Below are 56,578 nucleotides of genomic sequence, written 5' to 3' on the forward strand. Positions count from 1 at the left end.
GCTGGAGGCCCAGCGCCAGTTGCAGGCCCGACTGGCCCGCGCCGACGATCATGAAACGGCGCGGCTTGGCGCCCTGCGATGCGGTGTTGCTCATGGGTATGCCTCGTTCGTGGGTGGGGTGATGAAAGCGATGCGCCGGCCGCCTTCAGGCCGCGAGCTTGGGAATGGCCGGCTCGCCCTGCTCCGGGCCCAGGGCCGAGTAGCCGCCGTCCACGGCCCAGTCGGCGCCGGTGACGAACGAGGCCTTGTGCGAGCACAGGAAGGCCACCACGTGGCCGACCTCGACCGGGTCGCCGACGCGGCCGAGCATGTGGAAGGGCCTGGCCACCGCATCGGTCCTGGCGCGGTCGCCGCCGGTGAGCTGATCCATCACGGCCGACCAGGTCCAGCCCGGCGAGACGGAATTGACGCGCACCTTCATCGGCGCCAGGTCCAGCGCCATGTTGCGCGTGAGCTGCACCAGCGCGGCCTTGCTCACCGGATAGAGCCAGCGGCCGGTCTGGGCCACGCCCGAGGAGATCGAGGTGAAGTTGACGATGGCGCCGCCGCCCGCCGCCTGCATGAAGGGCAGCGTGGCGCGCGCCATCATCACGGCCGAGACCACGTTGACGTCGAGCGCGGTCTGCCATTCGCCGCGCGGCGAGGCCAGGCCGTTGTCGAGGTAGCTGCAGGCCAGGTTCACGAGCGCGTGAATGCGGCCCTCGGCATCGGCCGCTTGCTCGACGCAGGCCTGCACCGCGGCGTCGTCGGTGATGTCGGTGGCAATGAATTTCGCACCGATCTCGCGCGCCACCGCCTCGCCGCGCGCCACGTCGATGTCGGCCAGCACCACGCGTGCACCGGCATCGCGCAGGCAACGGGCCACGCCCGCACCGATGAGGGTCGCGCCACCGGTGACGAGCACCGTCCTGTCCTGCAAGTCCTTGTCGCTCATGCCTTTTCTCCTGGTTGGTCCCGTTGTCAATTGCTTGCAGTTACTTTAGATTTGAAGGATTCAGCCCCCAATCCGGATTGCGCAGCCGCTGTCCGCAAAACGCATTTATTCGCTGCCCCCACGCCGCCCCGCATGGAACACGCTGTCGCTGCATCGGCCTCGCTTCCCCTGTCGCGCTATGCCGTCATCGCCACGCCCGACCTCGACGAGGCGCGCGACGAGGTGGCGCGCATCTTCTGTCCGCACCGGCTGCACCTGGGCCACGGCAGCTCGCGTTTCGACGCGCGCCACCACGTCGCGCCGCTGGGCGACATCTCGCTGAACTACGTGCAGTACGGCGCCGAGGTCGAAATCGATCCCGGCTGCCTCGGCGACTTCTATCTGCTGCAGATCCCGCTCAGGGGCAACGCCCGCATCGAATGGGCCGGCCAGAGCTTCACCTCCGACGCGCACCGGGCCTCGCTGGCCTCGCCGAGCCAACCGCTGCGCATGCGCTGGGGCGACGACACGCCGCACCTGATCGTGAAGATCGGCAAGGCGGTGGTGCAGCGCCACTGGGAATCGCTGTGCGGCGAGCCGGCCGGCGCGCGGCCGCTCGAATTCGAGCCCGAGATCGCGCTCGACGAGGGCGCGGGCGCGAGCGTGAAGCACCTGGTCGAGTTCCTCGCGCAGGAGCTCTCGTGCGGCCGCACGCCGCTGACCACGCCCTTCCTGGCCCAGGCCGAATCGGGCCTGATCCACACCCTGCTGGGCCAGTTGCCGCACAACCAGAGCGCGCGCCTGGGCGCCGAGCGCGGCGACGTCTCGCCGCGCGCGCTGCGCCGCGCCCGCGAGTACATCGAGGCGCACCTGCCCGATGCGCTCACGGTCGACGAGATCGCCTCGACCAGCGGGCTGTGCGTGCGCAGCCTGCAGGTGGCGTTCCGCCAGCATGCGGGCCAGACGCCGATGGCCTACCTGCGCGAGCGGCGGCTGCTCGCGGTGCACGAGCGCCTGAGCGACCCGGGCGCCGACACCACCGTGACCTCGGTCGCGCTGCAGTTCGGCTTCGCCCACCTCGGGCGCTTCGCGCAGGACTACGCGCGCCGCTTCGGCGAATCGCCCCATCGCACGCTGCAGCGGCACCGCTGAAGGCACCCGCGGCCACTTTCATAGAATCCACGCCCTGTGCATGCCGGGCGGTTGTCCGGGCGCCATGCGCCCCCAAATGACAACGATGGCCACCAAGAAACAAGACACCTCCTCCCGCATCGCCGACAACAAGAAGGCGGCGTACAACTATTTCTTCGAGGAACGCTTCGAGGCCGGCATGGTGCTGGAAGGCTGGGAAGTGAAGGCGCTGCGCGAAGGCAAGGTGCAGCTCACCGACGGCTACGTGGTGATCCGCGACGGCGAGATGTTCGTGCTGGGCTGCCAGATCAACCCGCTCAAGAGCGCCTCGACCCACGTGACGCCCGACTCGGTGCGCACCAAGAAGCTGCTGCTGCACAAGGAAGAGATCCGCCGCCTGACCGGCAAGGTCGAGCAGAAGGGCTACACCCTGGTGCCGCTGAACCTGCACTGGAAAGCCGGCAAGGTGAAGTGCGAGATCGCGCTGGCCAAGGGCAAGGCCGAGCACGACAAGCGCGACACCATCAAGGACCGCGAAGGCAAGCGCGAGGTCGAGCGCGCGATGAAGAGCCGCAGCCGCTGAGTTTGCGCTTTTTTTGCGCGGCCCTGGAATAAACGCGGCCCCGCGGGCGTTCATGCAGGTGTCGCCGGATCGTCCGGCGCCACAACCAGGAGCTCTTCCATGCCGCTGACCTCGCGCCATCTTCCCTTCCTCGCCGCCACGCTGCTGGCCGCCGGTTTCCTCTCGCTGCCCGCCGCGGCCCAGCCCAAGGCCGCCGACGGCGCCCTGGTCGGCCCCAACGGCATGACCCTCTACACCTTCGACAAGGACACGGCCGGCAACGGCAAGTCGGTCTGCAACGGCCAGTGCGCCACCAACTGGCCGCCGTTCATGGCGGCCGACGGCGACAAGGCCGCGGGCGACTTCAGCATCGTCACGCGCGACGACGGCAAGAAGCAGTGGGCCGCCAAGGGCTGGCCGCTGTATTACTGGATCAAGGACACCAAGCCCGGCGACAAGACCGGCGACGGCGTCAACGGCAGCTGGAAGACCGCCAAGCCCTGACCTCCGACCCGCCCGCCTTCCATGGACGCCCGCCAGCTCGCCCCGCACATTCCCGGCCTGCGCCGCTATGCGCGCGCGCTGACCGGCAATGCCTGGGCGGCCGACGACCTGGTGCAGGACACGCTCGAGCGCGCCTGCAGCAAGTGGCGGCTGTGGGTGGCGGGCAGCGACCTGCGCGCCTGGCTGTTCGCGATCATGCACAACCTCTTCGCGAGCCAGGTGCGCCGCGCGCCGCCGCCGCATGCGGCCGTGCCGCTCGACGAGCTGCCGCCCGAACAGCAGGGCGGCGTCGACCCCGGCCGCGACCACGGCGTGCGCCTCGACCTGCAGCGCTGCCTGCTGCAGCTGCCGGAAGAGCAACGCGCCGTGCTGCTGCTGGTGACGCTCGAGGACCTGTCCTATGCCGAGGTCGCGAAAGTGCTCGGCATTCCGCTGGGCACCGTGATGTCGCGGCTGTCGCGCGCCCGCGTGCGGCTGCAGGAACTGCTCGACGGCGCGGCCGCATCCGGCACGGCGGCGGGCACACTGGCGGGCAGTGCGGCCCCGCGCCCCGGCCTGCGCCGCCTCAAGTAACGCCATGAACCGCCCCGCCCCGCCCCCTTCCGACGACGAACTGCATGCCTGGGTCGACGGCCGGCTCGCGCCCGAGCGCCGCGCCGCCGTCGAGGCCGCGCTGGCGGACGATCCGGCCCTCGCGGCGCGGGTCTCGCTCTGGCAGGCGCAGCGCGACACGCTGCGGCAGCTGCATGCCGAACTGCTCCACGAGCCCGTGCCGGCCCACCTGTCGGCCGTGCTCGAACGCGAGGCCGCGCCGCGCGACGGCTGGTGGCGCTGGGGCGGCATCGCGGCCGGCCTGCTGGTCGCCTTCGGCGCCGGCTGGCTCGGCAATGCCCAATGGAGCGCCAGCCAGCGGCCGGGCACCGCGCTGGCGCGCGCGCCGGCGGTGCGCGAGTTCGTCCATGCGGCCTCGCTCGCGCACCAGGTCTACACGCCCGAAAAACGCCATCCGGTCGAGGTGGCCGCGGCCGAGCAGCAGCACCTGGTGCAGTGGCTGTCGCGCCGGCTCGATCGGCCGCTCAAGGTGCCGGACTTCTCGACCCTGGGCTACACGCTGGTCGGCGGCCGGCTGCTGCCCGGCGAGAACGGCGCGCGGGCCCAGTTCATGTTCGAGGATGCGGCCGGCGAGCGCGTCACGCTCTATGTCGGCCAGCTCGATCCCAAGACCGCGGGCGGCCCGCCGGCCCCCGTGCCCGAGACCGCCTTCCGCTTCGCCGCCGAGGGCGCAGTGCCCAGCTTCTACTGGGTCGACCAGGGATTCGGCTACGCGGTGGCCGGCCGGCTGCCGCGCGAAACGCTGATGAAACTGGCGACGCTGGCCTACCGGGATCTGTCTTGAGCGCGGCATACACTCGGCCGGTTCGCGCATGCATCCCCCCATTTCCATGTTCGCGATCACTCAACGAAGGAGAAACTGCATGAAATTGCTCAGCGCCTCGATCCTCGCGGCCGCCCTGCTCGCCGGCTGCGGCAGCATGTCCAACCAGAGCGCCAGCGCGCCCGACACCCCGACGCGCACCGCCGACGGCGTGCTCGTCGGCCCGAACGGCATGACGCTCTACACCTTCACCAAGGATGCCGCCGGTTCGGGCACCTCGGCCTGCAACGGCCAGTGCGCGACCAACTGGCCGCCGCTGGGCGTGGCCGAGACCGCCAAGCCGATGGGTGGCTACACCATCATCATCCGCGAGGACGGCAAGCGCCAATGGGCCTACAAGGGCTGGCCGCTGTACTACTGGGCCAAGGATGCCAAGCCGGGCGACAAGACCGGCGACGGCTTCGGCAACGGCGCCTGGAAGCTCGCGCGCCCCTGAGACAGCGCCCATCGCCCGGGCTCGCGCCCGGGCGATCCACGCCAGGAAGGCGGCCCGCAGCGGCCGCCTTTTTCGTTTCCGGACCCGCCGCGCGCAGGCGGCAGAATGACCCGATGCCCCTGAACGCCAACCTCGACGCCTTCGCCGCCCTGCTGCCCCTGGGATTGATCACCGACGAGCAGCACGATGCCGTGCTGGCCCATCCCGGCTTCCCCACGCTGCCGGCGCTGCCGAGCCCGGCGCACGCGCTGGACTGGATGCAGCAGCAGGGGCTGATCGACCCCGTGGCATCGCACGTGCTGCGCATCCAGCTCGACCGGCGCGTCGAACGCAACGCCCTCGACCGCGGCACGCGCGACGAGGCCGTGGCGGTCGCCGAACAGGCCGAGGCGCTGCACCGGCTCGGCGAGCGCGGCATCGTGCGCGAGGCCGTGCTCGCGCTGCATGCCCATGGCCGCATCGACGCCGATGCGCGCGACGAGGCACTGGAGCGCGTGCCGGTCGGCGGCGCCGAGCCCGATCCCGAGGCCACGCATGCCTGGCTCGACCCCGAGCCCTTCGAGGCGCTGGTCCTCCAGGGCCTGGTCGACGCGCCCCGGCTCGCCACCGCGCGCGCCCATCCCGAATACGCGAGCCTGCCCAGGCCGCCGACGCCGGCCCATGCCTATGCCTGGATGCGACTGCGCGGGCTGCTGCCGGTCGAGAACGAGGACGAAGACGCGCTGGTCGAGCGCATCGTCGCGGCCCACGGCGAATCGGCGGCCGAGGATGCGGAGGACACGCTCGACGAATCCGAGGAACTGCTCGAGGCCGGCGCGCTCGGCCTCTCGCATGCGGTGGTGCAGGCGCTGCGCGACGACGGCCTGCTCGACGCCGAGGACCTCGAGGAGGCGCTGCCGTGGGTGCCGCTGGTGTCCGACAAGCGCGCCGACCCGGCCACCGCCCTCGCCTGGCTGGTGACCGACGGCTGGCTCGAGGAAGAGCGCTTCGAGGCCATCGCCGCGCGCGTGGAGGCCGAGCCGGCCTTCGTCGGCGCCGACGAGCGGCGACAGATCATCGCGCAGGCGCGCGAGCGCATCGCGGCCGAGACCGCGAGTTCGAAGGCCGCGACGCGCAAGCGCTCGACGGGGCTGCGCCCGCCGCGCTGGCTCGGCGTGCTCGCGGTGATCGCGATGGTCGGCGCGGCAGGCGCCTACCTGTGGCAGCTGAACGGCCTGCCGGCCTGCAACAGCGACCTGGCACGGCGCGAGCTCGACGGCCTGGTATCGAGCACCAGCAACGACGAGCGGCTGCGTTCCGAGCCCGGCGTCGAGGCCCGCGTGAGCGCGCTGCGCGAGATCGGTTTTCTCAAGCCCGACAACGTGCGCGGCTGCCTGGCCACGCTGTCGCGCGACGGGAAGACCGAGGCCATCGGCTTCACCATCGGATCCGACAGCGGCGGCTCGGGTGGCGGCACGGTGGTGCGCGGCGCCGAGGCGGCGATCGTCGAGGCGCGCTTCGGTGCGCTCGATGCCGAAGGCCGCCCGCAGCACAACGCCGAGCCGGTCGGCCGGCCGGCGCTCGCGGACGCGCTGCGCGAAGGCGTGGACAACCTGGAAGCGCGCATGCGGGCGCCCAAGACCCTGCAGGAACGCCTGCGCGCGCTGCGCGAAATGCCGCTCATGACGATCGACCCCGACCCCAGGCTCGCGCTGACCGAAGTCGAGCCCGCCGGCGCCTGCCAGGCCGGGGACGGGCAGCAGCAGGTCTGCCCGGTGGTGATGGTCTACGACGACCGCCGGCTCGGCGCCATCGGCGGCGTGCGCGCCAGCGGCGCCGCGTCGCTGCCGCTGCGCGCCGAGATCACGCTGGCGCCCGACGACATCGGCGTCTGGCGCGTGGATGGGGATTTCGATCGACGCTTCGCGATGGCGGTGGTCGAGGCACGGCTTCACAAACAGGGCGCGACCGATGCCGCCTTGGGACCGCTCGAGCTGCCCGAGCCGCCACCGCCCCCGCCGCAGATCGTGCTGCCGAAGCTGCCGCCACCGAAGGTGGCGCGCTGAGCGCCGCGCCCGGCCTGGCCGGCCGGGGCGCGGCGACCGTCCTCAGACGGCCGATTCGCGGCTCGCGCGCTTGCGCTCGTGTTCCTTCAGGAAGCGCTTGCGCAGGCGCACGCTCTTGGGCGTGATCTCGACCAGCTCGTCGTCCTCGATGAACTCGACGCCGTACTCGAGCGTGAGGTCGATCGGCGGCGTGATCTTGATCGCGTCTTCCTTGCCCGAGACGCGGAAGTTCGTGAGCTGCTTGGTGCGGGTGGCGTTCACCACCAGGTCGTTGTCGCGGCTGTGGATGCCGACGATCATGCCTTCGTAGACCGGATCGTTCGCCTTCACGAACATGCGGCCGCGGTCGTCGAGCTTGCCGAGGGCGTAGGTGAAGATTTCACCGTCGTCCATCGAGATCAGCACGCCGTTCTTGCGGCTGCCGATCTCGCCCTTGTGCGGCTCGTAGCTGTCGAAGATGTTGCTGATCAGGCCCGAACCGCGCGTCAGGTTCAGGAATTCGTTGGTGAAGCCGATCAGGCCACGCGCCGGGATGCGGTACTCGAGGCGCACGCGGCCACGGCCGTCCGGTTCCATGTTGACCAGCTCGCCCTTGCGCTCGCCCAGGGCCTGCATCACGCCGCCCTGGTGCTGCTCTTCGATGTCGGCCGTCACCAGCTCGATCGGCTCGTGCTTCTCGCCGTTGACGTTGCGGAACACCACGCGCGGCTTCGAGACGGCCATCTCGTAGCCTTCGCGGCGCATGTTCTCCAGCAGGATGGTCAGGTGCAGTTCGCCGCGGCCCATGACCTCGAACACGCCTTCCTCGTCGGTCTCGTTCACGCGCAGCGCCACGTTGTGCTGCAGTTCCTTCTGCAGGCGGTCCCAGATCTGGCGGCTGGTGACGTACTTGCCTTCGCGGCCGGCCAGCGGGCTGGTGTTGACGCAGAAGTTCATGGTCAGCGTGGGCTCGTCGACCTTGAGCATCGGCAGTGGCGCCGGGTTCGCGGGGTCGGTCACCGTGACGCCGATGCCGATGTCGGCGATGCCGTTGATCAGCACGATCTCTCCCGGGCCGGCTTCGGTGGCCTGCACGCGGTCCAGGCCCTGGAAGGTCAGCACTTGGTTGATGCGGCCCTTGATGGACTGGCCGTCCGGGCCTTCCATCACCAGCACGTCCATCATCGGCTTCAGGGTGCCCTGGCTGATGCGGCCCACGCCGATGCGGCCGACGAAGGTCGAGAAGTCGAGGGCCGAGATCTGCAGCTGCAGCGGCGCGGCCGGGTCGCCCTTCTGCGAGGGCACGTGCTTCAGGATGGTGTCGAACAGGGCCGACATGTCCGGGCCCCACTGCTCGCCGGGCGCACCCTCCTCGAGCGAGGACCAGCCGTTGATGCCCGAGGCGTAGACCACGGGGAAGTCGAGCTGCTCGTCGGTCGCGCCGAGCTTGTCGAACAGGTCGAAGGCGGCGTTGACCACCTTGTCGGGGTTGGCACCGGGCTTGTCGACCTTGTTCACCACCAGGATGGGCTTGAGGCCCAGGGCCAGCGCCTTCTTGGTCACGAAGCGCGTCTGCGGCATCGGGCCTTCCTGCGCATCGATCAGCAGCACCACGCCGTCGACCATCGACAGCGCGCGTTCCACTTCACCGCCGAAGTCCGCGTGGCCGGGGGTGTCGACGATGTTGATGTGCGTGCCCTGCCAGGTCACGGCGCAGTTCTTCGCCAGGATCGTGATGCCACGTTCCTTTTCGATCGCGTTGTTGTCCATCACCGTGTCGACGACCTTCTCGTGCTCGGCGAAGGTGCCCGATTGGCGCAGCAGCTGGTCGACCATCGTGGTCTTGCCATGGTCCACGTGGGCAATGATGGCGATATTGCGGATTTGCTTGGTCATGGTGTCGCTTCGGTCTGTGGTGCGTTCAAAAGAATTTGCTGGATTTCGATGGGGTTCAGCAAGCGCCCCGGGATCAGTTCATGGGCGGCCACGTGGGCCGTGCCGAGGAAGGCCGGGGGCGATTCGCCGAACACCGCGACCCGGGCCGCATCGGCCCACGGCCCGCGCCGACGCAGGCCGGACAGAAAGCGCCCTGCATCCTCGCTGCCCAGCGTGACGATCGTGTGGCCCTCGACCAGGCATTCGGCAGGCAACAACCGGGCCAGCCGCTCGTCCTCGTCCATGGCCTCCAGGGCCTCGAGCGTGATGCACTGGGCCGCCACGAAGCCGCCGGTGGCGGTGCGGCGCAGCGAGCTCAGGTGGGCGCCGCAGCCCAGCGCCTCGCCGATGTCCTCGCCCAGGGTGCGGATGTAGGTGCCCTTGCTGACCGAGGCCTCGATGCGGATGGCAGCGGCCGCGGTCTGCGCGATCCTCAGCGCGTGGATGACGACGTCGCGCGGCGCGCGCTCGACCTCGATGCCCTCGCGCGCGTATTCGTAGAGTGCCTTGCCGTCCTTCTTGAGCGCGCTGTGCATCGGCGGCACCTGGCGGATCGGGCCGGTGAACAGGGCCTCGGCGCGCGCCAGGTCCTCGGCCGCGACCTGGACCGGGCGTTCGGCGATCACCTCGCCCTCGGCATCGCCGGTGGCGGTACGGATGCCCAGCCGCGCGGTGGCGACGTAGGTCTTGTCGGCGTCGAGGTGCAGCTGGCTGAACTTGGTGGCCGCGCCGAAGCACAGCGGCAGCACGCCGGTGGCCAGCGGATCGAGCGTGCCGGTGTGGCCCGCCTTCTCGGCGCGCAGCAGCCACTTGGCCTTCTGCAAGGCCTGGTTGCTGGACAGTCCCAGCGGTTTGTCGAGCAGCAACACCCCATGCACAGGGCGCCGCTGCACCCTTGTGCGTGGCGCATTCATGGCTAGTCGTCTTTCGAACGCGAAGCGACGGCCTGCGCGATCAGCGCGTTCATGTCGGCGGCACGCTCGGTGGTGCGGTCGAACACGAAGTGCAGCGTGGGCACGGTGTGGATGTGCAGGCGCTTGAACAGGCCGTTGCGCAGGAAGCCCGCGGCCTGGTTGAGCGCTTCGGTGGTCTCGGCCACGTCGCCGGTGAGCAGGCTGAAGAAGACCTTCGCATGCGCATAGTCGGGCGTGACCTCGACCGCCTGCAACGTGACCATGCCCACGCGCGGGTCCTTCAACTCGCGCGCGATCAGCTCCGTCAGATCGCGCTGGATCTGATCGGCGACCTTGAAGGCGCGGTTGGGAGTAGCGGCTTTTCTTTTGGGCATGTCAGGAATGCGGGAGCGACATCGGATTCAGAACGCAGAAGCCGCGAAGACTGCGCAGAGGTCGCAGAAGGAGCAGAAGAAATCTCTTTCTTGCTTCTGCGACTTCTGCGAGACCTTCGCGACTTCTGCGTTCGGTTGTCCGTATTACAGGGTCCGCGCGATCTCCTTGATTTCGAAGAACTCGAGCTGATCGCCCTCTTTGATGTCGTTGTAGTTCTTGAGCTTGATACCGCACTCGAAGCCTTCGCGCACTTCGCGGACATCGTCCTTCATGCGCTTGAGCGAGTCGACTTCGCCGGTGTAGACCACCACGTTGTCGCGCAGCAGGCGGAAGTGCGAGCTGCGGGTGACATAGCCCGAGGTGACGTACGAGCCGGCCACGGTACCGATCTTCGAGGCCACGAACACCGTGCGGATCTCGGCCGAGCCGATGACTTCCTCGCGGCGCTCCGGCGCCAGCATGCCCGACATGGCGACCTTGATCTCGTCCACCGCGTCGTAAATGATGCTGTAGTAGTTCAGCTGGACACCATTGCCTTCGGCCAGCTTGCGCGCGCCGGCATCGGCACGCACGTTGAAGCCGATCACCACCGCCTTCGAGGCGATCGCGAGGTTGATGTCGCTTTCGCTGATACCGCCCACGCCCGCATACACCACCTGCACCTTGACCTCGTCGGTCGCGAGCTTGAGCAGCGATTGCGCGAGCGCTTCCTGCGAGCCCTGCACGTCGGCCTTGATGATGATGCGCAGCGTCTGCACCTCGCCCGCCGACAGGTCGGAGAACATGTTCTGCAGGTTCGCGGCCTGGGCCTTCGCCAGCTTGGTGTTGCGGAACTTGCCGGCACGGTAGGTCGCGATTTCGCGCGCACGGCGCTCGTCGCCCATCACCATGAACTCGTCGCCGGCCTGCGGCACTTCGGTCAGGCCCTGGATCTCGACCGGGATCGACGGACCGGCCGTCTTGGTCGGCTTGCCGTCCTCGTCGAGCATGGCGCGCACACGGCCATAGGTCGAGCCGGCCAGCACCACGTCGCCGGTCTTGAGCGTGCCGGACTGCACCAGCACGGTCGCGACCGGGCCGCGGCCCTTGTCGAGCTGGGCTTCGATCACCAGGCCCTTGGCGGCGGCATCCACCGGCGCCTTGAGTTCCAGCACTTCGGCCTGCAGCAGCACCTGCTCGAGCAGGTCGTCGATGCCCTGGCCGGTCTTGGCCGAGACGCCGACGAACGGAACGTCGCCGCCGTACTCTTCGGGCACCACCTCCTCGGCCACCAGTTCCTGCTTCACGCGGTCCAGGTTGGCATCGGGCTTGTCGATCTTGTTGATCGCGACCACGATCGGCACACCCGCCGCCTTCGCGTGCTTGATGGCTTCCTTGGTCTGGGGCATGACGCCGTCGTCGGCCGCCACCACCAGGATCACGATGTCGGTGGCCTGCGCACCGCGGGCACGCATGGCGGTGAACGCCTCGTGACCCGGGGTGTCGAGGAAGGACACCATGCCGCGTTCGGTTTCCACATGGTAGGCACCGATGTGCTGCGTGATGCCGCCGGCTTCGCCCGCGGCCACCTTGGCGCGGCGGATGTAGTCCAGCAGCGAGGTCTTGCCGTGGTCGACGTGGCCCATGACGGTCACGACCGGTGCGCGCGGCAGGGCTTCCGCCGTTTGCGCCGACACGTCCTCGTCGGTGAAGGCTTCGGGATCGTCGAGCGCGGCAACCACCGCGTTGTGACCCATTTCCTCCACCACGATCATCGCGGTGTCCTGGTCGAGCGCCTGGTTGATCGTGGCCATCTGGCCCAGCTTCATGAGCTGCTTGATCACCTCGGAGGCCTTGACCGACATCTTGTGCGCGAGCTCGGACACCGTGATGGTTTCCGGCACGTGCACCTCGATGATGCGGGCCTCGACCGGCGCCGCCGGTGCGTGCTGCTGGTCGTCGTGGCCACGGTCGTTGCCACGGCGCCCGCGCGGACCGCCGCGCCAGTTGCCACGGCCCACGCCGCCGCTCGCGTCGCCGCGGGTCTTGATTTCCTTCTTCTTGGCGGTGTCGCCGGCCCAGCTCGACGAGAGCTTGGCCGACTTCACTTCCTTGCCGGCGGCACCGCCGGCGGGCGCCGCCGTGGCGGCACCCGGCGCGGCCGGAGCCCCGGCGCGGGCCGCGGGCGCGGTCGGCTTGTGCAGCGTGCCCTTGACACCACCGGCGGGCTTGACCTCGGCGGGCTTCTCGGCCTTGTGCGGCACCAGCACGCGGGCCGGCGCATTCATCATGGCGCGAATGGCTTCGGCCTCGGCCAGGGCCTTGCGACGGCGCTCGTCGAGGTCGCGCGCACGCGCGGCTTCCTCGTCGGCACGGGCCTTCGATTCGGCGGCGGCCTTGGCCTTCGCGTCTTCCTTGGCCTGCGTGGCGGCGGCCTGGGCCGTGGCCTTGGCCTCGGCGGCCTGCTTGGCGGCGGCGACCTGCGCCTCCGCGGCTTCCTTCAGCGCGGCGACTTCGGCCTCGGCCTTGGCGGCGCTGTTGGCGGAGCTGCGAACGACCGGCTTGGCCGCTTCGGCCTCGGTCTCGGCCTTCTTCTGGGCTTCCTGGCGAGCCGCCTGCGCGGCTTCCTGGCGTGCCTGCTCGGCCTGTTCGGCCTGCTCGGCGCGTTCCACCTTCTCGCGTTCGCGGGCTTCGGCTTCCTCGCGCTGGCGGCGCTTCTCGGCCAGCTCTTCTTCCTGGCGACGGATCAGCTCGGCCTGGCGGCGGGCTTCCTCCTCGCGACGGGCGAGTTCGGCTTCATCGATGCGCGGCGCGGCCGGCTCGGCCGGAGCGGCGACGGGCGCGGCAGCCACCGGCGCCGGAGCCTCGACGGCACCCGCGGGGCCTTCGTCGCGCTGGATGAAGGTGCGCTTCTTGCGCACCTCGACCTGGATCGTGCGGGCGCGGCCGGTGGCGTCCGCCTGCTTGATCTCGCTGGTCGACTTCTTGGTCAACGTGATCTTCTTGCGCTCGGGCTCGACGGTGCCGTGGCTGGCCTTCAGGAAACCCAGCAGGCGCTGCTTGTCCGACTCGGTCAGTGCGTCGCTGGCGGCCGCTTTGGGCACACCGGCGCTGCGAAGCTGGTCGAGCAAGGTTTCGGGAGTCTTCTTGAGTTCATTCGCGAACTCGGCGACAGTGGTACTGGACATATTCGTTTCGTGCCTCCATGACCATCACTCTTGGCCGGCGAACCAGTGTTCGCGGGCCTTCAAGATGAGGGTTTTGGCGTCATCGGCGCTCAGGCCGGTGATCTCGGTGAGTTCATCGACCGCGAGGTCGGCCAGGTCGTCGCGGGTGTTCACCCCCGCCTCGGCCAGCTTCGGAATCAGGTCGGGGTTCAGGCCTTCGAGGTCGCGCAGGTTCTGCGAGACGGTTTCGACGCCCTCCTCCTTGGCGATTTCCATGGTCAGCAGCGCATCCTTGGCACGCGAGCGCAGTTCGTTGACCGTGTCTTCGTCGAAGGCTTCGATCTCGAGCATCTCGGAGATCGGCACGTAGGCCACTTCCTCGAGGCTGGTGAAGCCCTCGGAGATCAGGATGTCCGCGATTTCCTCGTCGACGTCGAGCTTCTCCATGAACAGGCGGCGCGCGGCGTCGGTCTCGTTCGCCTGCTTCTGGGCCGACTCGTTGGCGTCCATGATGTTGATCTTCCAGCCGGTGAGCTCGGAAGCCAGACGCACGTTCTGGCCGCCACGGCCGATCGCGATCGCGAGGTTTTCCTCGTCGACCACCACGTCCATGGCGTGCTTCTCCTCGTCCACCACGATGGAGGACACGTTGGCCGGCGCCAGGGCGCCGATCACGAATTGGGCCGGATCCTCGCTCCACAGCACGATGTCCACGCGCTCGCCGGCGAGCTCGTTGGTCACGGCGTTGACGCGCGTGCCGCGCACGCCGACGCAGGTGCCGATCGGGTCGACGCGCTTGTCGTGCGAAAGCACGGCGATCTTGGCGCGCGAACCGGGGTCGCGGGCGCAGCTCTTGATCTCGAGCAGGCCCTGTTCGATCTCGGGCACTTCCTGGCGGAACAGCTCGATCATGAACTCGGGGGCCGAGCGCGACAGGATGATCGGCGCGCCGCGCAGCGTCAGGTCGACCTCCATGATCATGGCGCGCACGCGGTCGCCGTTGCGCAGGTTTTCCTTGGCGATCATCTCGCTGCGGCGCAGGCGGCCTTCGACTCGCCCGGCCTCGACGATGATGTCGCCCTTGTCCAGGCGCTTGACGGTGCCCACGAAGATCTTGTCGCCGCGCGACATGAAGTCGTTGAGCAGCATCTCGCGCTCGGCGTCGCGGATCTTCTGCAGGATCACCTGCTTGGCGGCCATGGCGCCGATGCGGCCGATCGGCACCGAGTCCACCGCTTCCTCGATGTACTCGTCGACCTCGATGTCGGGCATCTCTTCCTTGGCTTCGAACAGCAGGATTTCCTGGTCGGGCTGCTGCAGGCCGGCTTCGTCGGGCACCACGTGCCAGCGGCGGAAGGTCTCGTAGTCGCCGCTGTCGCGGTCGACGGCGACGCGGATGTCCACCTCGCCCTGGTACAGCTTCTTGGTGGCCTGCGCCAGCGCGGACTCGACCGCGCCGAAGACGACGTCACGCTCGACGTTCTTCTCGCGCGAGATCGCATCCACCAACATCAACATTTCGCGATTCATGCCACCACTCCTCTAGTCAGTCCGGAACCTTTGTTCCGCCAATGTCCTGCGAGCCCTGACGGGCCCTGGGCTTGCGCCCCTTGAAATCCACGATGGGTGCCAGCCGCGCCTCGCGCAGCTCGTCCAGCACGAAGCCCAGCGCCTGCAACGGTGCCGGCGCGCGCTTCTTGCTGACCTTCTGACCCGGCTTGGGCTCCGGCTCGTCGCTCCAGACGATCTGCCAGCCCCGGGGGCCGTCGCCCCCCTCAGCCTGTGCGGCCCGCTCAAGCGTGCCGCGAAACTTCTTGCGATTGGCCGACACCTGGCCGGCCGCCGCCTCGCCGATCGGCGCCTTCAGCGTGATGTCGATCACTTCGCCCTCGAAGCGCTCGAAATCCTTCTCGTGGCGCAGCGGACGATCGATGCCCGGCGAGGACACCTCGAGCCGCTTGTAGTCGGCGCCATCGACCTCGAGCGCAAACTGGAGCTGTCGCGTGACCTTCTCGCAGTCCTCGACCGTGACGAAGGGCTCGGGCGTGCCGGCGGCGAGAGCCTCCGATGTGGGGGCCGTCCACGGCAAATCAATCGTCACGCGCAGCAATCCTCCCGCCGAGCGTTCGATCTCGACCAGGTCATAGCCGAGACCGGCCACGGTTTGTTCCACTGTCTGCTGCAATGCCACGTGTTCGAAGGTGCCTTTTTTATTCAATCGACGATGTGCAATAACCCGCCCGCCAGGTACCGCGCCATCGATAAAAATCGCTTCGGCGAGAAATCGCGAGGAAACCGGAAATTGCTGCCGCCCGGAATTCCACTCGATAACTCAATACCGGATGGACCATAAAAAAACGGGCGGTTGGTACCCGCCCGTTTGGTCGTGAGCCTCCAATTATATGCCACTTCTGTGATAAATGAAGGGGCACTTCTGCACGCGGACCACGCCCGTTCGCGGCTCAGGGCGTGGCGGCCCCTTCCCGAGCGGCGGCGACGCGCCTGGAGCGCGCCCAGACGGCCGCGAACAACACCGATCCCAGCGCCAGCGCGGCCGCCGCGACCAGCAGCGGAATCTGGAACGAGCCGGTGCGCTGCGCCAGTGGCGCCGCGAACAGCGGGCCGATGATCTGACCCACGCCGTACGACGCGGTGGCATAGCCGATCAGCCCGGCCGCCGCATTGCCACGCAACCGGCGCGCGTCGCGCACGGCGAACAGCGTGATGGCGGTGAACGGCATGCCCAGCAGCAGGCTGCCGAGGGCGAAACCGACCACGCTCGGCCAGGCCACGGACAGCACCACGCCGACCGCCTGCAGCGCATAGGCGATCGCCAGCAGCAGGCGGTTGTCCCAGTGCATGGGCGCGCGCGAGCCGATCAATGCGCCCGGAATGATCGCGGCGCCGAACAGCGGCCAGAAATAGTCGGGCCAGAACGAGCCCGGCAACGCCTGGCGCGCGATCACCGGCAGGAAGGTGGCGGTGATGATGTAGCCGAAGCCCGCCAGCCCGTAGAGCGCGACCAGCCAGATCGCGTCGGAACGCGCCGCGGCCGACTCCTGGGCGCTCGGCGCCGCGACGGGCGCGGGCGCCGCGCCGCCGGCCACGGCCTGCTCGCCGTCGTTGAACACGCGCCAGATCGCCGCGATCAGCACCAAGGCGAGCACGCCCAGGCCGATCCAGCCGGCTTCGGAGCCCCAGCGGCCGAGCGCCCCGCCCAGCAGCCCGGTCATCGCGATACCGACGCCCGGGCCGGTGTAGATCACGCCGCCGAGCGCCGGCGAACGCGTTTCGGCCAGCCGGCGCAGGCCCCAGCTCGAGGCGAACACGAACACCCAGGCGCTCATCACGCCGGCCGCCGCGCGCAGCACGCCCCAGGCGGTGAAGCTGTGCAGCAAGCCCATGCCGACCAGCAGCGCCGCGGTGGCCAGCAGGCCGCCGCGCACCATGGTCTTGGCGCGCACGCCGATGGCCGCGCAGCTCACCGCGCCGACGAAATACCCGAGATAGTTGAGCGAAGCCAGCAGACCGCCGGCCTCGAGCTCGAGCTTGCCCTCGTGCAGCATGATCGGCAGCATCGGCGTGAAGGCGAAGCGCCCCAACCCCATGGCCACCGCCAGCGTCACCATGCAGGCGAGCGCCGCCCGCCAGGCGCCGCGCCTGTCTTGTCCGATTTCCGACATCTTTTCGCGCAATGCTCGTTGTTGTAGGTCGCGTTCGCCGTCAGGCCAGCTGCGCGGCGGCCACCAGTTTCTGCGTGTAGAGGTGTTCGGGAGCGTCGAGCACCCGGTCGACCGGGCCCGACTCGAGGATCGCCCCGTCCTTCATGACGATGACCTGGTGCGCCATGGCGCGGATCACCTCCACGTCGTGCGTGATCAGCAGATAGCTCAATCCGCGCTCGCGCTGCAGCCGCTGCAGCAGCCCCAGCACCTGCTTCTGGATCGTGACGTCGAGCGCGCTGGTGGGCTCGTCGAGCACCAGCAGGCGCGGATCGACGATCAGCGCGCGCGCGATCGCCAGCCGCTGCCGCTGCCCGCCCGAGAACTCGTGCGGATAGCGGTCGAGCAGCGCCGGGAACTGCGCCTCGGTCAGCCCGACGTCGGCCAGCGCCTGCAGCGCCCGCGCGCGCCGGTCGGACGCCTTGAGTTCGGGCGCATGTACCAGCAGGCCCTCGCCGACGATCTGCTCGACGGTCATGCGCGGCGACAGCGAGGAGAACGGATCCTGGAACACCACCTGCATCGCGCGCCGCAGCGCGAGATCGGACGCCTGGCCCTGCCCCCAACCCTGCCCCTCGACCTTCAGCGCGCCCTGGAAGCGCAGCAGCCCCAGCGCGGCCAGCGCCAGGGTCGACTTGCCCGAGCCCGACTCGCCGACCACGCCCAGGGTTTCGCCGGGCGCGATGCGGAACTCGGCACCCTGCACCGCCACAAACTCGCCCTTGCCGAACCAACCGGCGAAGCCGGGCCTGGGCACCGGATAGCTCACGCGCAGTCCCGTGGCCGAGAGGATCGGCGCCGCGTCGGGCCGCGCCGGCGCGGGGGTCACGTCGCGCGTGGGATGGCTGTCGATCAGCTTGCGCGTGTAGGGGTGTTGCGGCGCCTCGAACACGTCCGCCACCGGGCCGTGCTCGACGATGCGGCCCTGCTCCATCACCGCGACGCGGTCGGCGAAATGGCGCACCAGGTTCAGGTCGTGGGTGATCAGCAGCACCGCCATGCCGTACTTGCGCTGTAAATCGGCCAGCAGCTCGAGGATCTGGGCCCGCACCGTCACGTCGAGCGCGGTGGTCGGCTCGTCGGCCAGCAGCAGGCGCGGCCGGCAGGCCAGTGCCATGGCGATCATGGCGCGCTGGCGCTGGCCGCCCGAGAGCTGGTGCGGCAGCGCCCGCGCGCGCCGCGCGGGCTCGGGAATGCCGGTGTCGGCCAGCAGTTGCACCGCGGCCTCCTGCGCGGCGCGTGCCGGCAGGCCCTCGTGCAGCTGCAGCACCTCGGCGATCTGGTCGCCCACGCTGTAGAGCGCGTTGAGCGCGGTCATCGGCTCCTGGAAGATCATCGCGATCTCCTTGCCGCGGATGCCGCGCAGCTCGCGCTCGGGGATCGACAGCAGGTCGCGCCCGTCCTGCGCGCGCTCGGCATCGAACAGCCGCGCCGAACCCGAGAGCTCGGCGTTCTGCACCAGCCGCAGCAGCGACAGCGCGGTGACGGTCTTGCCCGAGCCCGATTCGCCCACCAGCGCGAACTTCTCGCCGGCCGCGATCCGGAAGTCGACGCCATGCACCACCGGCTTGCCGCCAAAGGCCACGCGCAGGCCGCGCACATCGAGCAGCGGCGCGCCGGCCGCGAGGGAGGATTGGCCCGGCTTCACTTGTCGGCCTTCCGTGGATCGAGGGCGTCGCGCAGCGCGTCGCCCATGAAGGTCAGCAGCATCAGGGTGAAGACCAGCACGCCGAAGGTGGACATCGAGATCCACCAGGCGTCGATGTTCGCCTTGCCCTGGTTCAGCAGTTCGCCCAGCGAGGGCGTGCCCGGCGGCACGCCGAGCCCGAGGAAGTCGAGCGAGGTCAGCGCAAGGATGGCCGCGCTCATGCGGAACGGCAGGAAGGTGACGACCGGCACCATGCTGTTGGGCAGGATGTGGCGCCGCATGATCTGCAGGTTGCTCACGCCGAGCGCGCGCGCGGCGCGCACGTAGTCCATCTGGCGGTTGCGCAGGAACTCGGCGCGCACGTAGTCGGCCAGCGACATCCAGCCGAACAGGCTCAGCAGCACGAGCAACAGCAGCACGCTGGGCGTGAAGATGGCGCTGAAGATGATCAGCAGGTAGAGCTCGGGCATCGAACCCCAGATCTCGAGCAGCCGCTGCAGGAACAGGTCGGTCTTGCCCGCGAAGAAGCCCTGGATCGCGCCGATGGCGATGCCCAGCACCACGCCCACGGCCGTGAGCGCCAGCGCGAACAGCACGCTGACGCGGAAACCGTAGATCAGCTGCGCCAGCAGGTCGCGCCCGCGGTCGTCGGTGCCCAGCAGGTTCTCGCCCGAGGGCGCAGCCGGGTTGGGCTGCTTGGCGAAGTAATTGAGCGTGCGCGGGCCGTAGGGATTGGGCGCGTAGAGCGCCCAGTTGGCGCCGGCCGTGATGCGGTCGCGGATGAAGGGATCGAGATAGTCGGCCGGAGTCTCGAAGTCGCCGCCGAAGGTCTTCTCGGAGTAGTCGCGCAGCACCGGGAAGTAGGTCTGGCCCTCGTAGCGCACCACCAGCGGCTTGTCGGTGGACAGCAGCTCCGCGAACAGGCTCAGCACCACGAGCACGGAGAACAGGACCAGGCTCCAGAAGCCCAGCGGATTGCGGCGGAAGCGGCGCCAGGCGCGCCGGCCCGGGCTGTCCGACTTGGCCGGCGGATGCGGCGCGGCGGGGGTGGGCATCGATTCAGTCAAACTTCACCCTCGGATCGACCCAGACGTAGCAGAGATCGGAAATCAGCTTGGTCACCAGCCCGATCAGCGTGAACAGGTAGAGCGTGCCCAGCACCACCGGGTAGTCGCGCCGGATCACGCTCTCGTAGCTTAGGAGGCCCAGGCCATCGAGCGTGAACAGGGTCTCGATCAGCAGCGAGCCGGTGAAGAAGGCGCCGATGAAGGCGGCCGGAAAGCCCGTGATGATCGGGATCAGCGCATTGCGGAACACGTGCTTCCAGAGCACCTGCCGCTCGGCGAGGCCCTTGGCGCGCGCGGTCAGCACGTACTGCTTGCGGATCTCCTCGAGGAAGGAGTTCTTGGTCAGCATCGCCGTCACGGCGAAGCTGCCGATCACCATCGCCGTGACCGGCAGCGCGATGTGCCAGAGGTAGTCGACGATGCGCGCGCCCCAGCTCAGGCTCTCCCAGTTCGGCGAGGTCAGGCCGCGCAGCGGGAACCACTGCAGTTGGCCGCCGAAGATCACCAACAGCGCCACGCCGAGCACGAAGCCCGGGATGGCATAGCCGATCAGCACGATCAGCGTGGTGAGGAAGTCGAAGCGCGAGCCCGCGCGCACTGCCTTGGCCACGCCCAGCGGCACCGCGATCAGGTAGCTGATGAAGAAGGTCCACAGGCCCAGGCTGATCGAGACCGGCATCTTCTCCTTGACCAGTTCCCACACGTCCTTGCGCTGGTAGAAGCTGGTGCCGAGGTCGAAGCGCGCGAAGGACTTGAGCATGGTCCACAGGCGCTCGTGGGCCGGCTTGTCGAAGCCGTAGAGCTTCTTGATCTCCTCGATGCGCTGCGGATCGAGGCCCTGGCGGCCACGGTAGCCGGCGCCGCTGCTCGCGGCCCGCTCGCCGCCCGAATCGCGCCCCTGCAACTGCGCCACCATCTGCTCGACCGGACCGCCCGGCACGAACTGGATCACGCCGAAGGTGATGATCAGCACGCCCAGGAGCGTGGGGATCATCAGCAGCAGTCGCTTGAGGATGTAGCTGGCCATGCGGTTTGTCGTGCTCCGGATCTGTTCGGGTGCGGCTGGCGCTACTTGTTGGCCGGCGAGGCCCACCACGTCGCGAGGGCCCAGTCGCCGACATCGTAGTACGGCGGAACGGTCGGCGGCAGCACCACGCCGGCCGGCCGGTAGCCGACCAGGAAGGCGCTGCCGTAGTACATCGGGATCGAGTAGTAGCCGGCCGAGAGCACGCGGTCGAGCACGCGCAGGGCCGTGGTGAGCTCGGGGCGCGTGGTGGCCGACACCACCTTGCCGACGATGGCGTCGACCGCCGGATCGGCGATGCCCCAGTAGTTGGAAGAGCCCGGCGTCTCGGCCGACTTCGAACCGAACAGCTCGAACAGCTCGCCGCCCGGCGCGCTGTTGCCCGGCAGCCGCATCGAGGTCATGTCGAAGTCGTAGTTCTGCATGCGCTGCTGCGAGAGCGAGAAGTCGACGGTGCGAAAGCTCATTTCGATGCCCAGCTTCTTCAGCGCGGTCTGCAGCGGCGTCGCCACGCGGATCAGCGAGGGCTGGTCGTTGAGGAACTCGATCGTGAAGGCCTCGTTCTTCGCATTGCGCAGCGCGCCGTCGCGGTAGGTCCAGCCGGCCTCGGCCAAGAGCGCCCTCGCCTTGCGCAGGTTCTCGCGCAGGCTGCCGGGCGGATCGGTGCTCGCGGGCACCGGCGCGGGCCCGAACACCTCGGGCCGGAGCTTGGCGCGCAGCGGCTCCATCAGCGCCAGTTCGTCGGGCCCGGGCAGGCCTTCCGCGTGGAAGTCGCTGTTCGGGAAATAGCCCTGCACCCGCGTGTAGATGCCGTAGAACAGCTGGCGGTTGAGCCACTCGAAGTCCATCGCGAGGCCGATGGCCTGGCGCACGCGCACGTCCTTGAACTTGTCGCGGCGCGTGTTGAAGATGTAGCCCTGGAAGTCGCCGGGGTTGTGGTTCTCGAAGCCGCGCTTGACGATCTCGCCGCTGTCGAACTGCTTGCCCTTGTACTGGCGCGCCCAGTTGCGCGAGACGAACTCGCGCATGAAGTCGAACTCGCCGGCCTTCAGGCCCTCGAAGCGCGCGGTCTCGTCGAGATAGACCTTGTAGGCGATGCGGTCGAAGTTGAACAGGCCCTTGCGCACCGGCAGGTCCGCGCCCCAGTAGTCGGCGCGGCGCACGTAGGTGATGTCGCGGCCCAGCCGGTCGCTCGCGGGCTTGTAGGGACCGGAGGCGATCGGCACCTCGGTCACGATCTGGTCGAAGGGTTTGCCGCCGCCCCATTGGCGGCTGAAGACGGCCATGCTGCCGACCACCAGCGGCAGCTCGCGGTTCGGGCTCGCGAAGTCGAAGCGCACCGTGCGTTCGCCGAGCGCGGTCGCCTTCTTGACCTCGGCATAGATGGTCTTGAACTGCGGCGCCGCGAGCGGGCCGATCAGGGTCTGGAACGAATGGACCACGTCGGCCGCCAGCACCGGCGAGCCGTCGTTGAAGCGGGCCTTGGGATTGAGCCTGAAGGTCACCGAGAGCCGGTCGGGCGCCACGTCGATGTCCTCGGCCAGCAGGCCGTAGACGGTGGTCGGCTCCTCGGAGTTGCCGGTCATCAGGCTCTCGAACATCAGCGCGCCGAGGCCCGAGGGCCCGGTACCCTTGAGCGTGAACGGGTTGAACTTGTCGAAATTGGTGGGCCGGGTCGGCGGCACCAGCCTGAATTCACCGCCCTTGGGCGCGTTCGGATTCACGTAGTCGAAGTGCGTGAAGCCCGGCGCGTACTTGATGTCGCCGAATTGCGCGTACGCATGGGCGGCCCACGAAGGGGCCGCCGAGAGCGCCAAACCGAACCAGAGCAGCCAACCTCGCATGCGAGAATTCTGCCCCGAGATTTTCACGAGGCAACTCCATGGGCTTTCTTTCCGGCAAAAAACTCCTGATCACCGGCGTGCTGAGCAACCGCTCCATCGCCTACGGCATCGCCAAGGCCTGCCATGAACAGGGTGCCGAGCTCGCCTTCAGCTATGTCGGCGAGCGCTTCAAGGACCGCATCACCGAGTTCGCGGCCGACTTCGATTCCAAGCTGATCTTCGACTGCGACGTCGGCGACGACGCCCAGATCGAGAAGCTGTTCGCCGACCTGTCGCAGGCCTGGCCGAAGTTCGACGGCTTCGTGCACAGCATCGGCTTCGCGCCGCGCGAGGCGATCGCGGGCGACTTCCTCGAGGGCCTGTCGCGCGAGGGCTTCCGCATCGCGCACGACATCAGCGCCTACAGCTTCCCGGCGATGGCGAAGGCGGCCCAGCCCTACCTCGACGACCGGTCGGCCCTGCTCACGCTGACCTACCTGGGCGCCGAGCGCGCGCTGCCCAACTACAACACCATGGGCCTGGCCAAGGCCTCGCTCGAGGCCTCGGTGCGCTACACGGCGGCCTCGCTGGGCCCGAAGGGCGTGCGCGTCAACGGCATCAGCGCCGGCCCGATCAAGACGCTCGCGGCCAGCGGCATCAAGGGCTTCGGCAAGATGCTCGGCGCCGTGGCCGAGGCCTCGCCGATCCGGCGCAACGTGACGATCGAGGAAGTCGGCAACGTGGCGGCCTTCCTGCTGAGCGACCTCGCCAGCGGCGTGACGGCCGAGATCACCTACGTCGACGGCGGCTTCAGCAACGTCGTCGGCGGCATGGCCGAGTAAGCGGCCAAGCTGCTCACGGGCGCGGCCTCGCGCCCGTCGGACGGCGATGCGCGCCGGTCGCGCCGCGCTTGCCCCGCCATGGAACTTCGGCCACAAATGGGCATCCATCGGTCGTTTCCAGCTACTCATTTCATAGCACCCGTGCTCCATCGACGTTCCCTGCTGCTCGCCACCCTGGGCCTCGTGCTGGCCTTGCCCGCGCGCGCCGGTGCGCCGGCCCTGATGCTGGCCGAGGTCTACAAGCCGGGCATGTCGCTGGCCGACTACTGGGTCAGCGAGAAATACGACGGCGTGCGCGCGTACTGGGACGGGCGGCAGCTCTACACGCGCGGCGGCGAGCGCATCGTGGCGCCGGCCTGGTTCACCGCGACGCTGCCCAAGCAGCCGCTCGACGGCGAACTCTGGGCCGGCCGCGGACGCTTCGCGCATGCGGTGTCGACGGTGCGCAGCCAGACGCCCAACGACATCGCCTGGCACGAGATGAAGTTCATGGTGTTCGACCTGCCGGCCCAGGGCGGCGACTTCACGGCCCGCCTCGGCGTGCTGCGCAGGCTGCTGCCGATCACCGACGCGCCCTGGGTGGTCGCGGTGCCGCAGGAACGCGCGACCACGGCCGAGGCGCTGCAGGCGCTGCTCGACAAGACCGTGAAGATGGGCGGCGAAGGCCTGATGCTGCACCGCGGCGCCTCGCTCTACCGCGCCGAGCGCAACAACGACCTGCTCAAGGTCAAGACCCACGACGATGCCGAGGCCCGCGTGGTCGGCCACGTGCCCGGCAAGGGCAGGCATGCCCAGCGGCTCGGCGCGCTGCTGGTCGAGATGCCCGGCGGCCAGCGCTTCAAGCTGGGCACCGGCCTGAGCGATGCCGAGCGCGAGCATCCGCCCGCGATCGGCACCTGGGTCACCTACCGCTACAACGGGCTCACGGCCGGCGGGCTGCCGCGCTTCGCACGCTTCATGCGCGTGCGCGAGGACGGCTGAGCCGCCCTGCGCAGCCTTCTCCCCTCGCGCTTCGGCGCTCAGGCGCTCTTCCGCACGCAGTCGGCGTAGTAGCGCTTCTTGCCCGTCTCGTCGACACGCGCCACCAGACCGTGGATGTCGGTCTCGAAACCCGGGCACTGCGTGTTGAACTCGCGCGAGAACTTCAGGTAGTCGACGATCTTCTTGTTGAAGACCTCGCCCGGGATCAGGAGCGGAATGCCCGGCGGGTACGGCGTGATCAGGCTGGTGGTGATGCGGCCCTCGAGTTCGTCGATCTCCACGCGCTCGGTCTTGCGGTGCGCGATGTGCGCGAAGGCGTCGCTGGGCTTCATCGCGGGCGTGAGGTCGCTCAGGTACATCTCGGTCGTCAGGCGGGCTACGTCGTAGCGCGCGTAGAGCTGGTGGATGTGCTGGCACAGGTCGCGCAGGCCGAGGCGCTCGTAACCGGTGTGCTGCTGGCAGAACTCCGGCATGATCCGCCACATCGGCTGGTTGCGCGCGTAGTCGTCCTTGAACTGCTGCAGCGCCGTCAGCAGCGTGTTCCAGCGGCCCTTGGTGATGCCGATGGTGAACATGATGAAGAAGCTGTAGAGGCCGGTCTTCTCGACGATCACGCCGTGCTCGGCGAGGAACTTGGTCACCACGCTGGCGGGAATGCCGCTCTCGGCGAAGTTGCCCTCGAGGTCCAGGCCCGGCGTCACGATGGTCGACTTGATCGGGTCGAGCATGTTGAAGCCGTCGACCAGTTCGCCGAAGCCGTGCCAGTTGCGCGGCGACTTCTTCGAACGGCTCTTGCCGTTCTTCTCGCCGTGCATGATCCAGTCGTCCGGCACGCCGATGCCCTCGTCCACGAGCTTCTCGGGACCCCAGACCTTGAACCACCACTCGTCCTTGCCGAACTCCTCCTCGACCTTGCGCATGGCGCGGCGGAAGTCGAGCGCCTCGAGGATGCTCTCCTCCACCAGCGCGGTGCCGCCGGGCGGCTCCATCATCGCGGCGGCCACGTCGCAGCTCGCGATGATCGCGTACTGCGGGCTGGTCGACGAGTGCATCAGGTAGGCCTCGTTGAACAGGTCGCGGTCGAGCTGGCGGTTCTGCGAGTCCTGCACCAGCACGTGGCTGGCCTGGCTGATGCCGGCCAGCAGCTTGTGCGTGGACTGGGTCGCGAACACCAGCGACTCCTTCGGCCGCACGCGGCGCTTGCCCATCGCGTGGTAGGAGCCGTAGAAGGGGTGGAAGGCGGCGTGCGGCAGCCAGGCCTCGTCGAAGTGCAGCGTGTCGACGTAGCCGTCGAGCGTGTTCTTGATGGTCTCGGTGTTGTAGATCACGCCGTCGTAGGTCGACTGCGTGAGCGTCATCACGCGCGGCTTGACCTTGTTGGCATCGACGTCCGCCAGCAGCGGATTGGCCTTGATCTTGGCCTTGATGGCCTCGGGCTCGAACTCGCTCTTGGGGATCGGGCCGATGATGCCGAAGTGGTTGCGCGTGGGCTTCATGAAGACGGGGATCGCGCCCGTCATGATGATCGCGTGCAGGATCGACTTGTGGCAGTTGCGGTCCACCACCACCACGTCGTCGGGCGCCACCGTGTGGTGCCACACCATCTTGTTGCTGGTGCTGGTGCCGTTGGTCACGAAGAAGCAGTGGTCGGCATTGAAGATGCGCGCCGCGTTGCGCTCGCTGGCCGCCACCGGGCCGGTGTGGTCGAGCAGTTGGCCCAGTTCCTCCACCGCGTTGCAGACGTCGGCGCGCAGCATGTTCTCGCCGAAGAACTGGTGGAACATCTGGCCCACCGGGCTCTTGAGGAAGGCCACGCCGCCCGAGTGGCCCGGGCAGTGCCACGAGTAGGAGCCGTCTTCCGCGTAGTCGATCAGCGCCTTGAAGAACGGCGGCTGCACGCTCTCGAGGTAGCTCTTGGCCTCGCGGATGATGTGGCGCGCCACGAATTCGGGGGTGTCCTCGAACATGTGGATGAAGCCGTGCAGCTCGCGCAGGATGTCGTTCGGGATGTGGCGCGAGGTCTTGGTCTCGCCGTAGATGTAGATCGGCACGTCGGCGTTCTTGCGCCGCACTTCGCCGATGAAATTGCGCAGGTTCAGCACCGCCGGATCGAGGTCGGGCCCGATCGAGAATTCCTCGTCGTCGATCGACAGGATGAAGGCGCTGGCACGGCTTTGCTGCTGAGCGAACTGGCTCAGGTCGCCGTAGCTCGTGACGCCCAGCACCTCGAAGCCTTCCGTCTCGATGGCCTGCGCGAGCGCGCGGATGCCGAGGCCCGAGGTGTTCTCGGAGCGGAAGTCCTCGTCGATGATGACGATGGGGAAGCGGAATTTCATGGGGCAGAGCTCCGGGACAGGCAATGAGGCGCGAAGTGTACGGAATTCAGATGAAGAATTCGCCCGCGCGCGCAATGCCCGCCGAATGTCGCCGCGATGCGTCCCGCCGCGCCGCGCCGGGAGCCCCCACAAAGTGCAGGCGAGTCCGGGCGCGCGGGAGCGCATGCCTCAGAATGGGGTCGCCTGAAACAAAACAAGGAAGGAGATGTCAATGGCGAATTCCACGATCTGGTGGTTGATCGCTGGCGCGGCAATCGTGGTCGAGCTCCTGTCCGGCACGATCTACCTGCTGCTGCTGGCCGGCGGATTCGCCGCCGCGGCGATCTCCGCCCACCTGGGCTTCGGCACAGTCACCCAGCTGCTGGTGGCCGCCGTCGTCGGCGTGGTCGCGGTGCTGTCCTGGTACTCGATCCAGCGCAAGCGCCCGCCGCCCCCACCCACCGAAGCCAACCGCGACCTCAATCTCGACATCGGCGAGCGCGTGCAGGTCGAGGCCTGGAATCCCGACGGCACCGCCACCGTGCGCTACCGCGGCGCCCAGTGGACCGTCGTGCAGCGCGCGGGCCATGCGCCCTCCACCGGCGAGCACCGCGTGGTGGAGGTGGTCGGCAGCCGGCTGGTGGTCGACAAGATCTAGAACCCGAGAACGAAAGAGGAAAGGTACAGAAGCCATGGAATATTCGGTCCCCGTCATCATCCTGGTCATCGCGATCATCTTCATCAGTCAGTCGGTGAAGTTCGTGCCGCAGCAGAACGCCTGGGTGCGCGAGCGCCTGGGCAAGTACCACGGCACCATGACGCCCGGCCCCAACTTCCTGATCCCGTTCATCGACCGCGTGGCCTACAAGCACAGCCTGAAGGAAATCCCGCTCGACGTGCCGAGCCAGATCTGCATCACGCGCGACAACACGCAGCTGCAGGTCGACGGCATCCTCTACTTCCAGGTCACCGACCCGATGCGCGCGAGCTACGGCTCGTCGAACTACATCGTGGCCGTGACCCAGCTCGCCCAGACCTCGCTGCGCAGCGTGATCGGCAAGCTGGAGCTCGACAAGACCTTCGAGGAGCGCGACGTCATCAATGCCCAGGTGGTCGCGGCCATCGACGAGGCGGCGCTCAACTGGGGCGTGAAGGTGCTGCGCTACGAGATCAAGGACCTGACGCCGCCGAAGGAAATCCTGCAGGCGATGCAGCGCCAGATCACGGCCGAACGCGAGAAGCGCGCGCTGATCGCGGCCTCCGAGGGCCGGCGCCAGGAGCAGATCAACATCGCCACCGGCGAACGCGAGGCCTTCATCGCGCGCTCCGAGGGCGAGAAGCAGGCCCAGATCAACAACGCCCAGGGCGAGGCGGCCGCGATCACCGCGGTGGCCACCGCGACGGCCGACGCCATCGAACGCGTGGCCGCCGCGATCCAGCAGCCGGGCGGCGAGCAGGCGGTGCAGCTCAAGGTGGCCGAACGCGCGGTCGATGCCTACGGCAAGGTCGCGGCCGACTCCAAGACCACGCTGATCGTGCCGAGCAACATGACCGAGACCGCGGCGCTCATCGCCTCGGCCATGCGCATGGTGCAGGCCGGCAAGTCCTCGGGGCCGACGGCCTGAGGCTTTCCGGAAACGGCCCCGGCGACTGCTACAATCGTGGGCTTCGGAGCGGTGGATGAGCGGTTTAAGTCGCACGCCTGGAAAGCGTGTGAGGGTTAATAGCCCTCCGCGGGTTCGAATCCCGCCTGCTCCGCCAGAGAGTCTTTGTTCGCAACCGTTCGCGAACATGCAGGAAGCCCGAGTTGCCATTGGCACTTGGGCTTTTTTGTGGGCGCCCGTTGCTCGCGCGCGACTGGCGTACGATCCGCAGGTTCTCAGTTCCCAGGAGGCGCCGCATGGCAGGACACCCCAGCACCAAGCCGCTCGGCAGCACGTCGCTCGACCGCACCCTCGAAAAGACCGAGCAGGTCGCCGCCGACGTGCAGAAGGCCTCCGACAACCTCGCGGTGGTCAACACCGTGCTCGAGCAGGAGCTGCCCGAGGAGGTACAGGTGGGCGACGTGGCGCTGGCCATCGCGCACACCAGCCAGCTCGAGGAAAAGCTCGCGCAGTCGGCCGAGCAGCTCGCCGAGGTCAATGCCGCGCTCAGCGAGGAGATCGAGAAGCGCATCGAGGCCACGGCCCAGCGCGACGAGAGCGTGGCCCGCGCGAAGAAGCTCGAGCAGGCCGCCGGCACGGGCAAGAGCGCGAACGACTGACGCCGCGCGCTTGGGCGATGCCCGAGCGCCTCGGTCATCGCATGAAATAGGGACACGCCGCGTTTCTCCGTCTCCTTTCTCCTACGCGGCAAGCTCGCGCGGCACGCTACGCTATTGGTTCTCACACCCTATCCGTGGCATGGCCCTCATCACGTTCCTCGTCGAGGACAACAAGACCATCAGGGACAACCTGGTTCCGGCACTCGAGGACCTCGTGAATGCCCAAGTCGTTGGCTTTGCCGAAACCGAATCCGAAGCGCTGGCATGGCTGCGCGACCATCCGGCCGAGTGGCAGCTGCTGATCGTCGACCTGTTCCTCAAGGAAGGCTCGGGCCTGGGCGTGCTCGCGGGCTGCAAGGAACGTCGTCCCGGCCAGCGCGCGGTGGTGCTGAGCAACTACGTGACGGCCGACATTCGCACGCGCTGCGAGACCCTCGGCGCCGACGCGGTCTTCGACAAGTCGCGCGACCTCGACGCCTTCATCGAGTACTGCAACACCGACCGCCCCTCGGGACTCGCGCCGCTCTGAAGCCACGGGCGCCCATCACCCTCCTCTTCATTTTCTTGCGCCGTTTCGAACGCCCATGGAAAAAAGGGCCCGAAGGCCCTTTCTCGTTGGAACGCGGATCGCAGCCGATCAACGAACCACGGCGATCTGCGTACGCTGGCCACCCTTGTAGGTGTAGAGCGTCAGCGCGCCGTTCTTGATGTCGCCCTTCTCGTCGAAGGCGATCGGGCCGGTCACGCCCTTGTACTGGATCTTGCCCACTTCGGGCAGGTACTTCTCGGGGTCGGACGAACCGGCCTTGACCATGGCTTCGGCCAGCACGTTGACCGCGTCGTAGACGTACGGTGCGTAGATCTGGACGTCGACACCGTTCTTGGCCTTGAACTTGGTCTTGAAATCTTCGAGCGGCTGCTTGAAGTCGCCGTCCACGCCGCCGGCTTCGGCGCACACCACCATGTCTTCGCCGATGGCATCGCCAGCGAGCTTCGGCAGTTCGCCGGTGCACAGGCCGTCGCCGCCCATGAACTTGACGTTCAGGCCGAGCTGCTTGACCTGCTTGAGCATCGGGCCGCCGACGGCGTCCATGCCGCCGAAGAACAGCACGTCGGGCTTGGCCGACTTGAGCTTGGTCAGGATGGCGTTGAAGTCGGTCGATTTGTCGGTGGTGAATTCGTGGCCCACGATGGTGGCGCCGGCGGCTTTGGCCGACTTCTCGAATTCTTCGGCGACGCCCTGGCCGTAGGCCGTGCGGTCGTCGATCACGGCGATGTTCTTGCCCTTGAGCGTTTCGACCGCGTACTTGCCCAGCGTGCCGCCGAGTTGCGTGTCGTCGGCCACCACGCGGAAGGTGGTCTTGAAGCCCTGGCGGGTGTACTTGGGGTTCGTCGCCGACGGCGAGATCTGGGGGATGCCGGCGTCGCTGTAGAGCTTCGAGGCGGGGATGGTGGTGCCCGAGTTCAGGTGGCCGACCACGCCGTTGACCTTGCTGTCGACCAGCTTCTGGGCCACGGCCGTGCCTTGCTTCGGATCGCCTGCGTCGTCTTCGGCGACCAGTTCGAACTTGGCGACCTTGTCGCCGATCTTGAGACCCTTGGCATTCAGTTCCTCGATCGCCATCTTGGCGCCGAACTCGTTGTCCTTGCCGAGGTGGGCAATGGGACCGCTGGTCGGAGCCACGTGGCCGATCTTCACGACCAGTGCATCGGCGGGAGGTGCAGCGGGTGCCGGGGCGGCCGCGGTGGGCGCCGGGGCAGCAGCGGGTGCCGCAGCTTCTTCTTTCTTGCCGCAAGCCACCAGCGTGAGTGCAGCCAGAGCGACCGCAGTCCATTTCAATTGCATGAGAACCTCCAGAACATGGATGATGAGATTGAGAAACCGGTCGTGTGATCCGGGCGCTCCTGACCTCGCAAGTTCCGCGCCGCAGACCCGGGCCACCCTAACCCTCCAGCTTTGGCCCACCCGACCTGGCGCGCAGTTTAGCCGAAGCATCACCCCTCGAAAGTTGGCGTAGACCCTGGGTTTTCCGAGAGTTCGGCGGCCATCGCCTCGATCACCAGAGCGCGCAAAACGGCTTCGATTTCGCCGCGCAAACGCGGCACCATCGCATCGAGTTGCTGCTGCACGGCGGCGGCCACCGTATCGCTCAAACGCTCCTCGAGCGAGAAGTCCACGCGCTGCAGAACGCGGTGCAGCAACTGCTCCTCGAGCCGCACGATGTCGGCCTCGGAACGCTGCACCGCGGGCGGCAGTGCGACGGCCTGGGCCGGGTCGGGCATGGCCGGCGCGTCGGCGTCCGGACCCGCGTGGTCCGTCGATGGCGAATGCGCCGCGACCGGCTCGGCGGGCAGGTCGAGCACCGTCGTCAGGGTGGGAACGAAACGCGGCGGCGTGCGGGTCGGACTGGCCATCAGGATGCGCTCCTCGCGAAGTCGTGCGGCTGGATCGTGTAGCCGCGGTCGGCATAGTGGCGCCAGCGCGCGCGGCCGATCTGGCGGTCGTCGGGTTCGTTGCTCACGATGTCGATCAGGCGCTCGTAGCGCTCGAAGCCCGCGGGCACCTGTGCCCCGAGATTGACCAGCAGTTCGCGGTGCGGCAGCGCCGCCGATTCCGCGCCCTCGTCGGCCAGGATCACGGGCGAGCGCGACAGCACGTGGGCCGGCGCGTCGGCTCGGCAATGCGCGACGAACTCGGTCGGCGCCAGTTGCCAGAGCCCGGCATCGACCGCGTCGAGCCATTGCGCCTCGCCGACCACCACCACGCGCATGCCGCGCGTGGCGACGGCCTTGCGCACGAGCCGGCAGGCGTAGCTGAGCTTGTCGGGCGCGTTGTAGTGAAAGCCGATCTCCGTCACTGCACCGAACGCGCCTTGCGGGCCGCCGCCTTGCTCTCGCCCTTGCCCTCGTTCTTGCGCTCCGCCCTGGCCTTCGCCTTGGCGCTGTCGGCGGCGGCCGCGCCGTCCTGCGCGCGGCGCGTCAGGTACGAGACCAGCAGGCCCACCGGCCGGCCCGTCGAGCCCTTGGCCGCGCCGCTCTTCCATGCGGTGCCGGCGATGTCGAGGTGCGCCCAGGCGAAGTCGGCCGTGAAGCGCTGCAGGAACTTGGCCGCGGTGATGGCACCGCCCGCACGGCCGGCCACGTTGGCCACGTCGGCGAAGTTGGTCTTCAGGCCTTCGGCATATTCGTCGTCGAGCGGCAGGCGCCAGCAACGGTCCTGCGACGTCTCGCCGGCCGCCTCGAGCGCCGCGGCCAGCGCGTCGTCGCTCGAGAACAGGCCGCTGCGCACGCCGCCCAGGGCCACCACGCAGGCGCCCGTGAGCGTCGCGATGTCGATCACGGCGGCGGGGTCGAAGCGCTTGGCGTAGGTCAGCGCGTCGCAGAGGATCAGCCGGCCCTCGGCATCGGTGTTGAGGATCTCGATGGTCTGGCCGCTCATGCTGGTGACCACGTCGCCGGGCTTGATGGCGCGGCCGTCGTTCATGTTCTCGCACGAGGGGATCAGGCCGACCACGTTGATCGCGGGCTTGATGCCGGCGAGCGCGCGGAAGGTGCCGAGCACGCTCGCGGCGCCGCACATGTCGAACTTCATCTCGTCCATTTCGGCCGCCGGCTTGAGCGAGACGCCGCCGGTGTCGAAGGTGATGCCCTTGCCGACCAGCACCACGGGCGCCTGGTCCTTGGGCCCGCCCTGGTAGCGCAGCACGATGAAGCGCAGCGGCTCGGCCGAGCCCTGGGCCACGGCCGCGAAGGCGCCCATGCCGAGCTTGTCGACCTCCTTGGGACCGAGCACCTCGCACTTGATGCCGGGCAGCTTGCCCAGGCCCTTGGCGGCCTCGGCCAGCATCGTCGGCGTGGCATGGTTGGCGGGACGGTTGCCCCACTCCTTGGCGAACTCGATGCCCTCGACGGTGGCGCGCGCCTGCTCGAAGGCCGCGCCGACCGCGGCCGCGTCGGCCACGCCGACGATCAGCTGGCGGATGGTGCGCGGCTCGGCCTTGGACTTGGTGGCGGTGTAGACATAGCTGGCGTCGGCGGCCGCGGTCACGGCGCTCGCCACGGCCGCGGGCGCGGCGTCCTGGGCGAAGGCCAGCACCACGCGCTTGGGCGACTGGGCCTTGGCGGCGTTGACCGCGGCGATCACGCCGCTGCGCACCGAGGCCGGCTGGCCGTCGCCGATGGCCGCCAGCACCACGCGGTTGGCGGCCACGTCCTCGGGCCGGTACAGGGACAGCAGCTTGCCGGCCTTGTCGGGCAGGTCGCCGGCCTTGCGGGCGGCCGCGATCTGGACGGAAAGAGGGTCCTTGGACGCGAGCGGCGCGCTGCCCACGAGCACGATCAGGACGTCGGATTTTTCGGCCGCTGCGCGGGCGACGGTGAGGGTCTTGAGTTGAAAGTCCATAATCCTTTTTTTCCTCGAACGATGTTATTCCATTCTTCCCTACGCAAGGAGCTGTCCCGCAGCTTCGGAGCGACCCTCGTGGTCCTGGTCACCATCGTGATGACCATGATGCTCATCCGTACGCTCGGACTGGCCTCCAAGGGCAGCGTGAACCCGTCCGAAGTGTTCCTCGTCATGGCCTACACGGTGCTCGGCTACATGCCGACCATCCTGAGCCTGAGCCTGTTCATCGCCATCGTCGGCACCCTGTCGCGCATGTACCGCGACAGCGAGATGGTGATCTGGTTCTCCAGCGGCCGCGGGCTGTCCGACTTCGTCGAGCCGCTGTTCCGCTTCGCCTGGCCGGTGCTGCTGCTGATCGCCGCCATGGCGCTGATCGGCTGGCCCTGGGCCAACTCGCAGACCATGGGCATGCGCCAGCAGTACGAGCAGCGCGGCGACCTCGAGCGTGTCTCGCCCGGCGAATTCCGTGAATCGGCCGGCCGGCTGCGGGTGTTCTTCATCGACAAGGACTCCGCCGACAGCGCCACAGCCACCAACGTCTTCATCTGGTCGGTCGAGCGCAACCTGCAGATCACGACCTCGGCGCGCAGCGGCCGCATCGAGAACGTCGGCAATTCGCGCTACCTGATGCTGAGCAACGGCCAGCGCCTGGAGCGCCCGCTGCTGCCCAACGGCGCCCTGAAGATCAGCGAATTCGAGACCTACGGCACGCGTGCCGGCGGCAGCAGCGCGGGCTCCAGCGACGCCACGCCGCCGCGCGCTCGCACCACGCTGTCGCTGCTCGGCGACTTCAACACCAGCGCGGCGCGCGGCGAACTCGCCTGGCGCCTGGGCATGCTGCTGGCGGCCATCAACTTCGTGCTGCTGGCCCTGGCCGTCTCCAGCGTCAATCCGCGCGTGGGCCGCAGCGGCAACCTGCTGTTCGCGCTGTTCGCCTTCGTCATCTACTACAACCTGCTGAACCTGGGCCAGAGCTGGATCAGCTCGGGCCGCTACGGCATGGGCGGCTTCATGCTGCTGCTGCACGGCGGCGTGGCGCTGTTCGCCGTCTCCTGGCTGACGCTGCGCAACAACAACTGGACGCGCCGCAAGAACCGCGGCACGGGCGCCGCCCCGCCGCCGCCCTCCACCACCCGGCTGGAGCCCACGCCATGAGAACCATCCGCCGCCTGATCTACATCGAGGCGCTGAAGGCCGTGGCCTTCGTGACGCTCGGCTTCCTGAGCCTGTTCTTCTTCTTCGACTTCGTCGACGAGCTGCAGGCCGTGGGCCGCCCCGAGAGCCTGGCCTACGGGCCGGCGCAGGCGCTGCTCTACGTGACCTTGCTGCTGCCGAGCCATCTCTACGAGCTGCTGCCGATCACCGTGCTGATCGGCTGCATCTTCGTGATGGCGCGGCTCGCGCAAAGCTCCGAATACACCATCCTGCGCACCAGCGGCCTCGGCCCCTGGCGCGCGCTGCGCACGCTGCTGGTGCTCGGCCTGGGCTTCGTGGTGCTGACCTTCGCGGTGGGCGACTACCTCGCGCCGGCCGCCGAGCGCGCCGCGCAGCTCGTGAAGTCGCGCTACCAGGGCACCTTCACCTTCGTGGGCAACACCGGTGCCTGGCTCAAGGAGCGGCAGGACAAGGCGTCCTACGCCGTCAACGTGCTGTCGATCTCGCGCAACGGCGCGCTCAAGACCGCGCGCATCTTCGAGTTCGACGACAAGGGCTACCTGCGCAAGCAGATGACCGCCGCCACCGCACGCATCGAGCGCGGCTACTGGGTGCTGTCGGAGATCGAGCAGCAGGACTACGACACCCGCGCCGCCGAGGGCAAGGCGCACGTCGCCACCACAAAAATGGCCGAACTCAACTGGCCGACTTCACTGACGGCCGAGATGGTGTCGGTGGCGCTGCTGCGGCCCGACCGCATGAGCACCATCGACCTGTTCGACTACATCCGCCACCTCGACGCCAACGGCCAGACCGCGCAGCGCTACGAGATCGAGTTCTGGCGCAAGGTGTTCTATCCGCTGTCCTGCCTGGTGATGGTGGTGCTCGCCCTGCCCTTCGCCTACCTGCACTTCCGCCAGGCCGGCATCACCACCTACGTGTTCGGCGGCGTGATGATCGGCATCAGCTTCTTCCTGCTGAACAACGTGTTCGGCTACCTCGGCAACCTCAGCAACTGGTCGCCCTGGATCACGGCGGCGGCGCCGGGGCTCATCTACTCGGTGATGTCGCTGGCGGCCTTCAGCTGGCTGGTGCTCAGGCGCTGATGGCCACGCCGACGGTGCAGGGCATCGTGCTGCTGGCGCACGGCTCGCGCGACCCGCGCTGGCGCGCGCCGATCGAGGCCGTGGCGGCACGAACGCAAGCGCTGTCGCCCGAGGCCCGGGTGCGCTGCGCCTACCTCGAGCTGGCCGAGCCCGACCTGCGCGGCGCGGTGGCCGCGCTGGCCGGCGAAGGCGCCAGCGCGATCCGCGTGGTGCCGCTGTTCCTCGGCATGGGCAAGCATGCGCGCGAGGACATCCCGCGCCAGCTCGACGCGCTGCGCGCCGAATGGCCCGCGCTGGCCTTCACGCTCGGCCCCACCGTGGGGGAATCGCCGCAGGTGATCGACCTGCTGGCCCGAATCGCGGTGGAAAACTGAACATCCGGACATTTCCATAGATTCCGAAGGCATAATAAATTCCGTAATAAGACGGAATTTGATATGAATCTGCACCAGTTCAAGTTTGTTCAGGAAGCCGTGCGGCGCAACCTGAACCTGACCGAGGCCGCCAAGGCGCTGCACACCTCCCAGCCCGGAGTGTCGAAGGCGATCATCGAGCTCGAGGAGGAACTCGGCGTGGAAATCTTCGCGCGCCACGGCAAGCGCCTCAAGCGCGTGACCGAGCCGGGCCAGCACGTGATCGCGAGCATCGAGCTGATCATGCGCGAGGTCGGCAACCTCAAGCGCATCGGCGAGCAGTTCAGCGCGCAGGACAGCGGAACGCTGTCGATCGCCACCACCCACACGCAGGCGCGCTACGTGCTGCCCGTGCCGGTGGCCAAGCTGCGCGAGGCCTATCCCAAGGTCAACGTGAGCCTGCACCAGGGCTCGCCCGACCAGGTGGCACGCATGGTGATCGACGAGGTGGCCGAGATCGGCATCGCGACCGAATCGCTCGCCGACTACGCCGAGCTCGTGACCCTGCCCTGCTACGAGTGGCAGCACGTGCTGGTGCTGCCCAAGGAACACCCGCTGGCGACCAAGGAGCGCATCTCGCTCGAGGACCTAGCCTCCGAGCCGATCATCACCTACCACCCCTCGTTCACCGGCCGCACGCGCATCGACCATGCCTTCGCGCAGAAGAAGCTCGCGCCGCGCATCGCGCTCGAAGCCATCGACTCCGACGTGATCAAGACCTATGTGCGCCTCGGGCTCGGCGTGGGCATCGTGGCCGAGATGGCGGTGCGCGACGAATCGAACGCCGACCTCGTGGTGCGCCCGATGGGCCAGGTGTTCGGCCAGAACATCGCGCGCGTGGCCTTCAAGCGCAGCGCCTACCTGCGCAACTTCGTGTTCAAGTTCGCCGAGCTGCTGTCCGACCGGCTCGACCGCAACCTGATCGCCAAGGCCCTGAGCGGCCACCAGCAGGACTACGACCTCTGAGCGGCCCACGCGCTCGCCCGACCTTCCTTCCACGCATCCCACCATGAGCACCGCCCCTCCTCCCCGCACGCCCGAGATCGCGACCAAGCTGCCCGCCGTCGGCACCACCATCTTCACCGTGATGTCCGCGCTCGCGGCCGAGAAGAACGCGGTCAACCTGGGCCAGGGCTTCCCCGATTTCCATTGCGATCCGCAACTGCTCGAGGACGTGACGGCCGCCATGGCCGCGGGCCACAACCAGTACCCGCCGATGCCGGGCATCCCCGCGCTGCGCGATGCCATCGCGGCCAAGATCGAGGCGCTCTACGGCCACCGCTACAGCGCCGCGGCCGAGATCACGGTGACCGCGGGCGCCACGCAGGCGATCATCACGGCCATCCTCGCGGTGGTGCGCGCGGGCGACGAGGTGATCGTGCTCGAGCCCTGCTACGACAGCTACGTGCCCAACATCGAGCTCGCGGGCGGCAGCGTGGTGCGCGTGCCGCTGGTGCCGGGCAGCTTCCGCCCCGATTTCGACCGCATCGCCGCCGCTTTAAGCCCACGCACGCGCGCGATCATCATCAACACGCCGCACAACCCCAGCGCCACCGTGTGGACCGAGGCCGAGATGCGCCGGCTCGAGGAACTGCTCGCGCCCACCGAGGTGTTCGTGATCGCCGACGAGGTCTACGAGCACATGGTCTACGACGGCGCGCGCCACGAGAGCGTGGCGCGCTTCCCCGGGCTGGCGGCGCGCAGCTTCATCGTCAGCAGCTTCGGCAAGACCTACCACGTCACCGGCTGGAAGGTCGGCTTCGTGGCCGCGCCGGCGCCGCTGATGGCCGAGTTCCGCAAGGTGCACCAGTTCAACGTGTTCACCGTCAACACGCCGATGCAGCACGCGCTGGCGCGCTACATGGCCAACCCCGCGCCCTACCTCGAGCTGCCGGCCTTCTACCAGCGCAAGCGCGACCTGTTCGCCGCCGGCCTCGCCAGGACCCGCTTCAAGCTGCTGCGCAGCGAAGGCAGCTACTTCCAGTGCGTCGACATCTCGGCGGTCAGCGATCTCTCCGAAGCCGACTTCTGCCTCTGGCTCACGCGCGAGATCGGCGTGGCCGCGATCCCGCTGTCGGCCTTCTACGGCGACGGCTTCGACCAGCGCGTGGTGCGCTTCTGCTTCGCCAAGAAGGACGAGACGCTGGTCGCCGCGCTCGAGCGGCTCGCCAGGCTCTGAGCCCATCGATCGGCGCCGGGCCACGGGACCGCACGCGATGAAGGCGCCACGGCTGCTCCTCGGCGCGCTCGCGCTGTCCTTCTTCGCCGCCGGCGTGGCCGACGCCTTCGTGCCGCTGCTGCCGGGCCGGCAGTACTCAGCCGTCGACATGCTGCACATGCCGCTGATCACCGCGCTGTGCTACGCGTGGTGCCGTGCCGACCTGCTCGCGCGCGGCCAGGTGCCGCGCGGGCGCATCGCGCTGTTCGCGGGCCTGTTCCCGCTGCTGGGCGTGCCCGTGTTCTTCCTGCGCACGCGGCCCTGGCGGCAGGCGCTGCTCGGCCTGCTGCGCACCGCGGGCTTCCTCGCCTTCTGCCTGCTGCTCGCGAGCCTCGGCGGCCTGCTCGGCGACTTCGCCGCGGGCGCCTCGCACCGTGGCGGCTGAGGGAGGCACGCGCGCCATGGCGAATCCCCAGCTTCGCACCCTGCAGAAAATCTTCGGCGGCGTCGGCGCGGCCCTGTTCGTGGTGGCGCTGCTCGTGGCGGCCCACACCCTCTACTTCATCCGCTCCGCGGTACACGCGCCCGGCGAGGTGATCGACCTGCTGCACGTGGAATCGGACGACGACGGCGACGGCACCTGGAAGCCGCGCGTGCGCTTCCGCACGGCCGCAGGCGAGACGATCGAGTTCGAGTCCTCGACCAGCAGCAACCCGCCCTCCTACGAAATCGGCGAAGCGGTGCAGGTGCTGCATGCGCCCGGCAATCCGCGCAACGCGCGCATCGACGGCTTCTTCTCGCTCTGGGGCATGTCCATCGTCTTCGGTGCCATCGGCACGGCCTTCCTGGTGGTCGTGCTGGTGCTCGCCATCGTCGCCGCCGCTACGCCGGCGCAGTCCACCCGGCGCGGGCGCCGACGCCCACGGTAGGACAGTCCTGACCGGCGAAGGCGCGGCTCTCTTGCGCTGCGCGCACCCCGGGGTCACGAGCATCGAGGCTCGATAACAACGTCCCTGGAGAAAACATGTCGCTCTCGTTCATCCTGCTGATCGTCCTGATCCTTCTGCTGATCGGCGCGCTGCCGAGCTGGGGACACAGCCGTACCTGGGGCTACGGACCCAGCGGCGGTCTTGGTCTCGTGCTCGTGATCGTGATCATCCTGGTGCTGATGGGCAGGATATGACGCGCGGGCCAGGCGGCACGCCGCCTTGCCCTTCATGACGAGGTGAAGGCCTCTTCGGACGAAGCCCGCGGCAGCGGGCTTTTTCTTTGGAACGTCGAAAGGACCGTCAGGCCTGCAGCTGCGCCCAGGCCTTGTCGAGCCGCTTCACGCTCACCGGCTGCGGCGTGCGCAGTTCCTGCGCGAAGAAGCTCACGCGCAGTTCCTCGAGCAGCCAGCGGAACTCGAGCATGCGATCGTCGACCACGCCCTTGCGCTCGGCCACCAGCCGCCAGTAGCGCTGCTCGTGTGGCCGCAGCTCGGCCAGCTTGGCGGTGTCGCGCGCCGGGTCGCCGCGCAGCTTGTCGAGCCGCAGCACGATGGCCTTGAGGTAGCGCGCGAAATGCTGCAGCTGCGTCCACGGCGCATCGGCGATGAAGCGCTTGCCGACCAGCTTCTGCAGCTGCTGCGCGGCGTCCTGCACCGACTCGGGCTGGATCTTCGTGTCCTTGATCTTGCGCGCGGCCGCGGCGTACTCCACGAGGATCGTCGCGGCCAGCCGTGCCACCTCGCTGGCGATCAGGGTCAGCCGGCCGCGCCCCTCGTCGAGCCGCCGCTTGAACGCGAACTCGTCGGCCGGCAGCGGCTCCTGCAGGAAGGCACGGTCGATCGCCACTTCGACGATCTGCGCGCGCAGCTCGTCGGCGGTGCCCAGCGGCATGTAGGCCACGGCCATCTTCTGCAGGTCGGGGATGTTCTTCTCGAGGTACTTGAGCGCGTCCTTGAGCTGCAGCGCGAACAGCCGTCGCAGGCCCGCGCGGTGCTTCGCGACCGCGACCGCGGGTTCGTCGAAGACCTCGATCGTGACGGCATCGCCCTCGTCGCGCAGCGCGGGAAAGCCCACCAGCGACTGGGCGCCGCGGCGCACCTCCATCAGCTCGGGCAGTTCGCCGAAGCTCCAGGCGGTGTAGCGCTGGCCGGCCGGCAGCGCCGGCGTGGCAGGCGCGGCCGGCGCGGCCTCCTGGGCGCGGCGCGCGTCGGCGGGTGCCGCGGTCTTGGCGGGTTCGGCCGAGGCCTTCACGTTGAGCCCGGCCAGCGCCTGGAACGCACCGCGGGCCTTCGCGCCGAGCTCGGCCTTGAGCGCGCCGAGGTTGCGCCCCATGCCGAGCTGGCGGCCATGCTCGTCGACCACGCGCAGGTTCATGAACAGGTGCGGCGCGAGCATGTCGAGCTTGAAGTCGGCGCGCTTCACGTCGATGCTGGTCATGTCGCGCACGCGCTTGAGCAGCACGTCGGTCAGCGAGCCCGTGCCGAACAGCTCGGGCGCCGACAGCGCCTCGGCCAGCTTCGCCGCCGACTCGGGCAGCGGCACCAGCCGCGAGCGCGGCCGCTGCGGCAGGCTCTTGAGCAGCGCCTGGATCTTGTCCTTGAGCATGCCCGTCACCAGCCATTCGCAGCGTTCCTCGCTGACCTGGTTGAGCACGAACAGCGGCACGCTGACCGTGAGGCCGTCCTTGGCATCGCCGGGTTCGTGCAGGTAGCTCGCGGCGCAGTCCACGCCGCCGAGCCGCAAGGTGGGCGGGAACGACTGGGTGGTGATGCCGGCCGCCTGGTGGCGCATCAGCTCGTCGCGCGTGAGGAACAGCAGGCGCGGCTGCTCCTTCGAGGCCTGCCGGTACCAGTTCTCGAAGGTCGTGCCGCTGGCCACGTCGGCCGGCAGCTGCGCGTCGTAGAAGGCGAAGATCAGCTCGTCGTCGACCAGCACGTCCTGCCGGCGCGACTTGTGCTCGAGGCCCTCGACCTCGCGCACCAGCTTGCGGTTGGCCGCGAGGAACGGAAAGCGGCTGTCCCATTGCCCGCCGACCAGCGCCTCGCGGATGAAGATCTCGCGCGCGGCGACCGGGTCGACGCGCGTGAAGTCGACGCGCCGGCCGCTGTAGACCACCAGGCCATAAAGCGTGGCGCGCTCGAGCGCGGCCACCTGCGCGTTCTTCTTCTCCCAGTGCGGATCGAGCAGCTGCTTCTTCAGCAGATGGCCGCCCACCTGCTCGAGCCACTGCGGCTCGATGTTGGCGATGCCGCGGCCGAACAGCCGCGTGGTCTCGACCAGCTCGGCCGCCACGATCCAGCGCCCGGGCTTCTTCTTCAGGTGCGCGCCGGGGTGCTTGTAGAACTTGATGCCGCGCGCGCCGAGGTAGGCCTCGTCGTCCTCGAGCTTCCAGCCGATGTTGCCGAGCAGGCCCGCGAGCATCGACAGGTGCAGCGGCTCGTAGCCCGCGGGCTCGGCATTGATGCGCCACTTGTGCTCGGTGACCACCGTGAGCAGCTGCGAATGGATGTCGCGCCATTCGCGCACGCGGCGCACGTTGATGAAGTTCTGGCGCAGCAACTGCTCGTACTGGCGGTTGCTGAGCTTGTGGCTGTCGCCGTGGCCGCCGCGCGCGTCGGCGATCCACTTCCACAGCCGCAGGTAGCCGCTGAACTCGCTCTTCTCGTCATCGAACTTCGAATGCGCCTGGTCGGCCTGCTGCTGCGCTTCCATCGGGCGGTCGCGCACGTCCTGCACGCTGAGCGCCGAGGCGATCACCAGCACCTCCTCGAGCGCGCCGCGCGCACGGGCCTCGAGGATCATGCGGCCCACGCGCGGGTCGAGCGGCAGCTTCGCGAGCTCGGCGCCGGTGGCGGTCAGCTCGTTGGCATCGTCGACCGCGCCGAGCTCGTTGAGCAGCTGGTAGCCGTCGGCGATGGCGCGCGGCGACGGCGCCTCGAGGAAGGGAAAGCGCGACACGTCGCCCAGCCGCAGCGACTTCATGCGCAGGATCACGCCCGCGAGCGACGAGCGCAGGATCTCGGGATCGGTGAAGCGCGGCCGGCCCTCGAAGTCCTTCTCGTCGTAGAGGCGGATGCAGATGCCGTTGGCCACGCGGCCGCAGCGGCCCGCGCGCTGGTTGGCGGCGGCCTGGCTGATCGGCTCGACCAGCAGTTGCTCGACCTTGCTGCGGAAGCTGTAGCGCTTCACGCGCGCCGTGCCCGCGTCGATCACGTAGCGAATGCCCGGCACGGTGAGCGAGGTCTCGGCGACGTTGGTGGCCAGCACGATGCGCCGGCCGGTGTGGCCGTCGAAGATGCGGTCCTGCTCGGCCTGCGACAGCCGCGCGAACAGCGGCAGCACCTCGGCATTGCGGTAGAGCGGCTGGTGCGTCAGGTGCCGGCGCAGGTGGTCGGCCGCCTCGCGGATCTCGCGCTCGCCGGGCAGGAAGACCAGGATGTCGCCCGCGTGGTGCGGATCGCGCCAGAGCTCGTCGACGCCGTCGGCGATGGCGTCGTTGAGGTCGTGGTCGCGCGACTCCTCGAAGGGCCGGTAGCGCTGCTCCACGGGGAAGGTGCGGCCCGACACGAACACCGTGGGCGCCGGTCCCTTGGCCGAGGCGAAATGCTGCGCGAAGCGGTCGGCGTCGATGGTCGCCGAGGTCACGATCACCTTGAGGTCGGGCCGGCGCGGCAGGATCTCGCGCAGGTAGCCGAGCAGGAAGTCGATGTTCAGCGAGCGCTCGTGGGCCTCGTCGATGATGATGGTGTCGTAGGCCTTGAGCAGCGGATCGGTCTGCGTCTCGGCCAGCAGGATGCCGTCGGTCATCAGCTTGACCGAGGCATCGCGCGACAGGCGGTCCTGGAAGCGCACCTTGAAGCCGACCACCTCGCCCAGCGGCGTCTTGAGTTCCTCCGCGATGCGCTTGGCCACCGAGCTCGCGGCGATGCGGCGCGGCTGCGTGTGGCCGATCAGGCGGCCCTTGCCGGGCTCTGCATTGAGCTTGCCGCGGCCCAGCGCCAGCGCGATCTTCGGCAGTTGCGTGGTCTTGCCCGAGCCGGTCTCGCCGCAGACGATCACCACCTGGTGCGCCTGGATGGCGGCCATGATCTCGTCGCGCCGGGCCGAGACCGGCAGCGATTCGGGGAAGTCGATGCGAAGGAGGGAAGTCGTCGTGGTCGTCAAGGGAGGGGGTCGCAAGCGCAGGCGCCCGTGCTCTTCGGGCAAACCGTCGATTATCGGCGCGCACCACGGATGTTGCAGCGCTTCCACACCGCGGCGTAAATATTCTTTACGCGCCGGCCGCGCGCCGCTACGATCGCGGCCATGACCACCATCCTTGTACCCCCTTCGCTGCGTTCACGCGCAGGCCACGTGATTGCACGTGGCGGGGTCAAGTCGACCCGCCCGGCCTGACGAAGCCCGCGCGCGCCGCGTTCCCTCCCCTCACGGAACGCCGCCGCCCGCACGCTTCGGAAGCGATCCGAAGCGCGCCGCCCTGATCCCTCCCAGTGCATCGCATGCAGCCCTCCCCGTTCGCGGGGAAGCGGCCGCGTTCCCGTCTCCCGACCATTCATCCGAAGAAGAAAAAGACCGCCATGTCCAACGACATCCATTCCGACCTGCATGCGACGCTGGCCCAGCGCTCGCGCCACCTGCAGGCCGTGGCCCAATCGCTGAAGACCGAGCTCTTCGGCATCGACGACATCATCGATCGCGTGATCGATTCGCTGCGCGCCTGGTACGTGCTGCCGCAGCTCATCGGCCGCCCGGTCGTCATCTGCCTGTGGGGCCTCACGGGCACCGGCAAGACGCAGCTGGTGCGCCGCCTGGCCCAGCACCTGGGCTTCTACGACCGCTTCATCGAAGTGCAGATGGACGGCTTCAGCCACGGCTCGGGCCACCGCAGTGCCGGCTCGATCTCGGCCATGCTGGCCGAGTCGGGCATCGCCGAGGGCGAGCGCGGCATCCTCGTGCTCGACGAGTTCCAACGCTTTCGCACCGTCGACAAGCGCGGCAAGGAGACCAAGGTCGAGCGCTACCAGGACGTCTGGGCGCTGCTGTCCGACGGCCGCCTGCCGCCCTCGCTGTCGGTGCTCGGCGAGATCGAGTCCTCGCTGGCCTGGGCCGAGTACGACCAGGATCGCAAGAGCGCGGACGAAGACGATGAGGAAGACGACGAGAAGGACGGCAAGCCGCGCCGCAAGCGCCGGCTGCAGCTCTCGCCGTGGGAAGCGCAGGAGTTCAAGCGCTGCCTCAAGCTGCGCGAATCGCTGCTCGAGATCATGACCTGGAAGCCGGCCGAGATCCAGGAACGGCTGCGCGCCTTTCGCGCCTCGCAGCAGAGCTGGGAGAGCGACTACTCGAAGCTGCTGGTGTTCGTCTCGGGCAACCTCGACGAGATGTATGCCGAGACCGCCAAGCGGGTCGAGGACTGCGACACCGACGCCGACATCTTCCACGCGCTGACGAAGAAGCTGTCGCTGATCGACGTCAAGAAGGCGCTGGCCGAGCGCTTCAAGCCCGAGCAGATCGCGCGGCTCGGTAACGACCACGTGATCTACCCTTCGTTCGACCGCGCGACCTACGTGCGGCTGATCCTCTCGATCTGCGACCGCTACGTGGCCGAGATCCAGGAAAGCTCGGGCGTGCGCTTCGTGCTCGACGCCAGCGTCTACGAGCAGATCTACGCCAACGCGGTGTTCCCCGCGCAGGGCACGCGGCCGCTGTTCTCGTCGATCCACGCGATCCTCAGCGCGACCCTGGTCAACGCAGCGCTCTGGGCGCTCGAACAGGGCGCCAACGGCGCCGAGCCGGTGTGGCTGATGCTCGACGCGGGCGACGGCGCGCAGGGTCAGGCGAGGATGGTGGCGCGCCATCGCCTCGCGCGGCGCGAGTTCCCGGTGGTGCTCGAGCTCAACCGGATCAAGCAGCGCGCCAATGCCGACTTCCGCGCGCTGCTGGCGGTGCACGAGGCCGGCCACGGGCTGGTCTATGCGCTGCTGTTCGGCCGCGCGCCGCAGGAGATCCGCATCAACGTGGCCTCGTTCGAGGGCGGCTACAACAGCTACGTGAAGCGCAAGGCCTGGTCGAAGCAGAACACGCTCGACAGCATCTGCGTGAGCCTGGCCGGCCGCGCGGCCGAGCGGCTGGTGTTCGGCGACGCCGGTGCCACCACCGGCGCCGAGCAGGATCTCGCGCAGGCCACCGCGACCGCGGCGCGCCACGTGCGGCACCACGGCTTCGGCAGCCGCTGGAGCCGCACCGATGTGACCACCGACGCCAACGACAACCTCAACACCGACGTGGCGGCCACCAACCGGGAGATCGAGCAGATCCTGGCGCGCGAGCACATCCGCGCGCTCGAGCTGATCGAGTCGCACGCGACGGCCTTCCTCGCGGTGGTCGATGCACTGATGGCGCGAGGCTCGATCGCGCCGGCCGAACTCGCCGGGCTGCTCGGCCTGCCGCTGGCCGCGGCGGCACCGGCGGCCGCGCCGGAGCCCGAGCCGCTGGAGGCCTACGCCACGCAGCTCGCGTCGTTCAAGGCCCGCGGCACGCCGCCGGCCGGGGCCGCCGCGCGGCTGCTTCGCGCCCTGGCCTGATGCGCTGCACCAAAACGCGTCCAAGAATGCACAATCACGCCCCATGTCGACCGTCTTCAATTTCACCTTCGTGCCCTGGTTCCGCTCCGTCGCGCCCTACATCCACACGCACCGTGGCAAGACCTTCGTGGTCGGGCTCGCGGGCGAGGCGATCGCGGCCGGCAAGCTCCAGAGCATCGCGCAGGACCTGGCCCTGATCCAGAGCATGGGCGTGAAGATCGTGCTGGTGCACGGCTTCCGCCCGCAGGTCAACGAGCAGCTCGCCGCCAAGGGCCACGAGGCCAAGTACTCGCACGGCATCCGCATCACCGACGCGGTGGCGCTCGACTCGGCGCAGGAAGCCGCGGGCCAGCTGCGCTACGAGATCGAGGCCGCGTTCAGCCAGGGGCTGCCGAACACGCCGATGGCGGGCTCGACGGTGCGCGTGATCTCGGGCAACTTCATCACCGCGCGGCCCGTGGGCGTGGTCGACGGCGTGGACTTCAAGCATTCGGGGCTGGTGCGCAAGGTCGACTCCACCAGCATCCGCCGCACGCTCGATTTCGGCGCCATGGTGCTGATCTCGCCGTTCGGCTTCTCGCCCACCGGCGAGGCCTTCAACCTCACGATGGAGGACGTGGCCACCAGCGTGGCGATCGCGCTGCAGGCCGACAAGCTGATCTTCCTGACCGAGATTCCCGGCATCCGCATGGACAGCGAGCTGCCCGAGAGCGAGGACAACCCGATCGACACCGAGCTGCCGCTGGACGCCGCCGAGAAGCTGCTGGCCTCGCTGCCGCCGCCGCAGAAGCCGACCGACACCGCCTTCTACCTGCAGCACTGCGTGAAGGCCTGCAAGGCCGGCGTGGAGCGCAACCACATCCTGCCGTTCGCGCTCGACGGCTCGCTGCTGCTCGAGGTCTACGTGCACGACGGCGTGGGCACCATGGTGATCGACGAGAAGCTCGAGAGCCTGCGCGAGGCGACCGTGGACGACATCGGCGGCATCCTGCAACTGATCGAGCCCTTCGAGCGCGACGGCACGCTGGTCAAGCGCGACCGCACCGAGATCGAGCGCGACATCCACCAGTACACGGTGGTCGAGCACGACGGCGTGATCTTCGGCTGCGCCGCGCTCTATCCCTATCCCGAGGCCAAGACCGCCGAGATGGCCGCGCTCACCGTCTCGCCGCAGTCGCAGGCCCAGGGCGACGGCGAACGCATCCTCAAGCACATCGAGCACCGCGCCAAGGCCATGGGCATCGAGAGCCTGTTCGTGCTCACCACCCGCACCATGCACTGGTTCCTCAAGCGCGGCTTCCAGCAGGTCAACCCCGACTGGCTGCCCGAGGCGCGCAAGCGCAAGTACAACTGGGACCGCAAGAGCCAGGTGCTGGTGAAGAAGATCTGAACCCTTCCATCGATTCCGCGCGCGAGAAACCATGACGCTCACCACCGCCTTGCTGTTCTCCATCGTGGCCCTGGCGGCCATCGCCACGCCCGGCCCCACCGTGCTGCTGGCGCTGAGCAACGGCTCGCGCCGCGGCGTGCGCGGCGCGCTGCCGGGCATGTTCGGCGCGATGCTGTCGGACTTCGTGCTGGTGGGCGCGGTGGCGCTGGGCCTGGGCGCGCTGCTCGCGGCCTCGGAATTCTGGTTCTCGATGCTCAAGTGGGTGGGCGCGGCCTACCTCGCCTGGCTCGGCGTCCGCATGCTGCGCTCGAAGGGCGGCAGCTTCGAGCGGCCCGCCGAGGGCGCGGCCGCCGCGCCGGGCAGCGGCCGGCAGGTCTTCCTCAAGTCCTTCCTGGTGGCGGTGACCAATCCCAAGGGCTATCTGTTCTGCTCGGCCCTGCTGCCGCAGTTCATCGATCCCGCCGCGTCGCAGGGCATGCAGTACGCAATCATCGCGGTGCTGTTCGCGGGCCTCGACATGGCCGTGATGCTGGTCTATGCCTTCGTCGGCGCCAAGGCGATGCAGCTGCTGACCGCGCGCGCCGCGCGCTGGATCGACCGCACCTGCGGCGCGATGCTGCTGGCGCTGGCCGGCTCGCTGGCCTTCTACCGCCGCGCCACGCCCTGAGCCCGCGCCGGGGCGGCGGCGGTCCGTGTCGCCGATAATCGCGCCCCATGAATCCCCTGCTTTCCAGGCTCCAGCCCTACCCCTTCGAACGGCTGAAGCAGCTGTTCGCCGGCGTCACGCCGAACCCCGACCTGAAGCCCATCAGCCTCGGCATCGGCGAACCCAAGCACGCGACCCCCGAATTCATCAAGGAAGCCCTGAGCGCCGGCCTCGGCGCGCTGGCCGCCTACCCCGCCACCGCCGGCGACCTGAAGCTGCGCACCTCGTTCACCGACTGGCTGCGCACCCGCTATGGCCTGGCGCTCGACCCGGCCACCCAGGTGCTGCCGGTCAACGGCTCGCGCGAGGCGTTGTTCTCGCTGGCCCAGACCGTGATCGACCCCAGCGACACGGCCCATCCGCCGGTGGTGATCTCGCCCAACCCGTTCTACCAGATCTACGAGGGCGCGGCCTTCCTCTCGGGCGCCGAGCCCTACTACGCGCCCAGCGTGCCCGCGCGCAACTTCGCGGTCGACTGGGACAGCGTGCCCGAGGCGATCTGGCAGCGCACCCAGCTGGTCTTCGTCTGCTCGCCCGGCAACCCCACGGGCGCCGTGATGCCGCTGGACGAATGGCGCAAGCTGTTCGAGCTCTCGGAGCGCCACGGTTTCGTGATCGCCGCCGACGAGTGCTACAGCGAGATCTACTTCCGCGACGAGCCGCCGCTCGGCGGGCTGGAGGCGGCGGCCAGGCTCGGCCGCGGCGACTTCAAGAACCTGGTCGCGCTGACCTCGCTGTCCAAGCGCAGCAACGTGCCGGGCCTGCGCAGCGGCTTCGTCGCGGGCGACGCCGAGATACTCAAGAAATTCCTGCTCTACCGCACCTACCACGGCAGCGCCATGAGCGGCGTCGTGGCCGCGGCCAGCATCGCCGCCTGGGGCGACGAGGAACACGTGGTGCGCAACCGCGAGATGTACCGCGCCAAGTTCGCGGCCGTCACGCCGCTGCTCGAGCCGGTGCTCGACGTGCGCCTGCCCGACGCCAGCTTCTACCTCTGGGCCGGCGTGCCCGAAGTGTGGGCCGGCGACGACGAAGGCTTCGCCCGCGCCCTTCACGCTCAATACAATGTCACGGTTTTGCCGGGGAGCTATCTGGCACGCGACACGCACGGCCCGCAGGGCGGCGCCCCCGTCAACCCGGGCAAGGGCCGCATCCGCATGGCACTGGTGGCCGAGACCGCCGAGTGCGTCGAGGCGGCCGAACGCATCGTGCGCTTCGTGCAGGGCGGCCGCTGATCCTGCCTCTCCCCGCCCCCCATTTTTCGCTTCTTCATCCGAGAGTCCTCATGACCCAGCAACTGCAACAAATCATCGACGCCGCGTGGGAAGACCGCGCCAACATCTCCGCCAGCGCCTCCTCGGCCGAAGTGCGCGATGCCGTCGAGCACGTGATCGTCGAACTCAACAACGGCAAGCTGCGCGTGGCCACGCGCGAGGGCGTGGGCCAGTGGACGGTGCACCAGTGGATCAAGAAGGCCGTGCTGCTGTCGTTCCGCCTCAAGGACAACGAGCAGATCCAGGCCGGCTCGCTCGGCTTCTACGACAAGGTGCCGACCAAGTTCTCGCACCTGTCGGCCAGCGAGCTCAAGGACTCGGGCGTGCGCATCGTGCCGCCGGCCGTGGCTCGCCGCGGCAGCTTCATCGCCAAGGGCGCGATCCTGATGCCCTCGTACGTGAACATCGGCGCCTACGTGGGCGAAGGCACCATGGTCGACACCTGGGCCACCGTGGGCTCGTGCGCGCAGGTCGGCGCCAACGTGCACCTGTCGGGCGGCGTGGGCCTGGGCGGCGTGCTCGAGCCGCTGCAGGCCAACCCGACCATCATCGAGGACAACTGCTTCATCGGCGCGCGCTCCGAAGTGGTCGAAGGCGTGATCGTGGAAGAGAACTCGGTGCTCGGCATGGGCGTGTACATCGGCCAGAGCACGCCGATCTTCAACCGCGACACCGGCGAGATCTCGTACGGCCGCGTGCCCAGCGGCAGCGTGGTGATCAGCGGCAACCTGCCCAAGAAGACCAAGTCGGGCCAGGACTACAGCACCTATGCCGCGATCATCGTGAAGACGGTCGACGCGCAGACGCGTTCGAAGACCAGCCTCAACGACCTGCTGCGCGACTGATCGAAGATCGATCCGGGCGGCCCGAGGGGGCCGCTTTTTTTCCGTTCCACCAGAGCGCCACGACGGCACCGCCGAACGACCGAGGAGAAGGAGAGCGACGATGAACATGATGGAGCGAATTCTTCGGCTGATGGCCGAACGCAAGGCCTCCGACATCTACCTGTCGGCGCACTCCCCGGTGCAGATCCGCATCAACGGCGTGTGCGTGCCGGTCAATGCGCAGGTGCTGCCGCCGGCCGCACCGCTCGCGCTGCTGGCCGAGGTGGTGCCGCCCGCGCGCATCCAGGAGCTCGAGGCCAACGGCGAGCTCAACATGGCGGTGGCGATCGAGGGCGCCGGCAACTTCCGCATCAGCGCGATGCGCCAGCGCGGCACCTATGCGGTGGTGGTGCGGCACATCGCCTCGGTCATCCCGGGCTTCGACGAGCTCAACCTGCCCGACATCCTCAAGACGCTCATCATGGAGAAGCGCGGGCTGATCCTGATGGTGGGCGCCACCGGCGCCGGCAAGACCACCACGCTGGCCTCGATGCTCGACTACCGCAACGAGCACGCCAGCGGCCACATCCTCACGGTCGAGGAGCCGATCGAGTTCACCTACACCAACAAGCGCTCGCTGGTGAACCAGCGCGAGGTGGGCAGCGACACGCAGTCGCTGCAGACGGCGCTGAAGAACGCGCTGCGCCAGGCGCCCGACGTGATCCAGATCGGCGAGATCCGCGACCGCGAGACCATGACCGCGGCCATCGCCTATGCGCAGTCGGGCCACCTGTGCGTGGCCACGCTGCATGCCAACAACAGCTACCGCGCGCTCAACCGCGTGCTGAGCTTCTTCCCGGTCGAGGTGCGCCCCACGCTGCTGGGCGACCTGGGCTCGGCGCTGCGCGCCATCGTCTCGCAGCGGCTGCTGCGCACGCCCCAGGGCGCGCGCGTGCCCGCGCTCGAGGTCATGCTCAACACCGCGCTGGTGGCCGAGCTGATCGAGAAGGGCGACTTCTCGGGCGTCAAGGAGGCGATGGAGAAATCCATGGCCGAAGGCTCGCAGACCTTCGAGGAAGACATCGCGCGCCTCGTGATCGAGGAGCGCATCACCCGCGAGGAAGGGCTGGCCCATGCCGATTCGCCCACCAACCTCATGTGGCGCCTGCAGAACCGCCAGGCGCCCAAGCCCCAGGCCGACGAGCGGCACCTGACCGACCAGCTCGACGAGCCCACCTTCACCGACATCACGCTCGACGTGAAATTCTGAGAACCGCCCACCCGATGTCCCGCACGCTCCAGCTCGCCGAACAACTGATCTCGCGCCCTTCCGTCACCCCCGACGACGCGGGCTGCCAACAGATCCTGGGCGAGCGGCTCGCGCGGCTGGGCTTCGCGCTCGAGACCATCGAGAGCGGTCCGGCGGACTTCCGGGTCACCAACCTGTGGGCGGTGCGCCGTCCGGCCGACGCCTCGGCCGCCACGAAAACGCTGGTGTTCGCGGGCCACACCGACGTGGTGCCCACCGGCCCCGTCGAGCAATGGACCAGCCACCCGTTCACGCCCACGCACCGCGACGGCAAGCTCTACGGCCGCGGCGCCTGCGACATGAAGACCTCGGTGGCCGCCTTCGTGGTCTCGATCGAGGAATTCCTGCAGGCCGTGCCCGATCCGCGCCTGAGGCTGGCGCTGCTGCTCACGAGCGACGAGGAAGGCCCGGGCGTCGACGGCACCGTGGTCGTGTGCAATGCACTGGCCGCGCGCGGCGAGAAGCTCGACTACTGCATCGTCGGCGAGCCCACGGCCGTCGAGCGCTGCGGCGACATGATCAAGAACGGCCGCCGCGGCACCATGAGCGGCAAGCTCACGGTCAAGGGCGTGCAGGGCCACATCGCCTACCCGCACCTCGCGAAGAATCCGGTGCATGCGGTGGCGCCCGCGCTGGCCGAGTTGGTCGCGATCAACGCAGCCGGCGGCTGGGACGCCGGCAATGCCTGGTTCCAGCCCACGAGCTGGCAGATCAGCAATTTCCACGCGGGCACCGGCGCGAGCAACGTGATCCCGGGCAGCGCGGTGATCGACTTCAATTTCCGCTTCTCGACCGAGTCCACCCCCGAGTCGCTGCAGCAGCGCGTGCAGGCCGTGCTCGATGCGCATGGCGTCGACTGCACGCTGGCCTGGACCGTCGGCGGCCTGCCCTTCCTGACCACGCCGGGCGAACTGGTCGCGGCCGTGCAGGGCGCGATCCGCGACGAGACCGGCATCGAGACCGAGCTGTCGACCAGCGGCGGCACCAGCGACGCGCGCTTCATCGCCAAGGTCTGCCCGCAGGTGGTCGAGCTCGGCCCGGTGAACGCCAGCATCCACAAGATCGACGAGCACATCGACGTGGCCGAGATCGAGACGCTGAAGAACATCTACCTGCGCACCCTGAAGCAGCTCGACGCTGCGCTCGCGCCATGAAGACCGTCATCGCGCTGATCGAAGCCGGCGCCGAGCAACTGGAACAGGCCGGCGTGGCCTTCGGCCATGGCACGGCCAACGCCTTCGACGAAGCGGCCTGGCTGGTGCTGTGGCGCCTGAAGCTGCCGCTCGACGAACTCGACGCCGTGGCCGACACGCCGGTGGCGCCGGCCGACGCGGCCAAGGTCGAGGCGCTGATCGCCGAGCGCATCGCGAGCCGCAAGCCCGCCGCCTACCTCACCAAGGAAGCCTGGCTGCAGGGCGTGTCCTTCTACGTGGACGAGCGCGCCATCGTGCCGCGCAGCTTCATCGCCGAGCTGATCGCCGACGGCTCCATCGACTACTGGCTCGGCGAGCACACGCAGCGCGTGCTCGACCTGTGCACCGGCAACGGCAGTCTCGCGGTGCTCGCGGCGCTGACCTATCCCGAGGTGAGGGTGGACGCGGCCGACCTGTCGGTGGCGGCGCTCGAGGTGGCGGCGATCAACGTCACGCGCCACGCGCTCGACGCGCGCGTGACGCTGATCGAATCCGACGGCCTCGCGGCCACTCCCGGCCCCTACGACCTGGTGCTGTGCAACCCGCCCTACGTCAACAGCGACAGCATGGCCGCCCTGCCCGCCGAATACCGCGCCGAGCCCGAGCTGGCACTGGCCGGCGGCGCCGACGGCATGGATTTCGTGCGCCGGCTGTTCGCCGACGCGCCCGCGCGCATGAGCGAGCACGCGGTGCTGGTGCTGGAGATCGGCAACGAGCGCGAGCACTTCGAGGCGGCGTTTCCGCAGCTCGAGGTGGTATGGCTCGAAACCTCGGCCGGCGACGACCAGGTGCTGCTGGTCACGCGAGATGCGCTGTTGAAAGCGGGCTGACCGGACGCGAAGAACGCGAAGATTTCGCGAAGGACGCGAAAGAAACCAGGAAATCTCTTTTTTGCGTCCTTCGCGAAATCTTCGCGTCCTCTGCGTCCGGTACCCGTATTCCGCCCCCCTTTCGGCCCAACTCGGATAATCCGGGGTTGGGCTCCATTTCATGATCACTCTCAAGAACGTCATTCTTCGCCGCAGCGCCAAGGTCCTGCTCGACGGCGCCACCGTCACCCTCAACCCCGGCGAGAAAGTCGGCCTGGTGGGCCGCAACGGCGCGGGCAAGTCCACGCTGTTCGCGCTGCTCAACGGCACCCTGCACGAGGATGGCGGCGATTTCTCCGTGCCCAAGCAGTGGCGCATGGCGCAGGTCGCGCAGAACATGCCCGAGACCGAGGAGTCGGCCACCGACTTCGTGGTAGGCGGCGACACCCGCCTGGTCGAGCTGCGCGAAGCGCTCGCGCTGGCCGAGGCCGCGCACACGACCGATCCCGACGATGCCGACGCGGGCATGGCGCTCGCGCATGCCTACACCGACCTGGCCGATGCCGGCGAGCACGACGCCGTGCCGCGCGCGCAGGCGCTGATCCTGGGCCTGGGCTTCAAGGCGCACGAGCTCGACGCGCCGGTCAACAGCTTCTCGGGCGGCTGGCGCATGCGGCTGCAGCTCGCGCGCGCCCTCATGTGCCCGAGCGACCTGCTGCTGCTCGACGAACCCACCAACCACCTGGACCTCGACGCCCTGGTCTGGCTCGAAGCCTGGCTGCAGCGCTACGCGGGCACCATGATCGTCATCAGCCACGACCGCGAGTTCCTCGACGCCGTGACCGACGTGACCCTGCACATCGCCAACGCCCAGCTCACGCGCTACGGCGGCAACTACAGCAAGTTCGAGGACATGCGCGCACTGCAGATGGAGCAGCAACAGCAGGCCTTCGTCAAGCAGCAGGACAAGATCGCCCACCTGCAGAAGTTCATCGACCGCTTCAAGGCCAAGGCCAGCAAGGCCAAGCAGGCCCAGAGCCGCGTGAAGGCGCTCGAGCGCATGGAGCGCGTGGCGCCGCTGCTGGCCGAGGCCGACTTCAGCTTCGAGTTCAAGGAGCCGGGCAACATCCCGAACCCGATGCTGTCGATCAGCAACGCGAGCTTCGGCTACGAGATCGAGAACGAGGAACCCAAGACCATCCTGCGCGGCGTCAACCGCTCGGTGCTCGCGGGCCAGCGCATCGGCATCCTGGGCGCCAACGGCCAGGGCAAGTCGACGCTGGTGAAGACCATCGCGCGCGAGATGGGCGCGCTGGCCGGCCAGGTCACCGAGGGCAAGGGCCTGAACATCGGCTACTTCGCGCAGCAGGAACTCGACGTGCTGCACCCCGAGAGCAACCCGCTCGAGCACATGGTGCGCATGGCACGCGAACTCGGCAGCAGCGTGAAGGAAGCCACCGGCGAACAGGCGCTGCGCGGCTACCTCGGCAGCTTCAACTTCAGCGGCGACATGGTGAAGCAGCCCGTGGGCACCATGAGCGGCGGCGAGAAGGCGCGGCTGGTGCTCGCGATGATGGTCTGGCAGCGGCCCAACCTGCTGCTGCTCGACGAACCCACCAACCACCTGGACCTCGCCACGCGCGAGGCCCTGGCCGTGGCGCTCAACGAGTTCGAGGGCACGCTGATGCTCGTGAGCCACGACCGCGCGCTGCTGCGCTCGGTCTGCGACGAGTTCTGGCTCGTGGGCCGCGGCGTGGTCGGCGATTTCGACGGCGACCTCGACGACTACCAGCGCTACCTGCTCGACGAGGCCAAGCGGCTGCGCGAGGAAGCCAAGGTGGCGAACGCAGCCGCCGCCGCGCCGGTGGCCGCGCCCGCCCCCGTGGCACCGCCGGCCGCGTCTCGCAAGCAGGACGCCCAGGAGCGCCAGCAGCGCAGCGAGCAGGCCAAGCCGCTGAAGCGCGAGCTCTCGAAGATCGACGAGCGCATGGCCGCGGCCGGCAGCGAGCGTACCGCCCTCGAGGCCCGGCTGGCCGAGCCGCTGCCGCCGGCCGAGATCGCCGAGGCCGGCAAGCGGCTCAAGGCGCTCAACGACGAGATCGGCCAGCTCGAGGAACGCTGGCTCGCGCTGTCGGACCAGCTGGAAGCCCTGAGCGCGTGACGGGCCTGAAACGCCTGTAACGCTTGCAGGCCTTGAACCACCGCCCGGCCGGACCATCTATCGGAAGATCCCCATCCATCCGACGACCACCCGGGAGGTGCATCGCATGCCATCCGCCATCGAACTGGCCCAGGGCGACGAGAAGCTGATCGCCGCCATCCACCGCAGCCGGCGCCTGCTCGGCCGCAAGGCCCTGATGGCCGCGGCCGCCAGCGCGGTGCCGCTGCCGGGCGTGGACTGGATGGCCGATGCCGCCCTGCTCTCGCGGCTGGTGCCGCAGATCAGCGCCGAATTCGGGCTCTCGGTGACCCAGATCGACCGCCTCGGCACGCACCAGCGCGAACGCGTGCAGAAGGCCGCCACCACCGTCGGCGCGCTGCTGGTCGGCCGGCTGGTCACGCGCGAGCTGCTGATCAAGCTCGCGCGCCATGCCGGCATGCGGCTCACGGCCAAGCAGGCCACCAAGTACGTGCCGATCGCCGGCCAGGTGGTGTCGGCCGCGCTCGGCTATGCCGCGCTGCGTGCCCTGGGCGAACAGCACATCAAGGATTGCGTGCGCGTGCGCACCGTGCTCGCGCTGCCGCCCGCCGAAGCGCCCGCGTCCGCCTGAGCGATTCGCGATCGGGCGCGGCCAGCGCCAGCGCCGCGCCGAGGGCCAGGCCAAAACCGCCGAGACCGAGGGCCAGCATGTTGCCGGCCTGCCAGCCGGCACAGATCACCGCCGCCGACACCAGCAGCAACAGGATGCGCAGCTTGCCCTCGAAGCCCTGGCACGGCATGGCCTGCCCGGCGCATCGATCAGTCGCGGTGCATCGCGGGCCAAGGCAGCGGGCCGCGCGGAAAGGGGCGCAGCACCACCGGGGGCAACGCGGGCCGGCGACGGGACGAGGTGCCGGCCCTGGCCGGCGTGGACGCCGGTGCGGGAGCAGAAGCCGCGGGTGCCGATCCCGGTGCGACGGGCTCGGCCGGCGCGGCGCGCGTCGAAGGTCGGCCCCTGGGCGCCCGCGGCGCCACCGGCCCTTCCTTGAGCTGCTGTTCGTAG

At 68.8% G+C, this 56,578-nt stretch carries 51 protein-coding genes and 1 tRNA gene (2 of these 52 cut by a window edge); 32 read left to right on the forward strand and 20 right to left on the reverse strand.

Translation table 11 applies throughout. The annotated features are described in order from the left end of the window. Together KV106_RS01665 and KV106_RS01670 are read right to left on the reverse strand one after the other, a co-directional pair. Positions 1-94, reverse strand: partial view of a styrene monooxygenase/indole monooxygenase family protein gene (locus tag KV106_RS01665; RefSeq protein ID WP_261205834.1) — the 5' end (the start) only. It extends 1,181 nt beyond the left edge of the window; 94 of the gene's 1,275 nt are visible here — the first part of the coding sequence; its start codon is at positions 92-94; its stop codon lies off the left edge, out of view. 51 nt (positions 95-145) lie between these two features. Beyond that, the gene (locus KV106_RS01670; protein WP_261205835.1) at positions 146-934 is read right to left on the reverse strand and encodes an SDR family oxidoreductase; all 789 of its coding nucleotides are present in this window, start codon (positions 932-934) and stop codon (positions 146-148) included. A 132-nt stretch (positions 935-1,066) separates the two neighbouring features. On the opposite strand from KV106_RS01670, the gene KV106_RS01675 reads away from it, so the two are divergent. The 7 genes from KV106_RS01675 to KV106_RS01705 all read left to right on the forward strand — a co-directional run bounded on the left by KV106_RS01675 (position 1,067) and on the right by KV106_RS01705 (position 7,026). Continuing rightward, complete coding sequence (locus tag KV106_RS01675) at positions 1,067-2,065, forward strand: AraC family transcriptional regulator (RefSeq protein ID WP_261205836.1); 999 nt, start codon at positions 1,067-1,069, stop codon at positions 2,063-2,065. Between the two features lie 85 nt (positions 2,066-2,150). Next, entirely contained in the window at positions 2,151-2,627 is a 477-nt protein-coding gene (gene smpB, locus KV106_RS01680; protein ID WP_057591776.1) for an SsrA-binding protein SmpB, read from the forward strand. A gap of 99 nt (positions 2,628-2,726) precedes the next feature. Next, on the forward strand, positions 2,727-3,110 hold the full coding sequence (locus tag KV106_RS01685; RefSeq protein ID WP_057591707.1) for a COG4315 family predicted lipoprotein: 384 nt from the start codon (positions 2,727-2,729) through the stop codon (positions 3,108-3,110). A gap of 21 nt (positions 3,111-3,131) precedes the next feature. Continuing rightward, the gene (locus KV106_RS01690) at positions 3,132-3,683 is read left to right on the forward strand and encodes an RNA polymerase sigma factor (protein WP_057591708.1); all 552 of its coding nucleotides are present in this window, start codon (positions 3,132-3,134) and stop codon (positions 3,681-3,683) included. A 4-nt stretch (positions 3,684-3,687) separates the two neighbouring features. After that, on the forward strand, positions 3,688-4,506 hold the full coding sequence (locus KV106_RS01695) for an anti-sigma factor family protein (protein WP_261205837.1): 819 nt from the start codon (positions 3,688-3,690) through the stop codon (positions 4,504-4,506). Between the two features lie 79 nt (positions 4,507-4,585). After that, positions 4,586-4,981: a COG4315 family predicted lipoprotein gene (locus KV106_RS01700; protein WP_261205838.1), complete on the forward strand. Its 396-nt coding sequence runs from the start codon at positions 4,586-4,588 to the stop codon at positions 4,979-4,981. 113 nt (positions 4,982-5,094) lie between these two features. Beyond that, the gene (locus KV106_RS01705) at positions 5,095-7,026 is read left to right on the forward strand and encodes a hypothetical protein (protein ID WP_261205839.1); all 1,932 of its coding nucleotides are present in this window, start codon (positions 5,095-5,097) and stop codon (positions 7,024-7,026) included. 42 nt (positions 7,027-7,068) lie between these two features. On the opposite strand, the gene typA is transcribed toward KV106_RS01705, so the two are convergent. The 11 genes from typA to KV106_RS01760 all read right to left on the reverse strand — a co-directional run bounded on the left by typA (position 7,069) and on the right by KV106_RS01760 (position 22,680). Further along, complete coding sequence (gene typA / locus KV106_RS01710; protein ID WP_261205840.1) at positions 7,069-8,901, reverse strand: translational GTPase TypA; 1,833 nt, start codon at positions 8,899-8,901, stop codon at positions 7,069-7,071. Next, positions 8,898-9,854, reverse strand: a complete 957-nt coding sequence (gene truB / locus KV106_RS01715) for a tRNA pseudouridine(55) synthase TruB (RefSeq protein WP_261205841.1) — start codon at positions 9,852-9,854, stop codon at positions 8,898-8,900. The genes typA and truB overlap by 4 nt, the downstream gene beginning before the upstream one ends. 2 nt (positions 9,855-9,856) lie before the next feature. Beyond that, positions 9,857-10,228, reverse strand: coding sequence for a 30S ribosome-binding factor RbfA (gene rbfA, locus KV106_RS01720; RefSeq protein WP_057591714.1), 372 nt, complete (start codon positions 10,226-10,228; stop codon positions 9,857-9,859). 144 nt (positions 10,229-10,372) lie between these two features. Continuing rightward, positions 10,373-13,396: a translation initiation factor IF-2 gene (infB, locus tag KV106_RS01725; RefSeq protein WP_057591715.1), complete on the reverse strand. Its 3,024-nt coding sequence runs from the start codon at positions 13,394-13,396 to the stop codon at positions 10,373-10,375. A 24-nt stretch (positions 13,397-13,420) separates the two neighbouring features. After that, complete coding sequence (gene nusA / locus KV106_RS01730; RefSeq protein WP_057591716.1) at positions 13,421-14,905, reverse strand: transcription termination factor NusA; 1,485 nt, start codon at positions 14,903-14,905, stop codon at positions 13,421-13,423. A gap of 16 nt (positions 14,906-14,921) precedes the next feature. Then, positions 14,922-15,566, reverse strand: a complete 645-nt coding sequence (rimP, locus tag KV106_RS01735; protein WP_261205970.1) for a ribosome maturation factor RimP — start codon at positions 15,564-15,566, stop codon at positions 14,922-14,924. Between the two features lie 271 nt (positions 15,567-15,837). After that, entirely contained in the window at positions 15,838-17,058 is a 1,221-nt protein-coding gene (locus tag KV106_RS01740) for a YbfB/YjiJ family MFS transporter (protein WP_261205843.1), read from the reverse strand. Between the two features lie 40 nt (positions 17,059-17,098). Continuing rightward, entirely contained in the window at positions 17,099-18,745 is a 1,647-nt protein-coding gene (locus KV106_RS01745; RefSeq protein WP_261205844.1) for an ABC transporter ATP-binding protein, read from the reverse strand. After that, positions 18,742-19,800, reverse strand: coding sequence for an ABC transporter permease (locus KV106_RS01750; RefSeq protein WP_057591720.1), 1,059 nt, complete (start codon positions 19,798-19,800; stop codon positions 18,742-18,744). The genes KV106_RS01745 and KV106_RS01750 overlap by 4 nt, the downstream gene beginning before the upstream one ends. 4 nt (positions 19,801-19,804) lie before the next feature. Continuing rightward, positions 19,805-20,839 (reverse strand): microcin C ABC transporter permease YejB, encoded by a 1,035-nt coding sequence (locus KV106_RS01755; RefSeq protein ID WP_057591721.1) that lies wholly within the window; start codon positions 20,837-20,839, stop codon positions 19,805-19,807. A 41-nt stretch (positions 20,840-20,880) separates the two neighbouring features. Further along, on the reverse strand, positions 20,881-22,680 hold the full coding sequence (locus KV106_RS01760; RefSeq protein ID WP_057591722.1) for an extracellular solute-binding protein: 1,800 nt from the start codon (positions 22,678-22,680) through the stop codon (positions 20,881-20,883). A gap of 38 nt (positions 22,681-22,718) precedes the next feature. Here KV106_RS01760 and fabI point away from each other — a divergent pair, with 38 nt between their 5' ends. Both fabI and KV106_RS01770 read left to right on the forward strand, forming a co-directional pair. After that, positions 22,719-23,501 carry an enoyl-ACP reductase FabI gene (gene fabI, locus KV106_RS01765; protein ID WP_261205846.1) on the forward strand — a complete coding sequence of 261 codons (783 nt, stop codon included), beginning with the start codon at positions 22,719-22,721 and terminating at the stop codon, positions 23,499-23,501. A gap of 141 nt (positions 23,502-23,642) precedes the next feature. Then, positions 23,643-24,482, forward strand: a complete 840-nt coding sequence (locus KV106_RS01770) for a DNA ligase (protein WP_261205847.1) — start codon at positions 23,643-23,645, stop codon at positions 24,480-24,482. Positions 24,483-24,520: 38 nt separating this feature from the next. Here KV106_RS01770 and KV106_RS01775 read toward each other — a convergent pair whose 3' ends face one another. Then, positions 24,521-26,818, reverse strand: a complete 2,298-nt coding sequence (locus KV106_RS01775) for an arginine/lysine/ornithine decarboxylase (RefSeq protein WP_057591725.1) — start codon at positions 26,816-26,818, stop codon at positions 24,521-24,523. Between the two features lie 211 nt (positions 26,819-27,029). On the opposite strand from KV106_RS01775, the gene KV106_RS01780 reads away from it, so the two are divergent. From KV106_RS01780 to KV106_RS01800, 5 genes are all read left to right on the forward strand, one after another. After that, the gene (locus KV106_RS01780) at positions 27,030-27,455 is read left to right on the forward strand and encodes an NfeD family protein (RefSeq protein ID WP_261205848.1); all 426 of its coding nucleotides are present in this window, start codon (positions 27,030-27,032) and stop codon (positions 27,453-27,455) included. Positions 27,456-27,489: 34 nt separating this feature from the next. After that, on the forward strand, positions 27,490-28,422 hold the full coding sequence (locus KV106_RS01785; RefSeq protein WP_057591727.1) for an SPFH domain-containing protein: 933 nt from the start codon (positions 27,490-27,492) through the stop codon (positions 28,420-28,422). A 45-nt stretch (positions 28,423-28,467) separates the two neighbouring features. Further along, a tRNA-Ser gene (locus KV106_RS01790) sits at positions 28,468-28,558 on the forward strand. A gap of 139 nt (positions 28,559-28,697) precedes the next feature. Then, entirely contained in the window at positions 28,698-29,060 is a 363-nt protein-coding gene (locus tag KV106_RS01795) for a hypothetical protein (RefSeq protein ID WP_057591728.1), read from the forward strand. 139 nt (positions 29,061-29,199) lie between these two features. Then, a complete protein-coding gene (locus KV106_RS01800; RefSeq protein WP_057591729.1) occupies positions 29,200-29,589 on the forward strand; it encodes a response regulator in 390 nt (129 codons plus the stop codon). A gap of 108 nt (positions 29,590-29,697) precedes the next feature. On the opposite strand, the gene KV106_RS01805 is transcribed toward KV106_RS01800, so the two are convergent. The 4 genes from KV106_RS01805 to KV106_RS01820 all read right to left on the reverse strand — a co-directional run bounded on the left by KV106_RS01805 (position 29,698) and on the right by KV106_RS01820 (position 33,462). Beyond that, complete coding sequence (locus KV106_RS01805; RefSeq protein ID WP_057591730.1) at positions 29,698-30,906, reverse strand: branched-chain amino acid ABC transporter substrate-binding protein; 1,209 nt, start codon at positions 30,904-30,906, stop codon at positions 29,698-29,700. A gap of 149 nt (positions 30,907-31,055) precedes the next feature. Beyond that, positions 31,056-31,475, reverse strand: a complete 420-nt coding sequence (locus KV106_RS01810) for a hypothetical protein (RefSeq protein WP_057591731.1) — start codon at positions 31,473-31,475, stop codon at positions 31,056-31,058. Beyond that, on the reverse strand, positions 31,475-31,918 hold the full coding sequence (locus tag KV106_RS01815; protein WP_057591732.1) for a DNA polymerase III subunit chi: 444 nt from the start codon (positions 31,916-31,918) through the stop codon (positions 31,475-31,477). Before KV106_RS01815 ends, KV106_RS01810 begins: the two co-directional genes overlap by 1 nt. After that, entirely contained in the window at positions 31,915-33,462 is a 1,548-nt protein-coding gene (locus KV106_RS01820; RefSeq protein WP_261205849.1) for a leucyl aminopeptidase, read from the reverse strand. The genes KV106_RS01815 and KV106_RS01820 overlap by 4 nt, the downstream gene beginning before the upstream one ends. Before the next feature lie 21 nt (positions 33,463-33,483). Between KV106_RS01820 and lptF the strand changes: the two genes are divergently transcribed. The 8 genes from lptF (at position 33,484) to KV106_RS01860 (ending at position 39,480) form a co-directional block, all read left to right on the forward strand. Beyond that, on the forward strand, positions 33,484-34,620 hold the full coding sequence (gene lptF, locus KV106_RS01825; protein ID WP_057591734.1) for an LPS export ABC transporter permease LptF: 1,137 nt from the start codon (positions 33,484-33,486) through the stop codon (positions 34,618-34,620). Further along, positions 34,617-35,726, forward strand: coding sequence for an LPS export ABC transporter permease LptG (lptG, locus tag KV106_RS01830; protein WP_057591735.1), 1,110 nt, complete (start codon positions 34,617-34,619; stop codon positions 35,724-35,726). The genes lptF and lptG overlap by 4 nt, the downstream gene beginning before the upstream one ends. Beyond that, positions 35,726-36,100: a sirohydrochlorin chelatase gene (locus tag KV106_RS01835; protein ID WP_057591736.1), complete on the forward strand. Its 375-nt coding sequence runs from the start codon at positions 35,726-35,728 to the stop codon at positions 36,098-36,100. The genes lptG and KV106_RS01835 overlap by 1 nt, the downstream gene beginning before the upstream one ends. A gap of 63 nt (positions 36,101-36,163) precedes the next feature. After that, positions 36,164-37,105 (forward strand): CysB family HTH-type transcriptional regulator, encoded by a 942-nt coding sequence (locus KV106_RS01840; RefSeq protein WP_057591737.1) that lies wholly within the window; start codon positions 36,164-36,166, stop codon positions 37,103-37,105. 43 nt (positions 37,106-37,148) lie between these two features. Beyond that, positions 37,149-38,318: a pyridoxal phosphate-dependent aminotransferase gene (locus KV106_RS01845; protein WP_261205852.1), complete on the forward strand. Its 1,170-nt coding sequence runs from the start codon at positions 37,149-37,151 to the stop codon at positions 38,316-38,318. Positions 38,319-38,355: 37 nt separating this feature from the next. Beyond that, positions 38,356-38,742 carry a rard protein gene (locus tag KV106_RS01850; RefSeq protein ID WP_261205853.1) on the forward strand — a complete coding sequence of 129 codons (387 nt, stop codon included), beginning with the start codon at positions 38,356-38,358 and terminating at the stop codon, positions 38,740-38,742. 16 nt (positions 38,743-38,758) lie between these two features. Further along, the gene (locus KV106_RS01855) at positions 38,759-39,226 is read left to right on the forward strand and encodes a DUF3592 domain-containing protein (RefSeq protein WP_261205854.1); all 468 of its coding nucleotides are present in this window, start codon (positions 38,759-38,761) and stop codon (positions 39,224-39,226) included. 95 nt (positions 39,227-39,321) lie between these two features. Continuing rightward, positions 39,322-39,480, forward strand: a complete 159-nt coding sequence (locus KV106_RS01860; protein ID WP_082321553.1) for a DUF3309 family protein — start codon at positions 39,322-39,324, stop codon at positions 39,478-39,480. A gap of 106 nt (positions 39,481-39,586) precedes the next feature. On the opposite strand, the gene hrpA is transcribed toward KV106_RS01860, so the two are convergent. Then, positions 39,587-43,372, reverse strand: coding sequence for an ATP-dependent RNA helicase HrpA (hrpA, locus tag KV106_RS01865; RefSeq protein WP_261205971.1), 3,786 nt, complete (start codon positions 43,370-43,372; stop codon positions 39,587-39,589). Positions 43,373-43,863: 491 nt separating this feature from the next. On the opposite strand from hrpA, the gene KV106_RS01870 reads away from it, so the two are divergent. The 10 genes from KV106_RS01870 to KV106_RS01915 all read left to right on the forward strand — a co-directional run bounded on the left by KV106_RS01870 (position 43,864) and on the right by KV106_RS01915 (position 56,146). Next, a complete protein-coding gene (locus KV106_RS01870; RefSeq protein ID WP_261205855.1) occupies positions 43,864-45,870 on the forward strand; it encodes an AAA family ATPase in 2,007 nt (668 codons plus the stop codon). Between the two features lie 43 nt (positions 45,871-45,913). Next, positions 45,914-47,260, forward strand: coding sequence for an amino-acid N-acetyltransferase (gene argA, locus KV106_RS01875; RefSeq protein WP_057591743.1), 1,347 nt, complete (start codon positions 45,914-45,916; stop codon positions 47,258-47,260). Between the two features lie 31 nt (positions 47,261-47,291). Then, complete coding sequence (locus KV106_RS01880; RefSeq protein ID WP_261205856.1) at positions 47,292-47,927, forward strand: LysE family translocator; 636 nt, start codon at positions 47,292-47,294, stop codon at positions 47,925-47,927. A 47-nt stretch (positions 47,928-47,974) separates the two neighbouring features. Continuing rightward, a complete protein-coding gene (dapC, locus tag KV106_RS01885; protein ID WP_261205857.1) occupies positions 47,975-49,201 on the forward strand; it encodes a succinyldiaminopimelate transaminase in 1,227 nt (408 codons plus the stop codon). A 50-nt stretch (positions 49,202-49,251) separates the two neighbouring features. Further along, positions 49,252-50,085, forward strand: coding sequence for a 2,3,4,5-tetrahydropyridine-2,6-dicarboxylate N-succinyltransferase (gene dapD, locus KV106_RS01890; RefSeq protein ID WP_057591746.1), 834 nt, complete (start codon positions 49,252-49,254; stop codon positions 50,083-50,085). Positions 50,086-50,185: 100 nt separating this feature from the next. After that, on the forward strand, positions 50,186-51,334 hold the full coding sequence (locus KV106_RS01895) for a PilT/PilU family type 4a pilus ATPase (protein ID WP_261205858.1): 1,149 nt from the start codon (positions 50,186-50,188) through the stop codon (positions 51,332-51,334). 14 nt (positions 51,335-51,348) lie between these two features. After that, entirely contained in the window at positions 51,349-52,527 is a 1,179-nt protein-coding gene (dapE, locus tag KV106_RS01900; protein WP_261205859.1) for a succinyl-diaminopimelate desuccinylase, read from the forward strand. After that, positions 52,524-53,396, forward strand: a complete 873-nt coding sequence (prmB, locus tag KV106_RS01905) for a 50S ribosomal protein L3 N(5)-glutamine methyltransferase (protein ID WP_057591749.1) — start codon at positions 52,524-52,526, stop codon at positions 53,394-53,396. Before dapE ends, prmB begins: the two co-directional genes overlap by 4 nt. Positions 53,397-53,556: 160 nt before the next feature. After that, a complete protein-coding gene (locus KV106_RS01910; RefSeq protein WP_261205860.1) occupies positions 53,557-55,536 on the forward strand; it encodes an ABC-F family ATP-binding cassette domain-containing protein in 1,980 nt (659 codons plus the stop codon). A 106-nt stretch (positions 55,537-55,642) separates the two neighbouring features. After that, positions 55,643-56,146, forward strand: coding sequence for a hypothetical protein (locus KV106_RS01915; protein ID WP_057591751.1), 504 nt, complete (start codon positions 55,643-55,645; stop codon positions 56,144-56,146). 188 nt (positions 56,147-56,334) lie between these two features. Here KV106_RS01915 and KV106_RS01920 read toward each other — a convergent pair whose 3' ends face one another. Continuing rightward, a protein-coding gene (locus KV106_RS01920; RefSeq protein ID WP_261205861.1) for a helix-turn-helix domain-containing protein crosses the window boundary here: on the reverse strand, positions 56,335-56,578 show its 3' portion. The gene runs 158 nt beyond the window's last position; only the last 244 of its 402 coding nucleotides appear in the window; the start codon falls outside the window, past its right edge; its stop codon occupies positions 56,335-56,337.

Origin of the sequence: Variovorax endophyticus (genome assembly GCF_025376855.1) — a bacterium.
Classification (GTDB): domain Bacteria; phylum Pseudomonadota; class Gammaproteobacteria; order Burkholderiales; family Burkholderiaceae_C; genus Variovorax.

Bases quoted from the DNA above. Each gene is read 5' to 3' on its own strand.
- KV106_RS01670 (WP_261205835.1), bottom strand. From the start codon at position 934: ATGAGCGACAAGGACTTGCAGGACAGGACGGTGCTCGTCACCGGTGGC.
- KV106_RS01675 (WP_261205836.1), top strand. From the start codon at position 1,067: ATGGAACACGCTGTCGCTGCATCGGCCTCGCTTCCCCTGTCGCGCTAT.
- smpB (WP_057591776.1), top strand. From the start codon at position 2,151: ATGGCCACCAAGAAACAAGACACCTCCTCCCGCATCGCCGACAACAAG.
- KV106_RS01685 (WP_057591707.1), top strand. From the start codon at position 2,727: ATGCCGCTGACCTCGCGCCATCTTCCCTTCCTCGCCGCCACGCTGCTG.
- KV106_RS01690 (WP_057591708.1), top strand. From the start codon at position 3,132: ATGGACGCCCGCCAGCTCGCCCCGCACATTCCCGGCCTGCGCCGCTAT.
- KV106_RS01695 (WP_261205837.1), top strand. From the start codon at position 3,688: ATGAACCGCCCCGCCCCGCCCCCTTCCGACGACGAACTGCATGCCTGG.
- KV106_RS01700 (WP_261205838.1), top strand. From the start codon at position 4,586: ATGAAATTGCTCAGCGCCTCGATCCTCGCGGCCGCCCTGCTCGCCGGC.
- KV106_RS01705 (WP_261205839.1), top strand. From the start codon at position 5,095: ATGCCCCTGAACGCCAACCTCGACGCCTTCGCCGCCCTGCTGCCCCTG.
- typA (WP_261205840.1), bottom strand. From the start codon at position 8,901: ATGACCAAGCAAATCCGCAATATCGCCATCATTGCCCACGTGGACCAT.
- truB (WP_261205841.1), bottom strand. From the start codon at position 9,854: ATGAATGCGCCACGCACAAGGGTGCAGCGGCGCCCTGTGCATGGGGTG.
- rbfA (WP_057591714.1), bottom strand. From the start codon at position 10,228: ATGCCCAAAAGAAAAGCCGCTACTCCCAACCGCGCCTTCAAGGTCGCC.
- infB (WP_057591715.1), bottom strand. From the start codon at position 13,396: ATGTCCAGTACCACTGTCGCCGAGTTCGCGAATGAACTCAAGAAGACT.
- nusA (WP_057591716.1), bottom strand. From the start codon at position 14,905: ATGAATCGCGAAATGTTGATGTTGGTGGATGCGATCTCGCGCGAGAAG.
- KV106_RS01740 (WP_261205843.1), bottom strand. From the start codon at position 17,058: ATGTCGGAAATCGGACAAGACAGGCGCGGCGCCTGGCGGGCGGCGCTC.
- KV106_RS01750 (WP_057591720.1), bottom strand. From the start codon at position 19,800: ATGCCCACCCCCGCCGCGCCGCATCCGCCGGCCAAGTCGGACAGCCCG.
- KV106_RS01755 (WP_057591721.1), bottom strand. From the start codon at position 20,839: ATGGCCAGCTACATCCTCAAGCGACTGCTGCTGATGATCCCCACGCTC.
- KV106_RS01760 (WP_057591722.1), bottom strand. From the start codon at position 22,680: ATGCGAGGTTGGCTGCTCTGGTTCGGTTTGGCGCTCTCGGCGGCCCCT.
- fabI (WP_261205846.1), top strand. From the start codon at position 22,719: ATGGGCTTTCTTTCCGGCAAAAAACTCCTGATCACCGGCGTGCTGAGC.
- KV106_RS01775 (WP_057591725.1), bottom strand. From the start codon at position 26,818: ATGAAATTCCGCTTCCCCATCGTCATCATCGACGAGGACTTCCGCTCC.
- KV106_RS01780 (WP_261205848.1), top strand. From the start codon at position 27,030: ATGGCGAATTCCACGATCTGGTGGTTGATCGCTGGCGCGGCAATCGTG.
- KV106_RS01785 (WP_057591727.1), top strand. From the start codon at position 27,490: ATGGAATATTCGGTCCCCGTCATCATCCTGGTCATCGCGATCATCTTC.
- KV106_RS01795 (WP_057591728.1), top strand. From the start codon at position 28,698: ATGGCAGGACACCCCAGCACCAAGCCGCTCGGCAGCACGTCGCTCGAC.
- KV106_RS01800 (WP_057591729.1), top strand. From the start codon at position 29,200: ATGGCCCTCATCACGTTCCTCGTCGAGGACAACAAGACCATCAGGGAC.
- KV106_RS01805 (WP_057591730.1), bottom strand. From the start codon at position 30,906: ATGCAATTGAAATGGACTGCGGTCGCTCTGGCTGCACTCACGCTGGTG.
- KV106_RS01810 (WP_057591731.1), bottom strand. From the start codon at position 31,475: ATGGCCAGTCCGACCCGCACGCCGCCGCGTTTCGTTCCCACCCTGACG.
- KV106_RS01820 (WP_261205849.1), bottom strand. From the start codon at position 33,462: ATGGACTTTCAACTCAAGACCCTCACCGTCGCCCGCGCAGCGGCCGAA.
- lptF (WP_057591734.1), top strand. From the start codon at position 33,484: ATGTTATTCCATTCTTCCCTACGCAAGGAGCTGTCCCGCAGCTTCGGA.
- lptG (WP_057591735.1), top strand. From the start codon at position 34,617: ATGAGAACCATCCGCCGCCTGATCTACATCGAGGCGCTGAAGGCCGTG.
- KV106_RS01835 (WP_057591736.1), top strand. From the start codon at position 35,726: ATGGCCACGCCGACGGTGCAGGGCATCGTGCTGCTGGCGCACGGCTCG.
- KV106_RS01840 (WP_057591737.1), top strand. From the start codon at position 36,164: ATGAATCTGCACCAGTTCAAGTTTGTTCAGGAAGCCGTGCGGCGCAAC.
- KV106_RS01845 (WP_261205852.1), top strand. From the start codon at position 37,149: ATGAGCACCGCCCCTCCTCCCCGCACGCCCGAGATCGCGACCAAGCTG.
- KV106_RS01850 (WP_261205853.1), top strand. From the start codon at position 38,356: ATGAAGGCGCCACGGCTGCTCCTCGGCGCGCTCGCGCTGTCCTTCTTC.
- KV106_RS01855 (WP_261205854.1), top strand. From the start codon at position 38,759: ATGGCGAATCCCCAGCTTCGCACCCTGCAGAAAATCTTCGGCGGCGTC.
- KV106_RS01860 (WP_082321553.1), top strand. From the start codon at position 39,322: ATGTCGCTCTCGTTCATCCTGCTGATCGTCCTGATCCTTCTGCTGATC.
- hrpA (WP_261205971.1), bottom strand. From the start codon at position 43,372: ATGGCCGCCATCCAGGCGCACCAGGTGGTGATCGTCTGCGGCGAGACC.
- KV106_RS01870 (WP_261205855.1), top strand. From the start codon at position 43,864: ATGTCCAACGACATCCATTCCGACCTGCATGCGACGCTGGCCCAGCGC.
- argA (WP_057591743.1), top strand. From the start codon at position 45,914: ATGTCGACCGTCTTCAATTTCACCTTCGTGCCCTGGTTCCGCTCCGTC.
- KV106_RS01880 (WP_261205856.1), top strand. From the start codon at position 47,292: ATGACGCTCACCACCGCCTTGCTGTTCTCCATCGTGGCCCTGGCGGCC.
- dapC (WP_261205857.1), top strand. From the start codon at position 47,975: ATGAATCCCCTGCTTTCCAGGCTCCAGCCCTACCCCTTCGAACGGCTG.
- dapD (WP_057591746.1), top strand. From the start codon at position 49,252: ATGACCCAGCAACTGCAACAAATCATCGACGCCGCGTGGGAAGACCGC.
- KV106_RS01895 (WP_261205858.1), top strand. From the start codon at position 50,186: ATGAACATGATGGAGCGAATTCTTCGGCTGATGGCCGAACGCAAGGCC.
- dapE (WP_261205859.1), top strand. From the start codon at position 51,349: ATGTCCCGCACGCTCCAGCTCGCCGAACAACTGATCTCGCGCCCTTCC.
- prmB (WP_057591749.1), top strand. From the start codon at position 52,524: ATGAAGACCGTCATCGCGCTGATCGAAGCCGGCGCCGAGCAACTGGAA.
- KV106_RS01910 (WP_261205860.1), top strand. From the start codon at position 53,557: ATGATCACTCTCAAGAACGTCATTCTTCGCCGCAGCGCCAAGGTCCTG.
- KV106_RS01915 (WP_057591751.1), top strand. From the start codon at position 55,643: ATGCCATCCGCCATCGAACTGGCCCAGGGCGACGAGAAGCTGATCGCC.